The following is a 57,671-nucleotide window of genomic DNA, read 5'->3' on the forward strand; positions in this document are numbered from 1 at the left end:
CAGATTGTTTTTCGACGCATAATCCGGAGCAACGATCAGGTCTACGCCGTATTCATCGATCAAATATTCATACTGCTCTTTCATAAATCCGACAACGACGTAAATCTCTGTAATGCCGACTTCATGAAGCTGACGGATTGTGCACTCAATCAGCCGCTCTCCTTTGATTTCCAGAAGTCCTTTCGGTGTCTCTGTATTAATCGGAACCATCCGCATACCAAATCCGGCGGCAAGAATAATGGCGTTTTTCGGCGCTTTTTCTTTTGCTTCACGCAGTGCCTTTTCTGTCGGACGGATCTCTTCATCCAGGTAACCTTCTGAAATCAGCTCCTTAATTGAACGATTAACAATACCAAGCGAATGGCCGGTCTGCGCGGCAAGGATACGCTGATTGATGAAGGGTTCTTTTATCAGGTTGTTCAATATATCTTGTTTCGAGTTGTTCATATACTTCCTTCTTTCATTTTTCATGAACTTTTGTTTTCGATTATACTATAACTTTATAGCTTTTTCAATCTTTTTTTCTTTTATTTTTTGTACATAAGAAAAAGGTTCCGAATTTGCAAGAAAATATACGAAAACCACAGAAACCGAATGAAAAATAGCATGGCTGCAGAAGCAGCGTAAGCGCCAAGTATTCCTGCGGATTTTCAAATCCTTAGATTTCCCCTATAATTGCAGCTGATAGATACTTAGATTATTTCACTACAATTATGGAGGATAGGTTATGGCAGGTACTCGCAAGACCCGCGTTCCGATGGTGGAACAGATCAGACTTATCAATGAATGCCGTCAGAGCGGCATGACAGATGCTGACTGGTGTCGTGAAAACGACATTGCAGTAAGCACCTTTTACAACTGGGTCAGCCGTTGTCGGAAAACAGCAGCGGATCAGATCCCAGCGGCGAATTATGGTCATCTTGAGGTTCCACGCCCGAAACAGGACGTGGTTCCCATTGACATTGTTCCGGATCACAGTCCGGAACAGCATACCGCATCGCAGATGCTAAATTCGAACCTTGACAATTCACATACGATTGAAGTTTCTATGAAGGATATCACAGTCCGCATCAGCAATGATGCGGATCCTGTTCTGCTCACCAGGACTTTTCGCATGCTTCAGGAGTTTTCATGTTAGGTGATGTTTCCGGACTTGAGAAGATCTACATTGTCTGTGGCTACACGGATATAAGGAAATCTATTGACGGACTCTGCACCGTTATCGAAGACCAGCTTAAGATGGATCCGTCGTCCAGTGCTCTCTTCCTTTTCTGTGGAAGAAGACGGGACAGGATCAAAGCCTTGTTCCGCGAACCGGATGGCTTCGTTCTGATCTATAAGCGATTGTCTGTCCGCGGCGGTTATCAATGGTCCAGAAAGCAGTCAGAGGTCCGGAATCTTTCCTGGAGGGAGTTTGACTGGCTGATGTCCGGGATTGATATTGACCAGCCAAAAGCCCTCAAAGCAGAATAAAAAGCTCGTGGATCCTGGCAGAAATCCTGCATAGAAAAATTCGGAAATCCCTTGTAAATTCGGCATTTTTCAGGCGTTGTTTTCCTTTAGTAAAAATCCCATTTCTGGTATAATAAAGGAATCAAATCCGAGGAGAGAAACGATGGCTTCCAGTGCAAAAGATATCCAGCCTTGAGAGCTGAAAGATACCGTATCACAACTGAAAACAATGATAGCGGAGCAGACGGAACTGATCAAAGCTCTCCGTCTTATTATTGACGAAAAAACCAGTCATGAGAAAGCTCTTCAGGAACAGGTAGATTATCTGACAAAAAAACTCTTTGGTTCCTCCAGCGAGAGAAGATCTGATGACATTCCGGGACAGCAGAATCTCTTCGATGAAGCAGAAGTGGAACAGGATCCCTCCCTGTTGGAAGGCGAAACGGTAATCCGGGAGCATACCCGTAAAAAGAAGGCAGCACATGAGGAACTCTTCAAAGGCTTGAAAGTTGAAAAAGTAGTGGTTCCACTTCCGGAAGAGGATCAGATCTGTCCGGTATGTGGTATGCAGATGGTCCTGATCGGCGAGGAATATGTCCGCCGGGAACTGGAATTTATTCCTGCCACCTGTAAAGTGATCGAATACTACAGCCAGAGCTACGGATGCCCCTCCTGCAAGGAAGGACTCGGCGATACAGAAAAGCCTGTGATTGTAAAGTCTCAGGTTCCGCCGGCTCTGCTTGGAAAAGGACCTGCATCAGCATCTGCCGCTGCATGGACTATGTACCAGAAATATGCCAACGGGCTTCCACTTTACCGGCAGGAAAAGGACTGGAAGCAGTATGGGGCGCAGATCAGCCGGACCACCCTTGCCAACTGGGTCATCTACTGTTCACAGAACTATTTTCAGCCAATGTACGATTACTTTCATCGGGAGCTGCTGAAACGTAGTTTTGCGATGGCAGATGAGACGCGGGTCCAGGTATTAAAAGAGGAAGGACGCAGGGCACAGACCCAGTCATTCATGTGGCTGTTCCGAAGCGGTGAGGACGGACTTGCGGGGATCATCCTGTATGGCTATTCCCCGAACAGGGGCGGCAGCCATGCAAAGGAGTTTCTGGAAGGCTACAGCGGATATCTGGAAACGGACGGCTATCAGGGTTATAACAGTCTGCCTGGGATCAGGCGCTGCTCCTGTTGGGCACATATCCGCCGATACTTTATCGACGCTGTTCCCAAAGGGAAGCAGTATGACTACAGCCAGCCTGCAGTACAGGGAGTCCAGTACTGCAATCGGTTGTTTGCCATGGAAGACTCCATCAACAAAAAGTATCCCGGTAATTATGAAAAGCGGAAACAACTGCGTCTCGAGAAGGAAAAACCGTAAACGGTAGAATACGAGTACCTTTTTATTCACTTCAAGTTATGCCATAATCATACTCAACAAAATAACATAGTCAAAAAAGTTTAGTACTTAACTTTTTTAACTGACTATGATTCAGAGGAGGAATCTTATGGCTACGCAAACCAGCCTTGTAGCTCAGCAGGTGAGGATCAGACAATGGGCAGAACAGATCCGGAATTGTCAGAACCGTCCCAAAGGGATGGATGTTGAAACCTGGTGTACCCAAAATAATCTTACAAAAGCCAACTATTATTACCGTCTCCGGCGTGTCAGGCAGATATGTCTGGATCAGATGCAGGACACAGAAACCACTGCTTTTGTGGAACTGCCCGCACCTGCACCAGATCCAAAGAAAACAGATACTCCAAAAGAATCCGGTACATGCATTTCGGCAGGAACTCTGCCAATGATCCGTATTAAAAATACCAGGGGACTGTCAGCTGAGATATTTTCCGGTACTTCACCGGAAATGCTCTGCCATCTCATAAAGGCTTTTACCCATGCTGAATGATGCAGATGCTTCCGGATTTAAAAAGGTGTATCTGGCGATGGGATTTACGGATCTCCGTCGTGGGATCGATGGGCTGGCAACGATCGTACGCTTTCAGTTTAAGCTTGATCCTTACGACAAAAATACACTGTTTCTTTTCTGTGGAAGAAGATGTGACCGGATCAAAGCACTGCTCTGGGAAGGCGATGGTTTTCTCCTTATGTACAAGAGACTCGATAATGGTGCATTCCGGTGGCCCCGTTCGACAGATGAGGCAATGGCGATCGCAGACGACCAGTACCGTATGCTGATGCAGGGACTGGAGATCGTTGCACGCTATCCGATCTCTGAGCTGAAAGAGACACCCCGCATTATGTAGCCTGTGCAAAATGCCGAAAATAAAAAAGTACCAAAACTGTAAAAATGATGTGTATCAACCGGATGAAAAAGGTTATCCACAAACAGTCTTTTCTCATTCCATTTGTTATCGTGTGAATAGAAAAACTGTTGTGGATAATACATCTGAAAAGCTGTAAAACAACGGCTTTCCAGATGTATTATCCACCGTCATTATGACGAAAGCCCATATCTGAAGGATTGGCGGAAATACAAAAATTCTGTTATAATCGGAATCAGTATAAAGACAGGAGTTCCGGTTATGACGATCAAGTACACAAAAGAACAACTGAATAAGTTTGATAAGGATCTGCTGATAGAGCTTTTTCTTGGGATGCAGGGACAGATGGAAGAATTGTCCAGGCAAACGCAGGCCTTAAATGACAGGATGCAGCTGATGATGGAACAGATGGTCCTTTTCCAGAAGAACCGTTTTGGCAGATCCAGCGAAAAAATGGCGGATTCTGAACAGATACGTTTCATGGAAGTAGACGGGACTATCGTATTCTTTAATGAAGCAGAGGCAGTCTGCGACCTGGATGCACCGGAACCTGAGGACCTGGAATTGAAAGCACCCAAAAAGAAAAAACAGCCAGGGAAAAAAGCGGCTGACATAGCAGGGCTGACAGTAAAACGTATTGATCACTATCTGAAAGAGGAAGAACTGACGGCTGAGTTTGGTGAAAACGGATGGAAACAGCTTCCGGATGCCATTTCCCGATGTTATCAGTTCATTCCGGCCAGTGTCGTGATAGAGGAACATCATATCGGCGTTTATTCCAGTAAACTGGATGAACACATGATAAAGGCACCCCATCCCAGAAATCTGCTTCATGGAAGCCTTGTATCCCCGTCCCTTGCTGCGGCAGTCATAAATGGTAAGTATGTAAATGCGGTACCTCTCTACCGTCTTGAAAAAGAATTCGAAAGGTACGGGCTTGCCATTACCAGACAGAACATGGCGAACTGGATGATCCGTCTTGGGGAAGAATATCTGGGAACCATGTATGATTATCTGCATAAACTTCTGTATGATTATCATGTGATACAGGCAGATGAGACTCCTGTACTTGTAAATAAGGACGGGCATCCTGCCGGCAGCCAGAGTTACATGTGGGTGTACCGGTCCGGCTTTATGTACCGGGATCGTCAGATCATCCTTTATGAATACCAGAAAACGCGTAATGCATCCCATCCCCGGGAATTCCTGAGGGATTACACCGGGATCTGTGTTACGGATGGGTACCAGGTATATCATACATTGGAAAAGGAGCGTGAAGATCTGAAGATCGCAGGCTGCTGGGTTCACTGCAGGCGCAGGTTTAACGATGCACTGGAAGTGATACCAAAAGCACACCGAAAGGAATCGATCCTGCATCTGATCATGAAACAGATACAGGCCATTTACCGGGAAGAGGGAAAACTGTCTGATTTTTCTACGGAAGACAGGCTCATGCAGCGTCAGCTTGTGGTAAAACCACTGGTGGATGCTTTCTTTGCGTACCTGAAACAGAATGAACCTAAAATTCCAAAGAACGGTAAAATACGGGAAGCATTTACATATGCACTGAACCAGGAAAGCTACCTGAAAGTCTTTCTGGAAGATGGGGATGTTCCAATAGACAACAATGCCAGCGAACGTGCGATCCGTGGATTCTGTATAGGGAAGAAAAACTGGGAGATGATCGATACGGTCAATGGAGCCAATAGTTCAGCGATCATCTACAGTATCGCAGAAACTGCAAAGGCGAATAACCTGAAACCTTTCGATTATTTCGAATATCTGCTTACGGAGATTCCCAAACATGTAGATGACAAAAACACAGATTTTCTTGCAGAACTTCTGCCATGGTCAGATATGTTGCCCGAAAACATTAGAAAGCCGCAAAAAGCCAGCGGAAAATAAACAGACCGCAAAAGCGGTCTGCTATTTGTCAAGGTACTCGTATTCTACCGTTTACGCTGAAGCGAGCGCTCTTACCTACACAATGGTAGAGATGGCAAAAGCTAATGGTTTGAATGTTTACCGCTACCTGGAATATCTGCTGGAACATCGGCCCAATGCCAAAATGACGGATGAACAGTTATCCGAATTGGCACCGTGGAGTGACAGTGTGAAAGTGAGTTGCCAGAAATAATAAATGTAGTAAAATACTTGCGTCTAGCAATGGCGCAAGTATTTGTTTTATCTGACGCTAGAATATAAAGCGCTTACCCATCAAATACGCTCCTCGGCTCTCCCGACGAAGAGCTGGAACAGCTGGCTCCGTGGAACGAAGATGTAAAAACGGAAATCAAACGCCGGACGGAAAGCTCTGCAGAATAATCAAATTTATGTGAATTGTCAAGGTACTCCGACCGCTTTTCAGCGGTCGGATATTTTTCTATAGATACCGGAAATTTAAGCGCTTACACTAAAATAATCATACCATGAAACTATAAAAAAAAGCTATGAATTCTGATTTATTTGCATTTCAACTTTTTTGTTCGTAGAATCAGCCCCCAGGTAATGCTCTTGTCATTCACTATCTTTTTAATCGTTTCATCACTGGTATTACATACTTTTCCACTAGAGAATCTTTTAATATAAGTAACATGACTCCATAAACAAAAAAGAACGCACAGCATGATATCATTAATACAATTATAGGTTGAATCCCCAAAAGTTTATTTCTTACTATTATTAGAAAGGCTCCTGTTACAACATTAGTCAGTATCAATTTAAAATATTCAATTTTAGCAAACGCTTCCTTCATTTCATTCCACGCATAATATATTTGAATAATTGCTACAACGCTTTCAGCTAATACAGTAGCCAGCGCTGCTCCTACAGCACCCATTTTAGGAATGAAAATAGCATTCGCAATAAAATTTATCACTGCTCCACAAACTGTTGAATACATTGTTAACTTTTCTTTTCCTAAAGGAGTTAAAATTTGAGCGCATGCAACATTTCCAATTCCAAGTGGAATAACAGCCAATGTGATAATCTGCATGCACAATATTGCTGGTCGATACTCTGCTCCACCCAAAATTTCTATTACCTCTGGTGTCATAACTGTAAAAAAAACCACAACTGGAACTGCGGACAATATTACAAAATGAAGCGATTTTTCAATATAACTTTTAAACTTCTCATATTGATCATTATTTAAGCAATATGTCATCCTAGGCAAAAGAACCGGTCCCAATGCTGATACCGTTGTAGCAAGAACCATTTTTACTTTAGTTGCTAAGGCATAGTATGCCACTTCTTTATCACTTGACATAAATCCCAACATAACAGTATCCATACTAGTATATATAGATACTGCCACTGAAAGTGCAAAAAAAACAAATATCGCTTTTAGATGCTGCCGAAAATTATATCTTCCAAAATAAGTTTTATGTGCAAGAAATTTACGACAGTTAATCAAGTTCAAAATATTTGATCCGCCTGCTGAAAAAACAGTCAATGCACCGTAAATAATATAGTCTGCTGAATTATGCACGCACAAAAACATCAATACAATCGAAATGATCTTAAAAATAATATTACGGATTGTGATATATTGATACTGTTCAATTGATTGATATAGCCATTCCATTCCAGCCATATTTAAGATAATTGTTATTGAACTAATTAACATCAATTCAGGTTCCTCTTGAAGTTTTGGTATCAGTAACATTCCTACTATCAATGCAAAATAAGAAAGTACTACAGCTACCATATTAATCAGAAGAAGTTCTTGAACTGTTTGCGTCAGTTTATCCTTATTATCTCTGCACTTTGCACATGCTCTTACCCCATATGTTGGAATACCTAATTGTGCAAACATTGCAAAATAATTTACAACAGATGTTGCAAATGCTACTTTTCCGTTTCCAATGGCTCCCAACGTTCTTGTTATATATGGCAATGTTATAAGCGGAAATATGAACGACGAAATTTTCAAAATAATATTCATTATTAAATTATATTTCACACTACGTATCTTAATATTTTCTTCCAAATAGCTTTATACTCCTTCCTATTTTTTACCAACTTAAATCCGTGTTCTATATACCGTGTACTATCCGAACTATTTTCTATGTTTTGCCTTAATATATATATGCTACAGATTTTTTTGTTTTTATTATGATTAGACTTTAGCCAGCTTATTTGTGTTACCTAATATCCTCGTAACTACATTCATCACCAGATACACTCGCAAAATATTACCACACTTATAGAAATAGAATGCTGGGATTGCGATTTTTCTATTATCATTTTCTTATTGCTTTTTCAAACTTATTTACTGCGATGTCCCAATTAAAATTTTCCTGTACTGATTTAATACCAGCTTCCGCGAGCTGGTATCTCAACTCATCATTATCAAAAAGTTTTGACACATTAGACACAAGCGCATCCACATCTTTTACTGGTGACAGAAGCGCATTTACTCCATCTACCGCATATTCGTGTACACCTTGATAGTCCGTTGACACAAGCGCTGCGCCACAAGCCATTGCTTCTAGGCCAGTAAGGCCATATCCCTCAGCAACTGTTGCACAAAGGAATACTGCTGAACTATTGTAAATTTCGATCGTCTGCTCCGCAGTTGCTGAACGAGTGTATTCAATGAACTCCGGAAATTCTTTGGGTCTAGAATAAACTCCAAACACTTTTACTTTTAAATCAGTATATCTTTTCTTGAGTTCCAATATAGCCTCAAAAGCATACTTAAATCCTTTATGAGGCTTTTGATGATATAGAAGTGAAATACTATGTCGATACCTTTTTTCCAACGGACATATCATTTTGTATGCTGTGACGTCAACAGGATTTTTAATCAAAATTGCAGGTTGTTGAGAATACATATCAACTTTTTCTTTTAGCCAGCTGGAAATAACAATATTTCGAAATCCAGCTCCATAACTTTCATATACTATTTGATCTGAGCAATTCCAATTTTCAAAATCTTGAATAAAATATACTTTTCTGGAACAGCTTGAATTTTTTACAATGGAAACTGTCTCAATTGCAGTTGCAATAACAACATCTGCTTTTTTTACAGTTTTCTCATAATCTTTTTTTAAACTTGATACATTGTCAACTTCACTATCTAACGGAAACCATTTTGGTCCACGTTTAGTTAAATAATTGGCATATGCTTTTTTTATAAACCAAGGAACTGCAAAACGCTGCATTACTGTATCATTTAAATATAAAATGTCTATTATATGTCCCCGATTTATTAACCTATTGGCATATTCATAAACCATTTTATATCCGCCTTGTGCTCCTCTTGAAAATCTAGGTAATACAAAACAAATCCTCATCTATTTTTCCTTTCATAGTCTCTTCTATAATATAAATCTCCCCCCAAAAAAGCCGTAAGGTGCTGAACGCCATTTGCTATTCGCGTTCTATCATCTTTTTTGGGGATTTGAATAACTAATTTCTGCTACTGGATATTCTCTATAAATTTCTATAATAAAATATGCAAAAAAAGCGACCACTGGCTGTAACAAATTTCCACCTAGAAATAGATACATTACCACTACAGCAATTGAAAAAATGTCTCCTTTTTTTCTAAAAAAGCCTTTAAATATCAATCCCATGTATAGTACGGTTGTTATTACACCATATTCAAAAAGCACCTTGGGTATCGCGCTAAAGTTAGCAATTGATTGATCATAAATCATATTACAAGTACCTGCGCCACTACCAAAAAGTATGCTCAAAAAAGGTCTTTCAAAAATAGCACGTATCGGATTAACAAATCTAATTGCTGCACTAGAATCGGAAGACTTAATTTCAAAAATTCGTGAAGTTATTACTTCCGCATACTCCGTTTTCATAAACATAAAAAGTATAATACATCCACAAAATAATAAGAAATTCCGTACAAACGGTTTCATTTTTGCTAATAGTGGCATTAAAAAAATCACTAAAAGTATAATACCCGTTCCAGAAAAAGAACTTAATAATCCTAACCCCAATATAACCAATCGTAGTATACGTTTTTGATTTAGCATCTCAATTATTATGCCTAATGCCATAAATTGTGAAAAAAAAGATGGTTCCATAAAAAAGAATCCATTTGATTTATTAATTTCAGAGCCATACGTAAGTGGATAATATGTATTAAACCCTGCCAACTTCAAAGAAGACGGCAAAAAATCAGATAGCTCAAAATAAGTACCACCTTTCAATTGTACCAAAAATTGTGCAATTCCCAAAATTGCCCCTAACAGTAAAAGTTGTTCAAAAATATTTTTGGCCTTACATTTTAATAGATAGGGTATAAATAAATCTATAGTAAATGTTGAATAAATGATCAAAAATAATATAAACGATGATAATGAACTTTTCTCAGGATTTATAAGCAATGCAATGGTCGCCGCTAGCACCATTAGCAGATACCAAATCATGCGTTGCCAATTAAAGGCTGCATTCTTATTTATCCGCATTATAAATAAAAAACAAAAATACGAAAAAAAAGCAATAGAAAATTGTATACCCGAAAAACTAACTGCTACTTTTTGTAACACAATAAAGCTGAATATTGTTAGCCATACAATCCAATAGTTTTTTATTATTTTTCTTTTAATTTTCATTACCTTACTCCCTTCATTATATATAGTCTCTCGGAATCTCTAAGCTCATATTTCTCCGACTTCTGAGATTCTATTTTCATTTTTATAGTCCACCTTTCTGCTAAAAGTACCAATATGTCATGAAACACGTTGGCTGGCCTTCGCTTTCTATTTCCTATTTCTCTTTTCTCCGATATGATTTACCTATAAGACTGACCCACTACAGAACACGTGGATGTGATATGTGATTGGTGGGGCTGTATAGCGGCGACCTCGCATTTTTATTTGTTGTCAGTCATCCGTTTAATGCATCAATAATTGGCGCATTTCCGTAGCCTGTAAACCTATCTCTTCCAAAATCGACTCGATTTTGCCGGATGACCCGTCAATGTCAGTTTTATCTTTATAAATCAGCTGGAAGTTTTTTGCGTCTTTTAAAACATGGATCTTTGCCTGTATCTGTATTACCGACACCAGCAATCGTATCAAATATAAACAAACTCGCTTTTCTTTCCAAAAGGGCTGCAAGAACTGTGTAACTGACTTGTGAAATATAACTGTAACGATGTTTGTATGTAATCTGCCGACAAGTACTGGATTCCCGTTTTCAATATTCTTTAGAAAAATAACATCTGGGTTACTCTTTCCCATCCAAAATATACGAAACCTCAGAAAGGGAACAAGACTAACCACAAAGATGTAAAATGAATCTGCGATTTATACACGCGTGGAATGTTCAAACCTTCCTTTATTTCACCCGCTGACATCCGTGAATTAAGAGATCTCATAAAATACCGTTTCAAGCTCACCTGCATAATTACCAGTGAGAAGAACCGTGTCCTTAATTGTCTTACTGTATCAAACTTAAGTTGGACGATATCTTTTCTGATATATTTGGGAAATCTTCCCGTTCTATCACAGAACCGATTTTACAACACCCTGGGGAATTCTTTGATGTAACACCTTTTATTGACCACAAATGTAAAACTCCAATAGAAGAAATAAGTCTGCTGTTGCTGATGTCATCTCTCCTGAACAGGCTGTGAAGATCAGACAATCCTTAAACCACATCGATGAATTAGAAATGCACAAGACAGAAATAGAACGGAAAATCTTTCGTCTCCGTGATAAATACGAAAACATCCTAAATCTTATCCGAACCGTACCAGGATTCGATAAGAATCCAATAACTACCATCCAAGTGCTTTCTGAAATCGGAGGTGACATGTCTGTTTTCCCCCAAAACTAAAAACCTCGTCTCATGGGCTGGATGTTGCCCTCGTAACAATAAAATCGATCGCAAAATCAAATCCTCTCGTATTTCCCGTGCTGTCTCTTATTTTAAACCAGTTTTGGCAAAAACTGCAAATACTTTAATCAAATCGAAGAAAAATTCTGAATTTTCCACCCGTTATCGACGAATAAAGGCACGCCGTGGTCACCAAAAAGCTATCATTGCCATCTGTCGTAGATCCTGAGCATTTCGAAAGTACTAACCTTTTCACAGGCACTTAATCTGCTCAGACAACGAGAATATGTCATCAAAGATGATCTTTCTTCCGTTTTCTGATTAGGTGTTGTATCTATATTTACTTTTCAAAACCACTACATTTGATGGTTTATTTGTTATACCCTTTGTTCTTTGGATGTCCTCTACTTATTTGTTTCAAACTTTCTCTACCTTTTTAATCCTTGACATTTTTTCTAAAAATAAAGCATTTCGCGCCTCTTGATCAGTTAGCAATCATCAGTTCAACTAGTGCTTTATTACTGGTGGTTTATTATTAGTCCTCCAAAGAGCTATGTTGCTGCTCGCCCCGAAAGGCTGTGTCTCAAGTATTGTTACTGGTCTACTTATAAAGCGGTGCTTCTTGAATCTTCTTTTCTTGATTCTTCTGCTTGCCTTCGATATATTTCCGACTGCTTCATAGGTAATATTACCAATGTTTTCTACATAATAGCCTCTTGCCCAAAATGCTTTATCCCACTTACTTTGCAGTTCGGGATACCTGTCATAAATCATTAACGTACTTTTTCCTTTTAAGTATCCCATAAAATTCGCTACACTAAGCTTGGATGGAATTGTCACACTTAAATGCACACGATCTATGCATACTGCACTTGCTATAATATCTACGCCTTTATACTTACACAGCGTACTGATGATTTCCCGTACATCTTCTCTTATTTTTCCATATAAAACTTTCTTTTTATATTTTGGAATGAAAACGATAGGATACTGGCATTTCCAGACTCGACATTTAATAGTTAGTCTTTATTTTATAGCTAATTCCTGCTTTAACTCCTTCAAACATTTTTTGATTTTTTTCAAAATCACCATGCAAAATATAACCTATTGTTTTAAATAACCTCGTAAGCAAGAAAAAAGAAACTCTCATGTAATATGATAGCGTTCCAACTCTATAGCGATATTTTTTCATAAAAATCAACCGATTACGATTCCAATAATATACAAAAAATGGTGATTCAATGCCCGCACTGGCACTTACTTTATGATACAATTTAATATAAGGAGAATAAAAAATAGAAAATCCATGTTCTCTTAACTTAACACAATAATCTACATCTTCAAAATACATAAAGTAGTCTTCCGGAAGTTTTAATGTCTCTACAACGTTCTTTTTTAGTAACATGCAACAACCAGTCACAAATTCAATTTCTGTAATATCTTTTAATTCATTACTAACGTAATGAATTCCATACCCTTTTTTCCAATCTATTTTTCCACCGCCGTACCAAAGTTTGGTTCGATCGTAGTTATACATAATTTTGCACGTTAACACATCTGCAGCAAGTTTTTGTGCTGTAACAACCATATTTTCTAAGAAGTCTTTTTCAACAATAGTATCATTGTTTAAAAGCAACACATAATCTGCGCCATTTTGTAATGCAATATCAATTCCATGATTATTAGCTTTGGCAAATCCTTCATTTGCTAGGCTACTAACAATTATTAAATCATTCCACTTATCTTTGAGGTCATAAATATTATCATCAGGAGAGCAATTATCCACCACGATAATTTTATAATTATCATAAGAATTTTGTTTGAGACTTCTTATGCATTCTTCTGTATCGTTTAATCCATTGTAATTAACTAAAATTACATAAACACTTTTTCCAGCCATAATTACCTTTCTATCGATTATGCATTGCTATTCCGATTTTTTTAGAAAACTTCTTTGCAATCATATATCCTATTATTGCTTCTGATCTAGCGCCAATCATTAGCCTGCAAAAAACATCTCTGCCAGCTTTTTTGCGTTGCTTTTATTCATAATTCTTGTCAATACTTCAATGCATTAAAATTTCTTCACAAAGTTCTGCGATCTTTTGACGTGAAACATTATAACTATATTGCATATAATATAATTTCTTATTTTGTGTAGAAATTTGTTCCATTTCATTCTGGGATTTATTGCAGTAATCTATAATTGCATTTTTATATTCGGCTGTTGTGTTTGCACGAATAATAGCGCCTAGTTTATCTAATTCCAGAGCCTTTTCGTAACCAACCAAGGCCTCATCGCTTGCAGCAATCATCAATCCCATACTTAATGTTTCAGCAACTTTAACCTTCATGCCAGCTCCTTTTTGAATTGGGGCTATAACCATCGCTTGTACTGGCACAATGCTTTCTAGATTTGCAAAGTTTTCATAGAGCACACAGTTTGGTATTTGAGTTACAAGTTGTTTGAGGGACTCATTTGGATTGCTTCCACCAATAACAAATTCTAAATCATTGTTCATTAAAAAAAATGGTATCCAAATCTCCTGAATAAATTTCAGTAAAGCATCCACATTTGAACCATAATTCAAACTTCCTATAAATACAATTGTTTTTTTATTTGCTTTTTTGCTCAGATTGGTTTCTTTCTCAATGCATATAGGAAGAATCATTTCACGTTTATTTTCTACCGTGTATAAGTCATGTGCACGTTTGTAATCACGCTGAGTCAGATAGTCCAATGCGTCTGCATACTTTATTGCATTTGTCTCATCTCGTTTTACACAATATTTTTCAAGCGCTACATATAGTTTTTTGATTTTACTTGTTTTATTCGCAAAATATCCTGTTACATAATCGTATTCGATGTTTTCCATATTGCAAATCACTTTACATTGTGGTAAGTTGTGTTTTACATCTTTGGCAATAAATCCAAATCGAGATCGTCCAATTACAATTATATCTGGATTATATGCCAGCACATTTGCTCGATACTTTTTCCAATTAAAAAACATATATGTCGAATGTCCACATACCCGTGACAGTATATCCCATTTACGACTTTTAGTTACGCCATCAATCAGTGTGTTTTTTAAATTATTATCAGGAGAAATCACTTTTAAATCATAACCATGCGTTTCTACATAATTATTTAGCCCGTCATAATATTTACGTTCTTCTAAACTGCCGCCTCCAAATCCTAATATTTTATTGTCTGAAATCAACAATATTTTCTTTTTCATCAATCAGCACTCTCCTAAACGCTTGTTCTGTTTTATCCCATGTGAAATTTTTCTTTACAAATTCTTGAGCGTTTTTTCCAATTTGACCTCTGCTACCTTGGTCCAGTTTAAGTAAATCTAAGACATAGTTAACGAATTCTCCATCTGAACGAGCCACAAGCCAGTCTTGCTTGTTTTTAGCGTCAATATTTTCTGCACCAATCGGTGTTGTTACTACAGGCATTCCCATTGCCATTGCTTCCAGATTCTTGGTTTTTATTCCACTTCCAAACTGCAATGGGCAAATAAATACTTCACATTCACCAATAGCAACTCTTACATCTGGAACCCTACCTGTAAACACAATGTGTTTTGATTCATATTTTTTCAAACTTTCAGTTACTCCACCACCCACGATATAAAGAGTGGTATCGGGGATATATTTTTGTATTGCTGGCATGCACTTTTCAATAAAGTGAAGAATCCCATTCTCATTATGTGCCACATTTAAGGCTCCCATAAATACAATGGAATTTTTCTTTTTTTTAACGCCAAGATTTTCAGAGAAAAAGTCATAATTAACTCCCAATGGTGCAATCAATGATTTCTTTTCCCCTAACATTTTATCAAATTTTTCCCCTTCGCTTTTAGCCACGAACATCACACGATCATACGTTTTTCCAACGTTCATCTCAAATTTCTGCAACAAACTGATTTCCATATTCATAACAGCTCTTTTTACACATGAGAGGGTTAATATATTTTGGATGGCACGCGGAAATCGGAACAAATATGCGCCATATGGATTAATATCACTTAATGCAACTTTTAGCTGCCGCTCATATCGTAGCGAGAGTAGATCCTGAAGATCAGCAATCTTATATCCATTGAAGTCTTTTAGATATTCTGTTGTACGAATAAAATCAGAAATCACAAAATCAGGTTTCTCTTTTTGTATGACCTCATCAATTTTCTTTTTGATTTTAGGATCCCAGAACAATGAAACTTGTAATGGATATTCATGTTTAAGGAATGTTTTCCACACAATATTTTTTAATTTACTTACAGTAGATGGATTTGGCAAAATATATGTTTTAGAGATAAACGCAGGTTTTGCTTCAACATTTTCATCCTGCTCTAAAAAAGATATATTTATAATTTCAATATCCAATTTTTCGTGCAAAATTTTACAGTAATTGAATAATAAATTTTTAGTCCCTGATGTAGGGGGAAACGGTAATCTTTCACTTAGCAAAATTAATTTTTTCATTCATGTTTCTCCGTTTTTAATTGTTTAATTCATTTTGATATATTTCCTTCAATGCATCAAAAACCGTATATTGAGGCTCCCATCCCAAATTTTTTCTAATCAGGTCATTATTACAGCAAACAACAGGCTGGTCTGTCGGACGAAAACGTTCTGGATCAATTTCTACAGTAATTTTCTGATTGCTTAAGCCTACGATGTAATTAAGCATTTCGTTCAAACTATATGCTTTACCAGATCCAATGTTATAGATTTTTTCGCAATCATTACTTTCAACAATCATTCGATATGCACGAACAATATCTTTTACATGACTAAAATCTCGTTTTACTTGTAAATTACCGACTTTAATAACACCGGATGTTCCACTTTTTTCAATTTCAGCGACCTGTTTGCAAAAACTCGGCAAAACAAAAGATTCTCTTTGACCAACACCAGTATGATTAAACGGTCTAACGCAATATACTTTCAGACCATACTGATCTCTGTAAAGTTTTGCAAACTGTTCCTGTGTTACTTTCGAAATTCCATATGGATTGCTTGCATTTAATTCTGTACTCTCATCTATTAATGTATTTGAAATTACATATTCTTCACTTGAGCCAACAAACAAAATTTTAGGTTTCTTTTCACTTTTTCTTGCAGCTTCCATAATGTTTAAAGCACCGATAACATTTATCTGAACTGTTATTTGTGGAATATTCCATGAGGATCCAACACTACTGATTGCAGCAAGGTTTACAATAATATCCGGAGCAACATTATTGATTAGATTTTCTACCTCTGAGTTCTTCATTAAGTCAGTTTCATAGAATTCAACTTCCGTTGGAAGCATAGGACCATTTACCTTATCGGTTCCAACAACCTTATATCCATTATCAATAAACTCTTGAGAAAGGTAACTTCCAACAAAGCCACTTGCCCCAAAAATCAATACTCTTTTCATGTCATCTACTCCGTTTATATAAAATAAAATAGACAGGCAGACTTTCTACGTTATGATCACATCTGCCTGTCCTTTTTAATTACTGAATTCCAGCTTCTTTTTTCGCTAACTGTAAATCATGTTCAGCCATAATTGCACAAAGCTCTTCATAACTTGTTTTCTGAGGATTCCAGCCTAATTTAGTTTTTGCCTTTGTTGGATCCCCCCAAAGATTTACAACATCTGTCGGACGGTACCATTTTGGATTTACACATACCAGCATCTTGCCAGTTTTTTTGTCATAACCTTTTTCATTCATACCCACGCCTTTCCATTCAATCTCAATACCATCATTTGCAAATGCAAGAGTAGTAAATTCACGAACAGTATGCTGAACACCTGTTGCAATGACATAATCATCTGGCTCATCCTGCTGAAGGATCAACCACATACACTCAACATAGTCTTTCGCATAGCCCCAGTCACGCAGAGAGTCAAGATTTCCAAGTTCCAAATGATCCTGTAGACCGCATGCGATACGACCAGCGGCAAGAGTAATTTTACGTGTAACAAAATTATCACCACGGCGTTCGGACTCATGATTGAACAGAATACCGTTGCAGGCAAAAATACCATAAGCTTCTCTGTATTCTTTGATCATCCAGAAACCATACTGTTTTGCTACTGCATAAGGGCTATATGGATGAAACGGAGTCGTTTCAGACTGTGGTACTTCTTCAACTTTTCCGTAAAGTTCAGAAGTAGATGCCTGATATACACGGCAAGTTTTATCAAGTCCAGCGGTATGTACGGCTTCAAGAATGCGAAGGACACCCAAGGCATCTACATCACCTGTATATTCTGCCGCATCAAAAGAAACTTGCACATGAGACTGTGCAGCAAGATTATAGATTTCATCAGGTTTTACCTGCAATACAATACGAATAATACTAGAGGAATCAGAGAGATCACCTTCATGAATAATCAATTTATCCATGATATGATCGATACGTGCAGTTGTCGAAACGGAAGCACGGCGAATAATGCCATGTACTTCATATCCTTTTTCTAAAAGGAACTCCGCTAAATAAGATCCGTCTTGTCCTGTAACACCTGTAATTAACGCTTTTTTCATTATATATACTCCTATTCTTTCATTTTATATACATCTACATATAGCAGTGTATTTTAATTTTTGCATCTACACTGATGAAGACTTATTACTTATTCCATTGAAAATTTAATCTTATCTGAAACGCTGATTTCATTGCCAAGTTGAACTTCAATGATATCCAGCACAGTGATTGCTTCAACGGTATGTTTGCATCCGGCAACTATGGTAATAACATCGCCTGTTTGAATAATTTGCTCAGTGCCATCTACAATTGCTTTACCTGTTCCTGAAACGACTGTCCAAACCTCTTCACGATAATTATGCATGTGATAGGTCATATGTTCGCCTGCTTTCATGGAAATCTTAACTGTCATAGAACCCGGCTGTACATCAATAACGGTATAAGTTCCCCAGGATTTTTCTGCATACATTGCTTCGGTTTCAATTTTTTCGACATACGGCTTCATATAGCCACTACGCTCTTTATCGGCAACAAAAATACCATCGCCGCTGGCTGCGACAATCATATCTTTGCATCCCATACAGAGGATAGGGATATTCAACTCATTTACCACATTCGTGTTTTCGCAAGTTTCATCTAATACAGCTGTTCCCTTAGTTTTATCTTCCATAACTTCAGCCATCATGTTCCATGTACCGACATCTTTCCAAGCCCCGCTGTAACGCAGAACTTGGATACTGGATTCATTTTCAACTACAGCATAGTCAAAGCTGATCTTAGGCAACGTATCATATTTGCTAAACAGATCACTATAATTGTCAAATTCAATCATGGCGTGAGTTTTTTCTATCAAATATCCCAGTTTAAATGCAAAAATTCCTGCATTCCACAATGCATTTTGGGCTAGATATTTTTTTGCTGTTTCTACATCCGGTTTTTCTTTAAACTCTTTGACCTTGCTGACATCCTCTCCGTTTTCCGGAATGATATAACCATACTTCTCACTAGGATAGGTCGGTTCAATACCCATTAAAGTCAAATTCGCACCGTGTTGTTCTGCGAGTTCCTGCAAAACTTTGACGGCTTCATAGTAAGTATTGTCTACATAAGGATCAACTGGGCATACAACAACCGCTTCATTCTCGTCAACACCTAATTCATCGTGAAGGTAGGCCGCTGCTAATGCAATCGCCGGAAAAGTATCGCGACGGCATGGTTCCACACAAATAGAAGCTTTTTCACCCAGCTGATTTTTTATAGCACTTGCCTGAGATTTGCTCGTTGCAATAGTAACTGTTGCATCGGGATCTGTCTCGGTAATCTGACGATATACACGCTGTACCATAGACTCATACTCGTTATCATTTTTAAATAGTTTGATGAACTGTTTACTACGCACATCATTCGAAAGAGGCCAGAGACGTTTACCTGATCCGCCAGAAAGTAAAATAATATTCATTTTCTTTTCTCCTGCTTTTACTATCATTTCTCATCTTTTCGTCGATCTTTCTAATTCTTACCCATTCAACCATACCATTCCTCTACCTGCAATACATCTGCTTTTTTCAATAGAGTAAATAGTTTCATATAGTCTTTTTGGACCGGTATCTTTTTACATAGACCCCTTCTGTCCTAATACAATCAGTACGGTCTTGAACAGAATCCTGATATCCAGCAAAAACGACCATTCCGAGATATACTTGGTATCCAGCTTTACAACCTCTTCGAAGTCCGTAATCTCACTTCGACCGCTCACCTGCCACATACCTGTCAGACCTGGTTTAATTGCCAGTCTTGCTCTGTGGTGAAGTTCATATTTTTCCCACTCATCCACTGTCGGCGGACGTGTTCCGATGAGACTCATATCACCTTTTAACACATTGAAGAACTGCGGGAATTCGTCCAGAGAGGTTTTGCGGATGAAATTTCCGATTCCCTTGCCGGGACCTTTTTCGCTGCCGATGACACGTGGGTCATTCTCCATTTTGAACATGAGACCATCGCTGACACGGTTCTGTTTCATCAGTTCTTTTTTGCGTTCCTCTGCATCCATATACATGCTTCGGAACTTGTAAATCTTAAATTTTCTTCCGTTCTTTCCGACACGGTACTGAGAAAAGAAGATCGGGCCCGGAGATTTGATATAGATTGCCGGGGCAACAAACAGGAAGATGATTCCTGTCATGAGGCAGCCTACAAGGCCGCCGCAAATATCCATGATTCGTTTCAGCACCAGCTGACCGGCACTTGCCATGTTGATGCAGGTTGTGATCACGGTGTAATTGCCCATATGCTCTACGGTCTGGTTTTTGCCCTGCATCTCGTTCACGTCTGCAATTTTCACATGGATGGTAATTCCCATTTCGGTAAAGGCATCAAAGATTTTTTGCGGAATTTCTCTGCCTGCAGGCAGGACAATCAGCACTTCGTCGAACCACTCACGGCAGACGTATTCGGCTACATCTGAAAGGCTGGATACAACCGGCACTCCGTGAACGCTGCGTCCGGTTCCGTCCTGATCCACAAGGACAATGCCCTTTGGGTGAACACCGCTGTATTCAAAATCCAGCATGTTCTTTACAACAGACTGTGACTGTTTTTCGGTCGTCAGGATCAGCAGGGAGCGGCCGCTATGTTCTCCTTCGCCACGTTTTTTCAGAACTGCTTTCCATACTGCACGCATCAGATAGGAAATGATGCCATAAAGCAAGCCGGTCAGAATAATCGTCGCTCTGGAAAACTGATCCCCTTCCTGGATGAGAAACAAATAGAACACACCAAGAACGATGATGTATACCATGTTTTTAATTGTTTTTCCGCTTTCTGCCAGATAACCGCGCTTCAGAACGTTCTTGAAGGAATCATCAAAGAGCATGATCACCACCTGGATCAGCGCGAATACGATGGCTTCGTTTCGGTAAATGGCATTTTCATACGGATTCAGACTGTGATGTCTCAGAAAATAGCCCATAGCAAAAGCAAGCTGAAGACAGATCATGTCAAGAATCATGAAATCCAGATGCTTCAGCCATCCTGTGGATAGTTTTTTGTACATACCTTTCTCTCCTGTCGTATTTCTTTTTCATTTCGTAACTTTATGTCCGTTTACATGGTTTTTCTTTATGTCTGTGTTACCATTTCCGTCATTTGCTGTTATTGTTTTTGTAAGTACTCAGAACCCAATCTCGATTCTGCTTACGCAGCATCTCAATGTTGCTTCTCGCCATATAAAATTCCTGAAAAACCGCTCCTTCGTGCAAACATGATTCGCAATTTTTCTTTCATTTCGCATGGCTCTGAATCGTTATCATTTTTTGTAATTTCTGTATTGATTATTTGTTTTTATGTTACCATTCTGTCAAAAATCAGTTCTGTATTTGGCTTCCATGCATTGGCAGTTACTTATCTGTGATAAATACGAGATAATTTCTTTATCTTAAATATTTTAGTTCATCTCCATTTGTTTGTAAAGGGGGTTGCAACAATTTTGTATATATTTTTTTCATATTTTGTTTATATATTACCAGAGTCAAAAGCTCAAAAAACCTTTTGACCCAAACATCTTTCTATATTACCGCATTATTTCATAACATCCAGGATTTGAAGGGTTTTCATTTTCTTTTCCACATAGCGATGCAGATAAGCGCGCAGCAGCCGCTCCAGCTCGTCCAGAATATCCTCGTTTACTGTGAATCCATACAGCTTTTCCGTCGGTGATGCGATGATATAGCGGCATGCCAGCACAGTAGCGGGCTGCAGCGGCCACGGATCTTTGATGGTTTTTCCGCAGTTCGGACAGTAGATGGCGCTGTCTCGCAGTGAGAAAACGGTCAGGTTTTCTTTTGTGCCGCACTCCATGCAGGAGAACATCTGCGGCGCTTCTCCATTGATTGTGATCGTGCGCAGTTCAAAAATACACCGGATCAGGCGGAGATCCTGCCTGCCCCGGCGTATGGCGTTCATGGTCACGTACAGAAGATTCAGCATCTGGGTTTCATCGTTTCCTTCCTGGCTGAAATATTCTGCCAGCTCAAGGAAATAGAAACCGTAGTAGACACCGGGCTGCATCTGGGCGAGGTCGAGAAAGTATTCTTTGACGTTTGCGCCGGAAAGGGTGTAGCTGTCCCGTCCCTCGTAAACCTGAAATTCACCAAAGACGAATGGGTTGGAGACAGCCATCAGTGGGCTTTTCATGCGGCGGGCACCGCGCGCGAAGGCGGTGATTTTCCCAAGCTCACGGGTCAGGATCACGACGCGCTTGTCATACTCTCCGACCGGCGAGGCGGCTAATACCATTCCACTGACTATAATCGGCTCCCGCATGCCTTCTCTCCCCCTTCTTCCGTTGTTTTTTTACTGCTTTTACTGTTTTTTCTGAAATTCACTCGCTGCACGTATTTGAAAGCGTTTTGAAATCAAGATCCTAGAGCTCCAGCTTTTTCTTATCATACCCAAAGTTCTTCACCAGGAAATCGCTGTCTCTCCAATCTTTTTTAACTTTTACCCAGAGCTTCAGGTTGACCTTCTGCTCCAGCATCTGCTCCAGCTCATACCGCGCGTTGCTTCCGATCTTCTTGAGCATCGCGCCCTGTTTTCCGATGATGATGCCCTTGTGGGAATCGCGCTCGCAGATGATGGTCGCATCAATATCAACGATTTTTCCGTTCGGGCGGTCTTTCATCTGGTCGATCACAACGGCGATGCCGTGCGGGATCTCTTCGCTTAAGGCGTACAGTGCTTTCTCGCGGATGATCTCAGCCACGATCTGGCGCATCGGCTGATCGGTGATGGTGTCCTCATCGTAGAACTGCGGGCCGTACGGCAGATATTTGAAGATGCTCGGAATGATGTCATCGGTGTTCTGATGGCGGAGTGCCGAGCACGGAATGATCTCGGCAAACTGGAACAGCTTGCGGTACGTATCGATGAATTCCAGGATTTTGTCTTTCTCCACGGTATCGGTCTTGTTGATAATGAGGATGACCGGCGCATTGACTTTCTCCAGGATCTCTGCGATATGGCGCTCTCCTGCTCCGATGAAGTTGCTCGGCTCTACCAGCCAGAGAATCACATCGACTTCTTTTAACGTTTTCTCAGCTACATCGACCATGTACTCGCCGAGCTTATTTTTCGCCTTGTGGATACCCGGTGTGTCGAGGAACACGATCTGTCCCTCGTCACACGTATAAACGGTCTGGATGCGGTTGCGGGTGGTCTGCGGTTTCTTGGATGTAATCGCAATCTTCTGTCCGATCAGGTGGTTCATCAGCGTGGATTTTCCCACGTTCGGACGGCCGATCAGGGCTACAAAGCCGGATTTATAATTTGCATTGTTTTCCATTGCTGTCTCTTCTCCTCATTTATAAGTTCTCTACGTTCTTAAACAGTTCTTTCTCTTTCTGAATGGCTGCTTCGCTTCCGACAACGCAGATGTTGTTCTGTTTTAAGGCTGCATCTACAAGGTCTGCCAGTGCATGAATGTCATCCAGGGTTGCATCGAGGATCTGATCTCTCTCCTGCTGGAAGTCTGCTTCGGTGATGCCGTTGAACCATGCGCTCTCGGAGGTCTGGCCTTTTGCGGACGGGTTCATCGGGACGTCGAGTTCGCTGATCGTTCCGATGATGTATTTGGTCATCTGGCGCTCGTCTGCTTCGAAATTGCGCACGTAATCGCCGATACCGCGGTATACTTCAAGGGTTCTTCCGACGTTCGGGTCACGGTAGGAAGAAATGCACGCGTTTCCGCCTCTTCCGAAAGCTCCGCCGCAGCCGTAAGCGCCGCCTTTGACACGGATGTTGATCCACAGATAGTCATAGCTCAGCATGACACGCAGGATGCGCAGGGCTCCTGTGTAGTCGTAGCCTTCGCGCTCGAAGTTTCCACAGAGTGCCACGTACTGTACCTGGCCGGAGGTCTGGAAGGCTTCGTTTTTCTGTTCAAAGTCATACACAATGCTGCCCGGCTCCACTTCGTCGGTGTACAGATTCTCTTTGAATGCTGCGATTTTTTCTTCCAGCGGTGCGTAGCCTGTCTCGTCTGCTGTATAGGAGACGGTCAGATTCTCTTTGCGGAAGATGTATTTCATCAGGGTCTGCAGATTTTTAATCAGTTCTGCTTTTTTCTCATCGAAGTTCTCGTCCAGATCTTTTAAGAGCTGGTAGAAGCCGATGCCTGCGATGCGGTCCTGGAAATTGCTCATCGGGGAGTAATAGGAAGCTGCACGCATCACAGCCGTTGCATTTCCGGCGGAAGACAGGCGGTTCTGCAGGCCGGATTTCATGCTGGAGATGATCTCGTGAAGACGTTTCTCGTCATCCAGGCGGGAGGTGTTCAGGATTTCCTCGATCATTTTCATGACGAAATCCAGTTTGTCGTACAGGAATTTCGCGCGGATGCCGAACATTCTGCGGCAGTCGTCATCATTTTCCGGAATGCGGAATACCTGCAGTCCGCAGTTGATGCCGCCGGTCTGTGCATTGATCTCGTTGAACAGTTCGCCGTAGGTGTAGTGTTCGGTGTCCACATAGCCGAGAACGGATTTTAATACGCCCATGTACGGGATCAGATCGTTCGGCACATTTTTCGTATCAAACAGCAAGCTTAAGTAACCGATGCCGTTCGTGAATACGTTGTGATGAAGAACCGTCGTTCCATCGACTTCATGCTCGTCATTGTAAAGTTTGACAGACTCACGTTTGATATCGCTTCGTTTCAGGAGCGGAATCGTCTCGAGTGCTTCCTCGCTCTCCTCTTCTTCCTGATATGCTGCCAGCTCTTTGGTGTCAGCAATGATTTTCTCGATCTCTTCTTTTGACAGGCTCTCTTTGTATTTCTGCAGTTTTTCTGCGGTCTTTGCATCATTTTCTGCGGCAAGACCGGTCTTTGGAATGAGGGTCACGATGGAGGCATGGGTGTTGTCCAGCAGATACGTCTGGATCAGGTTTTCGAAATAGCCTTCTTTTGCCAGTTTTTTCAGCTCATCGTAGATCGCAAGCTGCTGCAGGTAGGCGAACGGTTTGTTCTCGTCGTACAGCCAGCTGTCGAAGACGTCAATGCCGTACATCAGGCCCTTCGGGAAGCTGGAGAAGTCCGCCTCACGGAAACGGAATTCGAAATAGTTGATGCCTGCCTCGATGGCTTTCTGATCCATGCCGTTTTTCACGATATCCTTGAGGGTGCCGCGGATGATGGACAGGAATTTTTCTTTCTCATTTTCATCGGCGTTCTTGGCTACGATGGAGAAGAATGGCTGCAGGATGCCGTCCTCGTAGGAGCCGTAAACATCTTTTCCGATGTGTGCGTCAAGGAGTGCCTGTTTGACCGGGGCTCCCGGTGCGTCAAGGAGTGCATACTCCAGAACAGAAAATGCCACGTTTAATTTTACATCCAGACCGCTGCCGATGACCATGTTGTAGGACAGGTACGCATTGTTTTCAAGCGGATCGCCGTCGAGTACCGGGTACTCGTGTACAATGTCGAGGGTCTCTGCAAATGGTTTCTGATACGGAATTTCGGATTTTACTTCTTTTGCATTAAAATGGGACAGGTATTTTTCATCCATCCATGCCAGTTTTTCTTCCATATCCATGTTTCCGTACAGGTAGATATAGCTGTTGGACGGATGGTAATAGGTCTGATGGAAATTCAGGAAGTTTTCGTAGGTCAGGTTCGGGATGCAGGACGGATCTCCGCCGGATTCTACGCCGTACGGAGTGTCCGGGAACAGGGTGTTGAAGGTTTCACGCTCCAGGACATCGTCTGCGGAGGAGAAGGCTCCTTTCATCTCGTTGTATACAACACCGTTGTAGGTCAGCGGGCCGTCTTCGCTTTCCAGATGATAGCTCCAGCCTTCCTGACGGAAGATTTCATCGTGTTTGTAAATGTTTGGGTAGAATACGGCGTCCATGTAGACATGCATCAGGTTCTGGAAGTCGGCATCGTTGGTGCTGGCTACCGGGTACATGGTTTTATCCGGGTAGGTCATAGCATTTAAGAAGGTGTTCAGGGATCCTTTGACGAGTTCTACGAAGGGATCCTTTAACGGGAATTCGCGGGAGCCGCAGAGGACGCTGTGCTCGAGGATGTGGGCTACGCCGGTGCTGTCGGCCGGCGGGGTACGGAACGCGATGTTGAAGACTTTGTTGTCATCTTCGTTTTCGAGAAGGAGCACGCGGGCACCGCTCTTGTTGTGGCGGAGGAGGTAGCCGTGTGCATGGATATCGTCAATCTGCTGTTCCTGCAGCAGGGTATAGGCTTTGCAATGTTCTGCGTTCATTTTTATATATCCTTTCTTGTTTTTCTTTATTATTTCCGGTTTTATGCAGTCAAAAACGGACCGCAGTGCCCGTTTGCTGGGATTTTCTGCGGCCCTGTCGGTTTTATTCTTCGTTGTCGTTTTCTGCTGCGGTGTTCTCTGTCTCGTTGACGTGTTCTTTTACTTCGTCGTTTGCAGCGTTGTTCTGTGCATTTTTCTGTGCCTGTGCTGCAGCGGCCTGTGCCATCATTGCCTCAAGGTTCGGGCGGACGCTCTGTGCCTGGGCTCCCATGATTCTCTGGAGCTGTTCTCTGGTCAACAGAAGGTTGAAGCCGGACGGGTTGATGACGAAGCCTTTGGCCTGTTTCATCAGGTACGGCAGAAGGTGCTGAAACGGGATGGCTGCCAGACGGAGTTTTGCCTGCGGATCCGGACGGAATTTCTGGAATTCACCGATATCGGAAAACAGCGGCTGGAAGATGTCTTCGTTCTGGTTTTTGATGTACGGGATGCGCACGTCTGGTCCCGGGTTGGCCGGATCGAATTCGCCCTGTACCTGGGAGATGTCGATGGCAAGGATGAATTTGCTTCGCATCAGGTTGACAAGCATTTCTTCTTCGAGTTCACGCAGGTGCTGCATGCGCTCGGCGTCGTCTCTTCTCTGGTTTGGTTTTCTGAGTTCCTGCAGAAAGTATACGACGGTGAGCTGTACGCCCGGGTTCAGAACCGGGAGGTGCTGTTTGTTCATTTTCTCCATGTCTGGTTTCGGGAAGATCTGCTCGAGCTCGATGCGGCGGGTCTGGTCGCCTTCGTGGAAGATGACCATATTGACGCCTTCGGCGTAGAGGCCCATATAGAAGTTCGGCATCTGCTTGCGCAGGACTTTTACGGTGAGCAGCGGGGTGTTCTTTTCTACATAGGATTTTGCAAACTCCTTGGCTGCTTCTTCTTCGGTAAACATGTATACCTGATCATCAAAGGTTTCCGGATCGCACTCTACGTATGGGAGTTTTGTGATCTGGGAAAAGGTCACATAGATGATTTCCATGCTCTGGAATTTCTTCATGGTGAAGCTGTTGTCTACTGTCATTTGTGGTTGAGTCCTTTCTTCGCTCTTAGAGGACGGTTTATCCTCAAAATATCTATGTGACATTATATCATACTTTTGATGGGTTGCCAAAGGTTTATTGCTTCAGCTCGCCATTTTTGCGTTCGGATAGATTTTTTCCATCCGGCTGTCTGGAAAACGTTCATCAATGAGCTGCTCTATGGCGTTTGCTGCTGGCTCGTTGTGGGCACGCTGGTCGTAGCGGGTGAGGGCCAGGGTGGAGACGAGGATGTTGGCGAGCATGAAGATGATCAGTATCCAGGTGATGATGGGACCCTGTTTCAGGGGGATTATTTCGATCCATTTGGAGAACAGGGGGTAGAGTTTTTTCAGCCATACGACGGCGGCGATTCCCCAGAAGAAGCAGTACAGGAGGTTGATGCGGCCGCCGAGGTTGAAGGGAATGTCGCTGTAGTCCCAGAAAACTTTTCCGAAGACGATTTCGGTGAAAACGCTACAGAGGTATTCGTAGGCACCGCCGAGGAAGGTTCCGAAGGCGAATAAAAAGCCATCGGAGCGGTTTCTGTAATTATAGAGGAACCAGGTGGCGAGGGCGATGGCGAGGCCCCAGACGATGCTGAACGGACCCCAGACAAGGCTGCTGCGGCTCATCCAGACACCGGCGGTGATGCGGCAGAAGATGGTTTCTACGATATCACCTAAGAAGGCGCCGATGATGAACAGCAGGATGATTTTGTAGAAACTGCAGCCCTCGGCGAAGACTTCGGATTTTTCTTTCTGTTTCGGTATAGGCTGTACCGACGGGTAGGCGCGCTCGACACGAGCTTCCAGGTAGCGGTACAGGCGGACGGAAAGCCGTTTGGTGAAGGCGTCGATCTGGTCGTTCATGGCGGCGATGCGCGGCATCTTTTTGGTGATGTGGCGCAGGACGGCGTAAGAACCGATGGCATCGACGACGAGGACTCCGAACAGGATCCACAGGGTGATGTGCATTACGCCGTTTGGGGCAAGATGGAGGAGGGTAAGGCCAAGGATGTTGCCGAATTTCAGGGCAAGGACACCAAGGATTCCCCAGAGAACGGAATACTGGAGGCAGATGTAGCCGTCCATGTTCCATTTTTTGTTGGAATAATCCCACCATTTGCCGTGGCCGATCCGTTCCAGGACGTGGCCTGCGATCCATTCGGCGGCGGTGGCGATGATCATACAGCCGAGAAACAGAAAGACCGGGCTGGACTGCAGTTCGTACAGGTAGCGGGTCATGAAAACAGCCGTGATTCCGTAGATGGCACACAGCGGGCCATTCAGAAAGCCTCTGTTTACCATGTGTTTTTTCCGAACAGCCGCCACTGTCGTTTCCAGAAGCCATCCAAGAAAGGCATAAAGGAAGAACAGCCCGAGGTAGTCGTAGATTGTGTAGTTCATCAAAATCTCCTTTTCTTTGTTCATATCGGGCTTGTAACCCCGTTTTTATGACATTATAGCATAGAACATGCAAAAGCAGAACCTTTTCAATGGAAAAAGGAAAAGTTCACAAAAAGAAGCCACACCCTTTTGGGGCATGGCCTCTTTCTTTTCTCAGGCGGCGGCAATACGTACCGCCTGAGCGTTTATGTTACAGGTTCGGAGTAATCTGAACGAAAGAATTACTCTTCTGAGCCGTACAGTTTTACGAGTTTGTTCAGGTAAGTGTAACGGTCTTTTGCTTCCTGCTCGTTCTTGCCGAACAGTCTTTCTGCTTTCGCCGGGTTTGCACGTTTCAGAGAGTTGTAACGTACCTCGCCGTTCAGGAATTCCTGATAATCTCCTGACGGAGCCTTGGAATCCAGTGTGAATGCGCTCTTGCCTTCTGCCGCGAGTGCCGGGTTGAAGCGGAAGCAATGCCAGTATCCGGTCTGAACAGCGAGCTGCTCCTCGGTCTGTGCTTTGCTCATACCTTTCTTGATACCATGGTTGATACATGGAGCGTAAGCGATAATGAGGGATGGTCCCGGATATGCCTCTGCCTCTGCGATTGCTTTGACTGCCTGATTGTAATCAGCGCCCATAGCGATCTGTGCTACGTATACATAGCCATAGCTCATTGCGATGCTTGCCATATCTTTCTTCTTGGTTTCTTTACCGCCTGCTGCGAACTGTGCAACTGCACCGGTCGGAGTAGCTTTGGAGGACTGTCCGCCTGTGTTGGAGTAAACCTCGGTATCGAACACCATTACGTTGATATCTTTTCCGCTGGCAAGTACGTGGTCTACGCCGCCGAATCCGATATCGTAAGCCCATCCGTCACCACCGAAGATCCACTGGGATTTCTTAGCGAGGAAGTCTTTGTTCTTAACGATGTCTCTGCAAACGTCGCAGTCAGCGTCTTTGATTGCTTCTACAAGTTTCTCGGTTGCAGTTCCGTTGGTAGCGCCGCAGTCAAAGGTATCCAGATACTCTTTGCATGCTGCTTTTACTTCTTCCGGAGCTTTCTCGGAATTCATAACATCCTCAACTTTGGCTTTCAGGCCGCCGCGGATTGCTTTCTGAGCGAGAAGCATACCATAACCGAACTCTGCGTTATCCTCGAACAGGGAGTTGGACCATGCCGGGCCCTGTCCTTTCTCGTTTACAGTGTAAGGAGTGGACGGTGAGGAGTTACCCCAGATAGAGGAGCATCCTGTTGCGTTTGCGATGTACATTCTGTCACCGAACAGCTGGGTGATCAGTTTTGCGTAAGGAGTCTCGCCGCAGCCTGCGCATGCGCCGGAGAACTCAAGCAGCGGTTTCTTGAACTGGCTGCCCTTTACGGTATTCTCTTTGAATTTTGCTACAACGTCTGTCTTCTCTGGAAGAGCTGCTGCATAATCGAAGTATTTCTGCTCTGCTTCGTGTGCTGCAAGGCTTTCCATAGCCAGTGCTTTCACACCCTTCTTGCCCGGGCATACGTTTGCACAGGAACCACATCCGGTACAGTCAAGCTGGGAAATAGCCATTGTGAAGGTGTAGTCCGGCATACCGGTCATCGGCATGGTCTGGATGTCTTCTGGAGCTGCTGCTGCTTCTTCTGCGGTCATGGCAACCGGACGGATAACAGCGTGCGGGCAGACGAAGGAACATCTGTTACACTGGATACAGTTTTCCGGATTCCATACAGGTACGTTTACGGCGATACCACGTTTCTCGTATGCGGATGTGCCGGACGGAGTTGTTCCGTCTACGTAGTCTGCAAATGCGGATACAGGCAGGTTGTTTCCTTCCTGGGAAGTTACTTTTGCCTGGATGGTATTTACGAATTTAACAGCATCAGCGCGGCCGCTCTCTGCATGAGTTGTGGTCAGACCTTCATCTTCTGCATTTTTCCAGCTTTCCGGAACTGCAACTTCTTTGATCTGTTTTGCACCCTCATCGATAGCTGCCCAGTTCTTTGCTACGACATCATCACCTTTACGGCCATAGGTAGCTTTTGCTGCTGCTTTCATGAGTTCGATGGCTTTTTCTTCCGGAATGATCTTCGCAAGCTTGAAGAATGCAGACTGAAGAATGGTGTTGATACGGGTCGGTCCCATGCCGGTCTCGATACCGATCTTAACGCCGTCGATCACATAGAATTTGATGTTATGGTTTGCGATGAATGCTTTTACCTGACCTGGCAGATGCTCTTCCAGTCCTGCTTCATCCCATGGACAGTTCAGAAGGAAGGTTCCTCCGTCTACCAGCTCCTCTACCATGTGATATTTGTTCACATAGGAAGGATTGTGGCATGCAACAAAGTTTGCTTTGTGGATCAGGTAGGTGGATTTGATCGGTTTCTTTCCGAAACGCAGGTGAGACATCGTTACACCGCCGGACTTCTTGGAGTCATAATCGAAGTAAGCCTGAGCGTACATGTCTGTGTTGTCACCGATGATCTTGATGGAGTTCTTGTTTGCACCTACGGTACCGTCTGCGCCAAGTCCCCAGAATTTGCAGTTGATGGTTCCTTCCGGAGTTGTTACCAGAGGAGCGCCAACCGGCAGAGACAGATTGGTAACATCGTCTACGATACCAATGGTAAATCTCTGTTTCTCTGTATTTTCATATACAGCAACGATCTGAGCCGGTGTGGTGTCCTTGGAACCAAGTCCGTAACGGCCTGTGAATACTGGTGTGCTCTCGAATTTGCTGCCTTTTAATGCTGCTACTACGTCCAGGTACAGAGGCTCGCCAAGAGATCCCGGCTCTTTTGTTCTGTCCAGAACGGAAATCTGTTTTACAGTCTCCGGAATTGCATTGATGAGTGCTTCTGCGGAGAACGGACGGTACAGACGTACCTTTACAACGCCGACTTTCTTGCCTGCTGCTACGAGGTAATCGATGGTCTCCTCGATGGTATCGCAGACAGAACCCATAGCGATGATTACGTGCTCAGCGTCTGCTGCTCCATAATAGTTGAACAGTTTGTAATCGGTTCCGATTTTCTCGTTTACTTTGTCCATGTACTCCTGTACGATTGCCGGAAGAGCATCATAGTACGGGTTACATGCTTCTCTTGCCTGGAAGAAGATATCCGGGTTCTGTGCGGATCCTCTCTGGCACGGATGGTTCGGGTTCAGGGCATGTTTACGGAATGCATCTACTGCATCCATATCTACCATGTCTTTCAGATCTTCGTAATCCCATGTCTCGATTTTCTGAATCTCGTGGGAGGTACGGAATCCGTCGAAGAAGTTGATGAATGGAACTTTGCCTTTCAGTGCTGCACAGTGTGCAACCGGTGTCAGGTCCATAACCTCCTGTACGCTGGATTCGCAGAGCATTGCGACTCCGGTCTGACGACAGGCGTAAACGTCTGAATGATCTCCGAAGATGGAAAGTGCGTGGCTTGCAAGGGCACGAGCGGATACGTTGAATACGCCCGGGAGCTGCTCGCCGGCAATTTTATAAAGGTTCGGGATCATCAGAAGAAGTCCCTGGGATGCGGTGTAGGTTGTAGTAAGAGCTCCGGCTGCCAGTGATCCGTGTACTGCACCTGCTGCTCCTGCCTCAGACTGCATCTCAGTTACCTGAACTTCCTGTCCGAAAATGTTCTTTCTTCCCTGGGTTGCCCACTCATCGGTATGCTCCGCCATAACGGATGAAGGGGTAATTGGGTAAATAGCTGCTACGTCGGTATACGCATAAGACGCATGTGCTGCAGCCTGGTTACCATCCATGGTTTTCATCTTTCTAGCCATTTGATTTTATCCTCCTTAAAAAATGATGACCAAAAATTACTTTGGCTTTTCTCAGGTTGGTGTTCTGCCGGGTTTCGGTTGCCTCCGCGCTTCGAAAAACCCGGATAAGGGCATGGCAATGCCACTATGTCCAGTGTTTGAATTATAACACCGATTGGGCATTCTGTCCAGATTTTCTGTGGGTGTTCAGGGAAAAATACAAGTTTTTTACAACTTCTGGTAATTCCGCGTCGAATTTCTCGATAAAAAAAAGAAGGAACGGCCCGCATATTTTTTTCTCTTCTGCGGACAGTTCCTTTGCTTCTTTTATTTCTGATTCTGCGCCTCAATCTGTTCTGCGAGGTCGGTGAGATAAACCCATCTCTCGGTTTTTTCTTCCAGAGCAGCTTCGGTCTTCTCTTTTTCCGCCATCAGTTCGGCGAGCTTTGCAGAGTTGGTGGCGTTTTTGAGCATCTGATCGTCAAGCGATGCAATCTTTTCCTCGAGTACGGCGATATCGTCATCGATGGTCTCGTACTCGCGCTGTTCTTTGAACGTAAATTTCAGGCGGGTCGGACGGTTCTGCTTCCAGTCATTGTTCTTTGACTTTGCAGGTTCGTCCGCGGACGTTTTGGACGGCGCTGCTTTTGCCGTTTCTTCCGCACTTCCGCCGAAACGGCGTTCTTTTGCTTCGAGGTAATCGGTGTAGCCGCCCTCGTACTGCAGAAGATTTCCGTTTCCGTCGAATTCGAAGATGCGGTCCACGACGTTATCCAGGAAATAGCGGTCGTGGGAAACGGTGATGACGATGCCGACGAACGTGTTCAGGAAATCCTCAAGCACGGTCAGGGTCGGGATATCAACGTTGTTGGACGGCTCGTCGAGGATCAGAACATTGGCGCCGCTCACTAAGACGGATAAGAGATACAGTCTCCGTTTTTCGCCTCCGGAGAGTTTGGAAATCGGGGTGTACTGCATATCCGGTGTGAACAGGAAGCGTTCAAGCATCTGCGATGCGCTGATGCGGCCGTCACGGGTCTGGACATACTCAGCGATATCTTTCACGTAGTCGATCACGCGCTGATTCGTATCCATGTCCGGCTCTTCCTGTGCCAGATAGCCGATGCGGATCGTGTCGCCGATTTCGATGGTTCCCGCATCCGGCAGGACTTCTCCGGTGATCATCCGCAGCATTGTGGATTTTCCGCAGCCGTTCGAGCCAATGATGCCGACACTCTGGTTCCGCAGGAAGATATATTCGAAATCTTTCATCAGCGTTTTATCGCCGAAGGCTTTGCTGACGTTATGGAATTCAATCGTTTTCTTTCCCATGCGGGTCTCGACAGCATCCATCTCCACGACAGCGTCTGCGGTCGGTGCCGTGCCATTTTTGAGTACTTCGAGACGTTCGAGTCTGGCGCGCTGTTTTGTGCTTCTTGCGCGGCAGCCGCGTTTCGCCCATTCGAGTTCCATGCGCAGGATGCTCTGGCGTTTCCGTTCAGAGGCGAGTTCCATCTCCTCGCGCTCAGCTTTCAGTTCCAGAAAACGGGAATAGTTGGAATCGTAGCTGTACATTTTTCCGTGGCTGATTTCGAGGATGCGGTTCGACACTTTATCCAGGAAATAACGGTCATGGGTGACCATAAAGACGGTTCCGCGGTAATTTTTCAGGTAATCCTCGAGCCAGGAGAGCATCGCATTGTCGAGATGGTTTGTCGGCTCGTCGAGGATCAGGACGTCAAAATCGGACGCAAGCACTTTTGCCAGGGCAACCTTGCGGCGCTGGCCGCCCGAGAGGGTGTCGAGTTTTGCGTCGTATTCGGTGATACCGAGCTGTACAAGGTTGCTCTGCACCTGCCAGTCCTCCTCATCACCGGAAAGGGCGTAGGACAGCACGGTGGCATCCTTTGGAAATTCCGGTGTCTGCGGAAGATAGGCCATTTTGAGGTTGTTCTGGCGGATAATCTGGCCAGAATCCGGGGTCTCCTCTCCTGCTGCCATGCGCAGCAGCGTGGATTTTCCGGTTCCGTTGATTCCGACGATGCCGACCTTGTCGCCCTCCTGCAGGCCGAAGGAAGCATCGTCAAAAATCAGTTTATCGCCGAACAGTTTGCTGATGTGTTCGATGTTGATGATATTCATTTGCACAGTTCTGCAACGGTCTGGTTGATGACTTTTCCGTCTGCTTTACCTTTCATATCTGCCATAACGGCCTTCATGATGGCACCTTTGTTCTTGGTTGCCAGAACGTCTGCGAATTTCTCCTGGATGTAGGCTTTGACTTCGTCTGCACTCATCTGTTTCGGTGCATACTCGCTGATGACGTCATAGCGGAACTGATACTCTGCTTTTAAGTCCTCACGGGATGCCGGGCAGGTATCGATCTGCTCTTTTACGGTCTTCAGCTCTTTTAAGATGACGCGGTCTACCAGCTCCGGTTTGATGTCATCGCGGCAGCCCTCGTCGATGGCTACTTTCTTTGCTGCGGAGATCAGGGAAGAGATGGCCTCTTTTCTCGCTTTGTCTTTGGCTTTCATTGCTGCTATCATATCACTTCTTAAAGTTTCTAATTCCATGGTGTTGTTCCTCCTGTACTAAATTTTGTCCGGTTTCAAGTATAACACTTCTCTTTTTGCTTTTCCAGTCACTTTGTAGGATAGCTCCCTTATTTTCCCCACGGCAGACGGTGTTTCTTTACCTGGATTGCCTGATGCGGGCACATTTCCTGACAGCAGAAACAGCGGATGCACTTTTTATAATCGTAGACCGGCGGATTTCTGCGGCCGTTATCAAAACGGACGGCTTTCCCTTCCACCGGGCAGCTCTCGACGCAGACGCCGCATTTTTTACATTTTTCTTCTATGATATAGGGGCGGCTCTGGAAGACCCCGAGGATCTCGAGCAGGTCGAGGGCTCCTTTTTTGCGGGCTTTGCGGCGGTCGACGTTGAAGTTTGGATTTCCGTACTTTCTTTTCAGTTCTTTCTCGGATATGGTGCCATCCGCTGTCACGATTTCGATGCGGTCGTCGTGCCACGTTCCAAGGCCGAGCGTTTCCCCGTAGAGATTTGTCGGCACATACGACGGATCGAGGTTCACCAGATGGCAGAACACGGTATCCAGTGCAATCGGATCGGTGGACATAAGAAGAACTCCCATCGAAACCGGGTCGCCGGAAGTCGGACCATTGCCTTCCATTGTTACGATGCCGTCGCAGATATAGAGGCGCGGGGCGACTTTCTGGTTCAGCTCGATCAGCATGTGCGCGAAGCTCTCAGCGTTCGGATACTGCGTGTGGCCGAGTTTTTTGTAGACGCCGCTGATGCAGCCGTACTGGTTCTTGACAGCTCCGGTGATGCGTTCCAGCGCGTGGGTTTTCATTTTGCTGACACTGATGAGGGCGTCGCAGTCGAGTGCATCTTTCGCAATCATCAGAAATTTACCATCGGCGGTTTCTACGCGCTCGCTCGTAAGGAAATCTTTCAGCGGAACGTTGTGTTTTTCCAGCACCTCTTTCAGCCCGGCTTCCTTTGCAATGCCCTCCGGGGTGCCAAGGCCGCAGGAATCGCCGCAGGAAATATTCTCATAGCCATTTTCCTGCAAAATCGTGATCAGGGCATCCATAACTTCCGGGTCGGTCACGACGGCGCGTTCGCGTTTTGCGGAGCGGACGAGGTTCGGTTTTAATAAGATATTCTCTTCTTTTCCGACCAGAGATTCCAGGCCGCCAATTGCTTCCAATCCCTTTTGCAGGCTTTCCTTTACGCGCGCCGGCTCATAGTCGGGACAGGCAACCACTGCCACTTTGCTTTTTTCCATATTCACCTCATGTTTTTCTATATTTCAAAAGAAGCTGCGATCCCCTTACCGGTTCTCACAGCTTCTTCGTATATTCACACAGAATATGTTTTTACTTATGCTACTTTGCTTTTTGCAAGCTCAGCCAGTGTTGCAAATCCTTCTGCATCGTTAACTGCCATGTCAGCCAGAACTTTACGGTTCAGCTCAACGCCTGCCAGTTTCAGACCATACATAAATTTACTATAGGACAGACCGTTCATTCTTGCTGCTGCGTTGATACGAGCGATCCACAGCTGACGGAACTGACGTTTTTTCTGTTTTCTTCCTGCGTAGGAGCTGGTCAGTGCGCGCATTACGGACTGTTTTGCTACTCTATACTGTTTGCTTCTGGCTCCTCTGTAACCTTTAGCCAGTTTTAATACTCTGTTATGTTTTTTCTTAGCGTTCATGCCGCCTTTAATTCTTGCCATTTCTTATTTTCCTCCTTGATCTGTTGGGCGTAACTCTACCTTGCAAAAATTACATGTAAGGTAAGATTTTCTTCATGTTCTTTACGTTTGTTGCATCAACAGTAGTCTGTTTTCTCAGGTTTCTTTTTCTCTTCTGAGATTTCTTGGTTAAGATATGGCTCTTGTAAGCTTTATTTCTTACTAATTTTCCTGTTCCTGTTGTTTTAAAACGCTTTGCAGCTGCTCTGCTTGTTTTTACCTTTGGCATTTTAATTTCCTCCTTGATATTGATTCAAATGTATTTTAACGTTTAGCCGTCAAAAACATGGTCATGCTTCTGCCTTCCACCTTCGGCGCTTTGTCAACCGTTGCAATATCGGACAGACTCTCTGCAAATTCATCGAGGATGTATTTGCTGCTGTTCATATGTGCCATCTCACGGCCGCGGAAACGAAGTGTTACTTTTACTTTGTCTCCCTTTGTAATGAACTTGCGGGCTGCACCTACTTTGGTATTAAGATCATTGGTGTCAATGTTTGGAGAAAGGCGAACTTCCTTGATTTCAATTGTTTTCTGTTTTTTCTTTGCTTCTTTTTCCTTGCGGGCCAGTTCATATCTGTACTTTCCGTAGTCGATAATTTTGCAAACCGGCGGTTTCGCTGTCGGAGCAATTTTCACAAGATCCAGACCTGCTTCCTGTGCTTTCAGGTACGCATCTCTGGCAGACATAATTCCAAGCTGTTCTCCGTTCTGACCGATCAGACGAATTTCTCTGTCTCTGATCTGCTCATTAATCATTAATTCGCTAATTGTAGTGCACCTCCATCATTATAAAAGACTGTGTTCCCGCTTTTGCGGTGTAACGAAATCAAACTCGGCTCACCGGACCGGATTTGACTGATAACGCAAGAAAAGTGGATAGACAGACTATCCACTTAACATTGTACATAAATCTCTACACAAAGAGAACTTAAGATCAATATTGGACCGTAGTCGCGTGTTTGCGCTAGGGTGAGAGTGGATACTCTACTTTCTTTTTCTCAGACTATTGCAGTATAGCACTCTCCCATCCTGTTGTCAATACTGATTTTCGCATTTTTTCGTATTTATCTCCCGCAGCTACAGCGGAAGGAGCTGCACTCGGTTTCCTGGCAGCTGCATGCGCTGTCTCCGGCGATATGGATGTCTCCGGCTTCGCATTTACAGTTGTCGTTAAAGGTACAGTTCTGCGCCTTGCAGTCGACACCGATTTTCGTACAGCCGCAGCCGGTGGAGTTGGACATCGTGCCCTCACCGCGCTCCTTGAAGCTCTCGCAGCACGTTTCCATGGGGCTTTTGGCTTCGCTTCCGCCTACGCGGATATCTCCTTTGGAACAGAGCTCGTTCTGGTTGTAAACACAGGTCATAGCGGAACAACTTAATGCTGGCATAATAAATTACCTCCTGAAATTTAGTTTTCTGCGGTTTCGCCCGCATAGAAACCATTATTTCCAAGAGGTAATTTTTTATGCTTTATTTATTTGATAATACCAGTGTCCAAAGTTTGGAAATCCTCGTGCAAGCAAAGCTTGCACGAGGATTTTTAAATTTTGGACACGCCAAAACATGAGTAAGTAGCCATTTTTCGAAGAAAAATGAGCGGAGTACGAATGTTTTGAAGATTGCGGGAGTACGAAGTACGGAGCAATCTGGTATCATAGGTGTCAATTTTTTTGACACCTACCTTATTTATTTTCTTTTGTTTCAACAGTAACCGGGCGGTTAACGCGGCTTGCGATTTCTTCTTTGATATCTGCGATAAACTGCTCCAGGCTTCTCTGGCCTTCATCACCTGCAAAACGGCTTCTGACAGATACAAGACCTGCCTCTTCCTCTTTTGCTCCGGCGATCAGCATGTATGGAATCTTCTGTCCCTGTGCCTCACGGATCTTATATCCGATCTTCTCGGAACGGGTATCCATCTCTGCGCGGATGCCTGCCTCGTGAAGGGCGTCCAGAACCTTCTTGCCGTAATCTGCGTATTTGTCGGAGATTGGCAGAACCTTTACCTGTACCGGTGCAAGCCAGGTTGGGAATGCGCCTGCAAAGTGCTCGATCAGGATACCGATGAAACGCTCAACAGAACCGTAAACAACACGGTGGATCATAATCGGACGATGTTTCTCGCCGTCTGCTCCTGTGTATTCCAGTTCGAATCTCTGCGGCAGCTGGAAGTCAAGCTGGATCGTACCGCACTGCCACGTTCTTCCGATGGAGTCTTCCAGATGGAAGTCGATCTTCGGGCCATAGAATGCGCCGTCGCCTTCGTTGACTACATAGTCAAGGCCAAGGTCATCGAGTGCGCCGCGGAGGCCTTCGGTTGCAACCTCCCAGTCCTCATCGCTTCCCATGCTGTCTTCCGGACGGGTGGACAGCTCTACGTGATATTTGAATCCGAACAATTTGTAAACCTGGTCAATCAGGTTTGCAACGCCTTTGATTTCATCTTTGATCTGCTCCGGTGTCATGAAAATATGGGCATCGTCCTGGTTGAAACAGCGTACACGCATCAGGCCGTGCAGCTGGCCGGATTTCTCATGACGATGTACCAGACCAACCTCTGCCAGACGCAGCGGCAGATCACGGTAGGAACGAGGCTCGGACTTGTAAACGAGAACGCCGCCTGGGCAGTTCATAGGTTTGATTGCATAATCTTCCTCGTCGATGACGGTGGTATACATGTTTTCTTTGTAGTGATCCCAATGACCGGAGGTCTCCCACAGGCGACGGTTCAGGATGATCGGAGTGGAGATTTCTACGTATCCTGCTTTTCTGTGGATTTCACGCCAGTAATCCATCAGCGCATTTTTCAGATCCATTCCTTTTGGAAGGAAGAACGGGAATCCCGGGCCGTCCTCACTCATCATAAACAGGCCGAGCTCTTTTCCGAGTTTTCTGTGGTCACGCTTCTTTGCTTCCTCGATCATGTGGAGGTACTCTTCAAGCTCTGCTTTCTTTGTGAATGCAGTTCCGTAGATTCTCTGCAGCATCTTGTTTTTCTCGCTGCCTCTCCAGTATGCGCCTGCAAGGCTGGTCAGTTTGAAGGCTTTGACCGGCTTTGTGCTCATCAGATGAGGGCCTGCGCACAGGTCCGTGAATTCGCCCTGGCGATAGAAGCTGATGACTGCGTCTTCCGGCAGATCTTCGATCAGTTCTACTTTATATGGCTCTTCTTTTTCTTTCATGAAGGCGATGGCTTCTGCTCTCGGCAGTTCGAAGCGCTCCAGTTTCAGATCCTCTTTTACAATTTTCTTCATTTCTGCTTCGATTTTTTCAAGGTCTTCGCTGGTGAGTGGAGTATCTCTGTCTACATCGTAGTAGAATCCGTCTGCGATGGACGGTCCGATTGCAAGCTTGGTCTCCGGGTACAGTCTCTTGATTGCCTGTGCCATGATATGGGATGTGGTGTGACGGAATGCTGCTTTTCCGCCTTCATCGTTGAAGGTCAGAATGGAAAGATTGCAGTCCTTGTCGATGACGGTACGAAGATCTTCTACTTCACCGTTTACTTCACCTGCACAGGCCATTCTTGCAAGGCCTTCGCTGATGTCTGCTGCGATCTCAATGATGGATTTCGGTTCGGAGTACTCTTTGGTACTTCCATCTTTCAGTGTGATGATCATTTGCTTTACCTCTTTCTTTGTATATTTTTCGCAAGCGTGTTTCAGAATTTTTATACTTTTTACAGCAACAAAAAAGTCCCTTCTGACACGCTTATGCTGTCAAAAGGGACGATGTATTTTCATTCACCGCGGTTCCACCCATTTTGTTTTTTCAAACCACTTCATTTGACGATAACGGAATCACCGGGCCGGATTGGGGCCGCTCAGAGCTGGTCTTCGATCACGTTCCTGTTAAAACCCTTGCACCACAAAACGGGGTTTCTCTCTGTCACATTCACTATGATTTACTCGTCTCTTCTACGCTTTGTTTTTTGTGTTCGGTGCTTTTTGGCTCCCGATAGTTTTAGATTATATCACCCAATGCGTGGTTGTCAAGACCTGCATGGGCGAAAAATTTATTTTTCCGGCGATTTTTGTCCTGCTGTCTGCAGAGCAATTTTTTCTTTTGCTTTTTCCGGCATTTCCAGCAGGGCAAACTCGTAAAAGATGCCGTAAATATACGTGATTCCACGGATATCGCCCAGCGCTTTCGGGCGCTCGACAACCGGTCTTTCGCTCTCCTGCTGTAATTCCAGCACTTTCTGATATGCACTCCGGACGGAGCTCCAGACAAGACTTTTGCTTTTTTCTCTGCGGTTGATCCAGAGCTCTTTTGTATAGGTGCCGCTTCTGCCGTATTTCATATGGTAGGAATACGGCAGACCGGAATACGTATGGAACTCAAAATCCTGATACGCAGTAACACAGTCCCATAGGGCTTCTTCTGTCCGCTCCTTGCGGAGCCGCTGCAGGGCCTGTTCTCTTTTTCGCTGTAAGCTTTCCTGTGTTTCTTTCGTTTCTTCCATCTTGTTTGTCTTCTCCATCCTGTTTTTAATCCACCAGAAATTTATCCAGCTCCGCCGTCACGACCGGATTACGTTTTACCTGCGGATGGTCGATTCTTCCGGGACAATCGCCGTGATGTTTTCTCCCTCCGTCAGGATCGTAAGACCGGTCTGGACCTGCATCTCTTTCGTTCCGTTTAAAATTTTTCCGTTTTTGTAGGCATATTTCATACTCGATTCCCTCTTTCTGCCGAACGTATTATGGTTTATTTTATCACTCCTAAGAGAGATTCGCGATAGAAAATCTCAGATTTTTGAAATATTTTCCTCATCTGAGAGGCCAGGATATGCACAGATGGTTTCTGCATCCTTTTATTCCTCCTGCAATGCCGCCAGATATCCCAGAATTCGTTCCTTTTTTCTGTCGGGCAAATTACGAAAGCCTTCCAGAATCATTTTCTCCTCTGTGTTTGCCGCGCACATTTCGAGATCCACTGCTTTCCGTTCGATCTCATTTTCTCCTAAAAGCTCATACGGCGTAACCTTCAGCACTTCGCAGATTTTCAGTATCTTATCCGCCGACGGATTCGTCCCCTTTCTTTTCCAGTCGCTGATGGTGCTCTGTGAAATTCCGGTTTCTTCAGAGAATTCTTTCTGGGTCACCCCGTTTCGAAGAATTAATTCAAAAATTTTTTCACTGATCATTTTGTATTTCACCTTTTCACTCAGATTTTGTTTTACTATATCACAAAATTCCCTGTCCGTCACTTCCTCCAATGCTGAAAAAACGCCTCTTCCTGCCCTGTGCGGATTCCGTATTTTCTTCTTGCGATCTAACAAAAAAAGAAATGGTAATGCCTGGGAAAAGATGCGCCATGCAAAAAAACAGCCTGAGTTCCCGTTTTTACACCGAAACTCAGACTGTTTTTATGCGTTCTGTTCCGCTTCCACTTCCCGGTTGATCTCATCCTCGCTGTCGGCCATTGCCTGCAGGGTCATAGTCAGTAATTTTTCCAGCGGCCAGCCAAGCTGATCGGCGCCCCTCTCAATGACCTCTCTCGAACATCCTGCTGCAAAGCCTTTGCTCTTATATTTCTTCTTTAAGGATTTCAGTTCCATGTCTTTTGTGCTCTTCGAAGGCCGCATCAGCGCAGCTGCCCAGATCAGTCCCGTCAGCTCATCTGCTGCAAACAGAACTTTTTCCATCTCATGCACCGGCTCCACATCCAGTGTGATGCCGCACTCAATGGTAATGCCGCAGCCATGGGAAACGACACCATGAATGATATCTTCCGACACGCCGCCTTCCCGCAGAAGCTCTGGTGCTTTCAGGCAGTGCTCTGCCGGATACAGCTCAAAATCAATGTCATGCAGCAGTCCGACAATACCCCAGTGCTCCTCTTCTGCCCCATAGCCAAGCTCTCTTGCATACCATTTCATCACGGCCTCTACGGTAAGCGCATGCTGAATATGGAAGGGATCTTTGTTGTATTTTTTTAATAAAGCAAATGCCTCATCTCTTGTAATTTCACTCATGCTTGATTTTCTCCTTCCCTTTTCTCTTTCCAGAATCATCTTGATTGGATTTGAATTATAATTTCGTCCATTATAATCCTATATTCATAGCAATTCAATAGGTTTATCAAGACTTTTTTTGTACATCATATAAAAAGGCGCCGTTCCCTCACCTTTCAGAGAGAGGGCACAGCGCTTTTCTTATTTTTCAAATTCTACACTTTACAGCAGTTCCGGTTTCAGCCGCACATCGAAGCTGATTTCGGTTTCTTTCAGCTGATATTTTTCCAGCAGCATCGGTCCGCAGCTTGCCGATCCGATCCCGGCCTGGCGGTAGTCGATGCAGAAAACAGTGCTTCCGCACGGCCGAAGCTCATAGTTGTGGGCTTTCGCGGTCAGCTCCTCCTGCGTGTAAATAGATGCCTGGAATGAGAAGGTTTTCTCGCCCACTGCCGTCAATACCGCACGATCACTGGCAAGACTTGCATAATCGCAGTCGTAGTGGCTGCCGTTCTCCTGCGGGCGGATATAGTCTTCCTGCTGTTCTGCCGGTGTGCTGTGGAAAACGCCGTGATAGCTTGCCTGGTGCTTATCCACGTAGCTCTCCACCGGGCCGAGGCCGCAGTAGGTCAGTTCTGCAAACGATTCCGGCAGGAACAGGCGCAGGCCAAAACGCGGCAGAACCGGGAATACCGGGTCTTTCTTTGCTTCTACATGGACATCGGTCGTTCCGTCGCTGTAAATTGTCCATTTGATCACACCTGCAAGGATCCGCTGCAGAGCCGGAGACGAAATCGAATAGCTTGTCTCGATCTCCACGCAGCCGTTTTCTTCTTTTGCCGTTGTCTCATACGCCCGCGTCACGGTGCGGTCATACTGCGCACGCATCCAGGTATTCTTGATATTGCGGTCATTGTCTGTCGGCGCACGCCAGATGTTCAGCTCCATCGGGCGGTCGAGCAGATTCTGGTTGGCATAGCACATTTCCTCGAACAGGCCGGTGAACTTATTATAGGTATAGCTGAACTGTTCCGTCGATACCGTCAGATAATGATCGTCCTCTTTCCATCCAAACGAAGCCGTTCCCTCCGGGCGCTTCATCATCTCTTTTGCCTTCCGGTTCTGATTATCTTTCGTTTTCACCGGAACTTCTTCAAATCCCAGTTCGAACTGCTCCGGCAGCACCTCAGTGGCCTGTTTCTGATACCAGGTAACCTTCAGCGCACATTTTCCCTGCTCCGGCACGGAAATGGCAAGCGGAATCGTCTTCTCACAGCCTGCCGCAAGCTCCAGCAGTGCTTCATCTGTAATCTTGCCGCTCTCCGTCACTTCGCCGTCCACAAGCACCTCATAGCCGAGCACAGCGTAATCTTTCAGATTCACAAAATTCATATAGTTTTTGATGGTCAGTGTACCCTTTTCGGCATCATATCCCGTCACGCGCACCGGACGATACACGTTTTTAAATTCCATCAGCCCCGTATGCGGTGTGCGGTCCGGATAAACAAGTCCGTCCATGCAGAAGTTGCCGTCGTGCGGATACTCGTTGTGGTCGCCGCCGTACGCGTACATCTTCTTTCCCTCGATCGTTTTTCCCATATCAATCGCGTGGTCGCACCACTCCCAGATAAAGCCGCCGCACATCTTCTCCTCGCTGTGGATCAGTTCAAAGTAATCTTCAAGATCTCCCGGGCCGTTGCCCATCGCATGGCAGTATTCGCACATGATATACGGCTTATCCCCGTACTCCACCAGCTCTTTTTTGATCTCCTCGAGTGATGGATACATGCGGCTGTAGAGGTCGAGGTTGCTGTAATCGTATTTCTTCGGATCATCCACATACCGTGCCGACTCATAGTGCGTCAGACGCGTCGGATCAAATTCCTTCGTCCACTTTAAGGCCGCCTCGAAGGTACAGCCGTATGCGCACTCATTTCCCATCGACCAGATGACAACGCTCGGGCGGTTTTTATCGCGCTCTACGCAACGCTGTGTGCGGTCTACGGTTGCCTCGGTAAATACCGGATTGTTCGCAATTAGTTTATTCCAGTTCTTCGCATACTCTTCCCAGCTCGTGTAATTCGCATAAATTTCCTCTGTGCCGTGGCTCTCATTGTCCGCCTCATCGATGACATAAAAACCGAGACGGTCATAAAGCTGATAACAGTACGGCGCATTCGGGTAATGGCTGGTCCGGATCGCATTGATGTTGTGCTCTTTCATTACCTTCAGATCTTTTTTGATCTGTGCAAGGCTGATTGCAAATCCCGTCACCGGATCGCTGTCGTGGCGGTTTGTTCCGTGGAATTTGATCTTCACGCCGTTCAGGTACAGCACACCGTCCTTCGCGTGGATCTCACGGATGCCGACATGATCAGTGATCACCTCACCCGCCGTCTCCAGCACCAGCGTATACAGATACGGCTCCTCGGCATTCCACAGATGTGCATCTTTTACATGCATCTGAACCGTATCGCCGCCAAACGCTGCCTCTGCCACAAGATGATTTTCTGTATCAAACAGCTTTGCCGTTCCTTCCTGCGGTTCCCCGTCATTCCAGGTAATCGCAATCGAAACTTCTCCATTCTGGTACGATGCGTCCGGCGCTGCCTTTACAAAGTAATCGCGGATGCCTTTTTCTGGTCTTGCAAGCAGATAGACATCGCGGAAAATGCCGCTCATGCGGAATTTGTCCTGATCCTCGAGATAGCTTCCATCGCACCATTTCAGCACCAGTACGGCGATGGTGTTGGTGCCATCTTTTAAGAAGTCTGTTACATCAAATTCACTCGTAGAATGAGACACCTGGCTGTAGCCGACGAAGCTGCCGTTCATCCACACGTAGAAACAGGAATCCACGCCCTCAAAATTCAGGAATGCCCTCGGTGCTTCCTCCTGTTTTTTCCACTCGAACGTTCTCACGTACGCACCGCACGGGTTCTCATACGGCACATACGGCGGATCCACCGGGAACGGGTAGCGGACGTTCGTATACTGATGGTGGTCATGGCCATAATTCTGCCAGACGGACGGCACCGGAATCGTCTCGAATACAGAAGTGTCGTATCCTTCTGCGAAAAACTCCTCTTTTACATCGTAAACACTGGTAAAATAGCGGAATTTCCAGTCGCCGGAAAGCAGAAAAAAGCGGTCCGACGCCTCCCGGTTCTCCACCAGATCCTCCATGCGGCGGGATGCCGGAATGTAGTAGGCACGGTTCGGCATGGTATTCACATGCAGGTGATCGAAATCTTCGAAATATTTTGGAACAATCATCTCTTTTTAAGTCCTCCTTATTCTGTCTTTTGTTTCCAATATCGGCACCGAAACACACGCGGTCCCGGTGCCGATCAGGTTTTCTGTTATTCTTTTACTTTTTCCATGCAGGAAGAACGCCTTCGTAATTCATGCCATAACCGTAGTCATAGTTATGTCCTTCGCTGTCAATATAGGTTTCCATATCCAACGCACGGTCCTCGCTCTGCTCCTCAACCGCATCCATATCCTTCGGCATCTGGATCGGCAGACGGCCGGTCGGGTTGTAACCGCCGAAGACAACGTCGAGCACAGCGGCTCTCGAAACACCGAACTCTGCGACGATCGCATCGGCTTCGGCTTCAAATTCATGCATCACCATCGGGTTGTTGACGGTTGCGCAGACGATCACCGGCTTGTCGCCCATCGCGCGGCGGCATTCGAGAATATTGTCGAGATCAGCCTCGTTGTAGGCAGTGTTTGTCTTTCCAAGATAGCTGCGGTTCGTGAAATTCTCGCGGAAATCACCGCCGGCAATGCTCACCTCACGCGCTTTTTTCGCCGTATACGGGCGGTACTGCAGTGTAATCGGCAGATAGCCGTTGCCGCCGTTCGCAAGATCTTCGGTGGAATACGGGTTGCATGCCGGGCTTTCGATAAATACCAGCGCCACATCGGCCTCCTCCGGTGATGCCACGCGTGTACCGTACTTGGACGGCAGTCCATCCGGCAGCGGATCTTCGGTTTTTGCCGGCAGATCGATGCGGAAGAACGCTTTGGACGGTCCGATCTTTCTCTCCGGAATATAAACCTTCAAACCTTTCTTCAGCGGCAGCACACCCTTCTGTCCTTCCGGTGCGCGTTTCGCACTGTTTTTCAGCAGGACAATGGATTTCTGCTGTGCCTCATAGCCATGGCGGCAGAACTCTTCGCATCCTACAATCTTTGCGGATTCTTCCGGATCAAGATACGGATCCTCAAACAAGCCGCAGTGGAAAATGTTGATCAGAAGACGTTTGGCGGACAGCTCCATGCGCTCACGCATCGCTTTCTCGCCGTATTTCTCACAGCCGATCTTATACGCCTCGACAATCGGACCGGACTCGCTGTTTCCGCCGAACTGGTCAACGCCGTTTGTGATCGCCAGCAGACACCGTTCTGCCTCGGTCATATCCTGCACGCCGTAGCAGCGGCTTCCAAATCCCTCAATCGTCTTCTCCGGATCCTGGGTGATGCCCCAGTCGGTGCAGACAATGCCTTTAAATTCATATTTTCCGCGCAGCAGATCCTTGATCAGGTACTCGCTGTAGGAGTTTCCGACGTTCTTGCCGTTTTTCTTGTCCACGCCGTAGGATACGGTGTAGTACGGCATAACCGCGGATGCGCAGTCGGTCGGTCCGTCCAGGTGGAAGGCTGCCTCGGTAAACGGTTTTAAATGCTCCTCAAAATTTCCGGTCGGATAAACGGCAAACTGTCCGAATGCATAGTGTGCATCGCGTCCGGCCTCTCCGGTGCCGCCGCCCGGCCAGTGTTTGACCATCGTGTTGACGCTGTCTTTTCCCCAGCCGTCTGCTTCCCCTTCCGTTGTCTGCATACCGTCACAGTACGCTTTGGTAAGCTTTTTGGACATCTCCACTTCTTCGCCTAACGTATCGACAAAGCGCATCCATCTCGGCTCGGTGCAGAGGTCGATCTGCGGTCCGAGTGCCGTTGTGATGCCGAGTGCCCGGTATTCACGGGAGGCATCCTTTGCAAACTGTCCGGCTACTTCCGGGTCAAAGCATGCTGCAAAGCCGACACCCTCCGGCCATTTGCTGATCTCGCTTCCACCGCTCTTGAACTCTGCGCCGGAATCCTTTGCTCCGTTCCGCGGATCAGAGGAGAGGTTGATCGGAATACCATACGGCAGTGTCTCTGCCCGTTTCTGCAGCTCATTGCTCCATTTTGCGGAAATCTCCGGGCTTTCCACGTTCGTCAGCAGGATATGGCGGATATGCTCGTCCTCCAGAAATTCTTTCTGCTGATCAGAAATCGCATACGGTTCTTTGCCGGATTCCAGATACGTTTTTCCGTCAAACGTTCCCTGGAACGGACCGCCCGGCATCGGCGGTACGGCCTGATGCGGTGAGTACAGCATAAGGCCAGCGATCTCCTCGATGGAAAGACGGCCCGCAAGGTCTGCGGCTCTCTCCTCATCGGAGAGGCGCCAGTTCTCATACGGCAGCAGTTCGCCGGTTTTTGCCAGGTCTTTAAAGTAATACCCGTCTTTTTCCAGTACCTTAACTCCGGACTCTTCTGCCCAGGCGATCGTTTTTCCGCCCTCCTGGCGGATCCGGTGGATTCCGTTTTTCGTTGTTTTCTCCATAAGTTTCACCCTTCTTTTCCCAATTTATTTTAATGTAAATACCGCACTGTTTTCCGTCGTGCTGCTGTTGCCGATCATCACCGTAAAGGTACCCGGCTCGCTGCCGAAGGTTCCGTCGAGCCGGTAGTAGCGCAGATCCTCTTCGGTAATATAGAACGTAACCTCCTGCTCCTCACCCGGGGCAAGCTCTACTTTCCGGAAACCTTTCAGCTCTTTCACCGGACGAACCACATCGGAATAATCATCGCGGATGTACAGCTGAACAACCTCGCAGCCTGCAGCATCACCGGTATTCTTCACGGTTACTTTTGCTGCAATTCTGCCATTCTTATCCATCTCGTTCTGGTCAAGCACGACATCCGAAACGGCAAATGTCGTGTAGGAAAGACCATAGCCGAACGGATACAGCGGTGCATTCGGAATGTCAAGATATTTGGAGCGGAACCGCTCTTTCATGCCCGGCAGATTCGGTCTTCCGGTGGAATACTCGTTGTAGCTGACCGGTGCCTGGCCCACGCAGTATGGGAAGCTCATCGGCAGCTTGCCGGACGGATTTTTCTTTCCGGTCAGGACATCCACAACAGCGCTTCCGCCCTCGGTTCCCGGGAACCATACCTCGAGAATGGCTTTTGCTTTAGCGCTGATTTCCCGCAGATCCAGCGGGCGGCCGTTGAACAGAACGACAACCACATTCGGGTTAACAGCCAGCACTTTGTGGAACAGCTCCATCTGGATTTCCGGCACATCGATCATGGCACGGCTGGTCGCCTCGCCGCTCTGCAGATAATGCTCACCCATCGGCATTACCACAAGATCGGCCTCTTTTGCTGCCTGTAGTGCGCTCTGCTCCATGGCAGCAAGCTCTTCCTCACTGTATTTTTTCGGTGTCGTCTCGGTAAATCCGATCAGCTCCACATCGTTTCCGATAACCGGGCATCCTTCTGCATACGTGGTGCGTGATGCGTCGAAGACTTTCTCGGCTGCTTCCTGAATCGTCACGCAGTCCTTGCTGTCGCCGGTGAAGGACCAGCTGCTCTTGATTTCATGATTGTTGGTATACGGGCCGACAAATGCGATCTTTTTCGCAGTGTCGAGCGGCAGTACGCCGTCGTTTTTCAGCAGGACGAAGGATTCCTCCGCTGCTTTTTTCGCCAGTGCACGGTGCTCCGGGCAGAGGTTGTATGCTTTCTCTTTCTCGGCATCCGCATCTTTATATGGATTTTCAAACAGTCCCAGTTTGTTTTTCAGCTCCAGAATCCGCAGGCAGCACTCGTCAATCAGATGCTCGTCCACTTCACCTTCTTCTACGAGACGGCAGAGGTTTGCGGCGTAAACGGATGTCATCATATCAATATCCACGCCTGCCTCCAGCGCTTTTTTCGCTGCATCGGCGGCATCTTTCGAGCTTCTGTGGGCAACGGTTTCCAGAATGGCTGCAAAGTCAGAAATCAGCACGCCGTCAAATCCCATCTCGCCGCGCAGGATATCGCGCATCAGCCATTTGTTGGTGCTCGCCGGAACGCCGTTGATCGTGTTGAATGATGTCATCACCATCGCTGCGCCCGCATCGATGCCTGCTTTGTATGCCGGAAGATAGAATTCACGGAAGGTATGCTCTGAGAGCTCTACGGTGTTGTAATCTCTTCCTGCGACTGCTCCGCCGTAGCCTGCAAAGTGTTTGATGCAGGAGGCAACTTTTCCCGGTGTTTTTAAATCATCGCCCTGGAAGCCTTTTACGATCGCCTCGGAAAAGCGGCTGTTCAGGTACGGATCTTCGCCTGTGGATTCCACAACGCGGCCCCATCTCGCATCGCGCACAAGGTCAACCATCGGAGAAAAGGTAACGTGAAGTCCGGCCGCGGATGCTTCTTTTGCTGCTGCAGACGCGCACTCGCCGGAGAGCTCCGGATCAAAAGTGGCTCCCTGCGCCAGCGGCGCCGGGAAAATGGTCTTCATGCCGTGAATGACATCCATCATGAACAGCATCGGGATGTGATGCGGCTGTTTTGCCATGTAGTCATCCTGCAGTTTTTTCATCGTATCGGCACCGGCTGCACCGAGAATGGAACCGGCCATCTCCAGGTCCTCTTTTCCGATTCCCATGTCATTTGCCGGGCCGGTCAGGACGCTGTTTTCATCCCCGAGGTAAAATGCTCCGCTTAACTGAAGCATCTGATCTACTTTCTCTTTCAGCGACATATCCGCCAGCAGTTTTTCCAGATCTGTCTGTTTCATTGAAAAACCTCCCTGTTGTTATTTTCAGAATTTTCCTGTTTCTTATATCATTTGTTTCTATTTTACGGCATAACTCTGCATAAAACAATCACTTTTTTTGACCTTTTCCTCAACGATTTTAACAAAAGAAGCGGGTTCCGCCGTTTTTTGATTTTCGGCAGAACTCGCTCCCTTTTTATAATTTAATTCCTTTTAATGCTGCGGCAAACGCATTGTTCACCGGCTCTTCGGCCTCTTTTTTCTGTTTCTTCATATAAGCTGCCACATCGCGCTTCGTCACGCCGCCGCCCTCTTTTTTGCGGCGCTCTTGGAATTTTGTCATGCGCTCTTTGTGGCCGCAGGCGCAGACAAACGTCGCATCCTCGCCCTTTCCGATCATCTCCATGCGCTTATGGCAGACCGGGCATCTCGCATTCGTCGTGCGGGAAACCGTCTCGCGGTAGCCGCACTCTCTGTCCTGGCAGACGAGCAGTTTTGCGTTCTTTCCATTCACCGCAAGCAGCCGTTTTCCGCAGTTCGGGCACTTCTTGTTCGTCAGGTTGTCGTGGCGGAACGTTCCCTCTTCCGTCTTGATCTCATCGATCAGTTCCACCGTGTAGCTGCGGATCTCCTTCATAAACACATCGCGCCGCTTCTTTCCCTTTGCAATGTCGTTTAACTGCATCTCCCAGCTTGCCGTCAGCTCCGGCTTTTTCAAATCCGCCGGAACCAGCTTCAGAAGCTGGCGTGCTTTCGAGGTCAGATAGATCTCATTGCCTTTTTTCTCCAGCAGAAAGCTGCGGAACAGCTTCTCGATGATATCCGCACGGGTCGCAACCGTTCCAAGGCCGCCCGCCTCACCGATCGTTTTTACCAGGCTGCTATCGCGGTTTTCCATGTAGCGGACCGGATTTTCCATCGCGGAGAGCAGCGTGCCTTCCGTGAAGCGTGCCGGAGGTTTTGTCTTTCCTTCGCGGAGACTGATCTTCGGCTGCCCGATCTTCATGCCTGCCTCCAGAAGCGGCAGATTCTGCTCCCGCACCTCTTCTTTCGCCTCATCCTCTTCGTCGTACCGGTTATCCTCGTACGCCTCCTGCCAGCCTTTCTCGACCATGCGCTTTCCGCGCGCAGTAAAGCATTCCTTTTCGATGGAAGCCTGGATCACCGTCTCTTCATATACACACGGCGGCAGCAGTACCGCAAGAAAACGGCGCACAACAAGATCATAAATGCGGCGCTCCTCGTTCGAGAGTGCGGATAACTGCACGTACTGCTCCGTCGGGATAATGGCATGGTGATCGGAAACCTTCGCATCATTGACAAAGGAGAGCTTTCCGTTCAGCGGACTGCGCTTCGCCTGCTGGGCCAGTGCTTTGTACGGGCCGATGCTGACCGCATCCAGCCGCTCTTTTAACGTCGGCACGATATCTTTCGTCAGATACCGTGAATCTGTCCGCGGATACGTAAGGACTTTATGGGTCTCATAGAGGCTCTGCATCAGATTCAGCGTCTGTTTTGCCGAATAGCCGAACCGTGCGCTCGCATCGCGCTGCAGCTCCGTCAGATCGTAGAGCAATGGCGCTTCTTTCTGCTTTTTCTTCTTTTCTACGTTCTGTAAGACAAGCGGATACCGTTTTGCCTTCTCTGCGATCTGCTTTGCCTTTTCCGGATCAGAGATTCTTGTACCGCCCGATTTTTCATCTTTCCAGGTGTAGACCACACCGCCCGCCGCGGCCGTCACCGTGTAATACGGTTTCGGGACAAATTCACGGATTTCCTGCTCGCGCTGTGCGATCATGGCAAGTGTCGGCGTCTGCACACGGCCGCAGGAAAGCTGTGCATTGTATTTACAGGTCAGCGCCCGCGTCGCATTGATGCCGACGAGCCAGTCCGCCTCGGCACGGGAAACGGCAGCGCGGTAGAGATTGTCGTACTCTTTCGCATCCTTCAGATTGGCAAAACCCTCACGGATCGCCTTGTCCGTCACAGAGGAAATCCAGAGACGCTTACACGGCTTCTGGTTATGTGCCTTGTCGAGAATCCACCGCGCCACCAGCTCACCCTCGCGTCCGGCATCGGTTGCAATGACAATCTCATTCACGTCCTTCCGCGCAAGCTGTGTCGCCACCGCATGGTACTGTTTTCCCGTCTGCGGAATGACCTTGATCTGCAGTTTTTCCGGCATCATCGGCAGAACTGCCATATTCCATTCCTTATACTTTTTGTCATAGTCTTCCGGATCTTTTAACGTCACCAGATGGCCGAGCGCCCAGGTAACGATATACTTGTTTCCCGCCAGCGCTCCGTTTTCTTTTTTGCTGCACCCCAGTACGCGCGCAATGTCGCGTGCCACGGATGGTTTTTCTGCAATTACCAGAGTTTTCATAAAATGTCTGCTCCTTTTATAGCTCTTTATACTGTTTTACAATTTCCTCCCGGTCTTTTCCGAGAATGAAGTAATAATCAATCTGTCCGTCCCCTGCGGTGTGAAGATACGTTCCAAACGTCCGTACATTGCACAGCAGTGCCGTCCGGGACGCGGCGGCCGCAATGCCGTAGCCGCGGTTCGAAACAAGCAGCGGCATCCGCGCCTGCTTTCCGCCAAAAGAGACGTAGCGCGCCTTCGCGGTCAGATCCAGCCACTCGGTCGAAAGAATGCCTTTTGCTTTCAGCTTTTCGGAACCGCTCCAGTCGAAGAACGTCCATGTCATGCCGCCGTCGATCATGCGCGGCTCGTCACGCTTCTCGGAAAGGATTGGTTTGTTGTCCGGCGTCAGGAACTGCACCGCGCCGTCCTTTTTTTCTACCATGACGCGCAGCTTTTCCGTCTCGACCAGCACCGCCGTCTTCGATTCTTTCGCACTCCACGGAAACGCGGTATCTGCCTTCGGCTTCCAGTACGTGTCCTGCACTTTTGCGGTCACACCCTTTACGAAACTGATGCGGATCACCTCCGGCGTGATCGGGGTGATGCGTAAGATGCCGTACATGCTGGCAATCTCAACCGCCGATTTTCCTTTCTTCGCCCATTTCACCGCACACTTGATCTTCGAATGGCCCTTGATGCGCAGCAGCTCGTTTTCCGGGATTGCACCGAAAGCGTAAGGTGAGGTATTCAGGCGCTCCGTCTTCTCGGCTTCTCCTGGTACCATACCTGCTCCGCCCGGTCTTTTTGCACTCTGCACTCCGGCCGTGCCCGTTCCATATTGCATTTCTGTCTGTGTTCCTGCACTCCGTCTGCTTCCCGGCGCTTTGCCGCCTGCCTTTCCATGATAAGCCGCACCAGCAAAAATAGATGACACCCCTTCCGGTGCACGCTGCTGCATTGTCTTTGCGGCAATTTCTTCTCCCGTTTCTGCCGCACCCCTCCGCGTTGCCGTACTGCCTTTTGCCATCACCGCTGTTCCGGTCGTGCTTGTATTTCCAGGCGCCATTCCCGGCCTCTGCTCCGGCTTGATCACAATCCGTTTCGGTCCATGGCTGTTCCGCTCGTCCATCTCCTGAATGCCGATCGCGCGGTTCTCCTCACGCGCCTCCTTCTGCGTCAGCGAAACCTTCTCATACTCTTTCGCCTTCGTCAGCGTCTCCATGGCAAATTCCTGATTGTGTCGGCCCTTCGGCGCTTCCTTTGCAAGAATTCCCGTCAGTTCTCCGGTATACAGTACGGCCAGCTCATGCAATGCACGCGTCGCCGCCACGTAAAGCAGCTTTACCTGTCCGTCATTTTCAGGATATTTTTCTTCCGTCGGATCAAGAAGCAGCACCGCATCGAACTCAAGACCTTTCGTATATGCCACCGGGAGCACCATCACGCCCTCGCCGAACTCTGCCGTCTCGAGATCCTCCTCCACAACCGGCACGTATTGTTTCAGCTTCCGCGCCGTATCCGCCGCTTCTGCCTCATCCCGGCATACAACGGCAATCGTCTCATATCCCTGCGCCTGCCATGTCTTGATTGTCTGAACACCCGCGGCGAGCAGCGCCGCTTCATCGTCAAATGCTTCTTTCCGCACCGCCGTTCCGTGCCGCAGCACCGGCTCCACCGGATAGATCGCAAAGTCCCCATGCCGCAGAATCTCGTTTGCAAAATCGGAGATCTCCACCGTATTCCGGTAACTCTTCCGCAGAACGCCGAACGCATCGTACGTGCCGGTCAGAATCAGCTTTTTCAGCTCCTCCCAGTCGTTCAGGCCGTAGGAAAAATGGATATTCTGCGACGTATCTCCCATAATGGTATACGTACAGTCACGCAGACAGTAATGAAGCACCTGGTACGCCATCATCCCGAAATCCTGCGCCTCGTCGATGACCACATGGCTCGCCTCGCGCACGGGATCGTTTTCCTTGATCCTCTTATAGAGGTATGCCAGCGCCGCCAGATCATAGACATCAAAGGAGTTTTCCGGCACTTCCACCGCTTTTCCTTTCTCCTCCTGCTGCTCCAGAAACTGTAAATAGAGATCAAAAATGGATCCCCGCCATTTTCCATCTCCAAAATATTTCTCGTATTTCCGCTTCAGCGCCTTTTTTTCGCGCGCCGGAAACGTCACTTCTTTTCCCGAAACCTCATTCTCAAATTTTGCCAGCAGGATCTCGTTCAGCATGCACATCTTTCCTTCCATGGAAAGTGTGGACTGCTCCCTGCAATAGTTATCAATATACTCGGCGTCCAGAAGCAATGTTCCCGTTTTTTCCAGCCGCACCGGCTCCCGCGGAATCTGCTCTGCCTCGTACGTACGGCAGAAATTTTCCAGATCGAAAAACCAGCCGCTTCCGCCCTTTATGCTGTTTTTCTCATCCGCGCGGTCGATGGTGTGTACCGTGTACTTTTCTTCGTCCCAGTCCTCGTACAGAAGCCGGATGAAAAGCTTCTCCATCGTCATCTGACGGATGCCGTACACATCGAGTTCCGGCAGAACGCTGGTAATGTAGTTCAGCAGAATGCGGTTACTTCCAATGATATAGAAATCCTCCGGCCGGAAGTCCTCCTCGTAATTATAGAGGATGTACGAAATCCGGTGCATCGCCACCGTCGTCTTTCCGGAACCAGCCACGCCCTGTACGATCAGATTCGTCTTCGGGGATCTGCGGATAATGAGGTTCTGCTCCTGCTGGATCGTCGCAATGATCTCACCGAGCACCGCTTTTTTGTTCTTCGCCAGATACTTTGTCAGCAGCTCATCGTTCGCTACCACATCGGAATCAAAAAAGTCTCTCAGATGGTCATTTTCAATCTCATACGTCCGCTTTCTTTTCAGATCAATCGAAAAAGTACCCTCTGAACTCACCGTATAGCTGCACGGCCCGGTGCTGTTCTCATAATAGACGGAGGAAATCGGCGCCCGCCAGTCCAGCACAACCGGTTCCGCCTTCTCATCGGAAATGCCGACGCGCCCGATGTAATAGGACTCTAAAAACGAAAGCCGCGGATCCTGAAAATCAATCCGCCCGAAATACGGCTTCTTTCTCGCTTTTTCCAGCCGCGCCATGCCGTGCTGGTACGCATTCAGCTTCGCCGTCGCGTTGTTCCAGAGCGCCAGGCCTTCCGCCTCTTTTGCGTCGTACGTCTCCATCAGATCCGCCAGATCCTCATTCGCCAGCCGGATATCCGCCTTCGCCTGTTCCAGATTCTGCTCGGCAATCCCGATCACCTTCGCAAGCTGTGCTTCCTCCTCTTCCCTCGTAAGTCCGGGAATCTCTGATTTTCTGATGCTTCTTTCCAGTTTCTCTTCTTCCACTTTGTACCTCCTTTTTTACGAAAAACTTCTTCTACATCAGCCCGTTCTTTTGATTCTCTTATTTCCATCCCAATAGACTTTATTTTACCATGCACACGTCTCCCCGGCAAGATACTTCACCCGCTTTTTCGTGCATCAAAAAAGACACCATGCATCTTACACACAGTGCCTTTCCGACTTTTTTTCTTACTGAAGGTAATCCTTAAATTTCTTTTTAAATGCTTCGATATCGTTCGTATGGGCTTCCACAACCGCATCCGGGTTTCCGGCGATCATCAGGACACTCATCAGGGATTTCGCATCAAAGACGCATCGTCCTATTTTTACGTCAACGTCGTAATCCAGGCGTTTCACCATATTTACAAATTCTTCTACACTCTCTACTTCATCAAACTTTAACGGTAACGAAATCATATTTTCTGCATCCTTTCTGCTTTTTGGTCTTTTTTTCATGATTTTGAATTCTTTCTTTTATTTCCTTCAAAATCGGTCAAAAGCTTACACGATATTCCTTTTTTGCTGTTTTTTCTGAAAGTAGTAATGAAATCGCCTTCATTTTCGACTGACACTAAAATAGCATACATCTGTCTCACTGCAAATATCCGTTTTAGACAAAATTCGACGTAGTTTTACAGCAATTTGCTCATATGTTCCGTCTGATTCGTTAAGTTGTTTCTTTTCCGGCACTTTTTTCGTCTGATCTGACGGGCCGGAAGGCCTTACTTGAGAATCACTCTCATGAAAAGTTATTCGCTGAAAATAATATTTCGGATCTTCCGGGACAGGGTGTACGTTCCGGCATCTTTTTTCTGGGTCATCATCAGAAATGTCATATTCTGCTCCGGCACGACTTCCATGTAGCATCCAAGCCAGCCGTCCCAGCCGAACTCGCCCTTGCTTCCCAGCGTTACCGCACGCGTCGGATCTACCAGAACACGCATCAGATTTCCGTAGGAAAATCCTTCCAGACCGATCCAGTTATCAAAGCCTGCCTGCTGTACCGCGCTTAATGTGTGGCCTCCCAGAAATTTTACCGTCGCCGGACGGAGAATCTGTACACCGTTGTAGATGCCGCCGTTCAGCAGCATCTGTGTAAATTTCGCATAATCGTCGATGGTAGATGCAAGGCCTGCTCCGCCTGCCTCATATGCCGGGCGGTACGCCATATCGTTCTGAATGCCAAGGTTATTGTCCAGATAACGGACAGACGGCTGTCCCTCCCTGCAGTCATACACCTTCGCCAGACGATCCTGCTTTTCTGCCGGAACCCAGAAATCGGTATCGTTCATGCCGAGCGGCTCGAAAATTTC

General features: G+C 46.1%; 42 protein-coding genes and 2 pseudogenes (2 of these 44 running past the window's edge). 7 read left to right on the forward strand and 37 right to left on the reverse strand.

The genetic code is table 11. From position 1 onward, the window contains the following. Positions 1-447, reverse strand: the 5' end (the start) of a protein-coding gene (locus tag DWW13_RS03985) for a phosphotransferase (protein ID WP_118719333.1). The gene continues 1,332 nt to the left of window position 1, outside the view; the window shows 447 of its 1,779 coding nt (coding positions 1-447); its start codon is at positions 445-447; its stop codon lies beyond the left edge, outside the window. Positions 448-727: 280 nt separating this feature from the next. On the opposite strand from DWW13_RS03985, the gene tnpA (DWW13_RS03990) reads away from it, so the two are divergent. From tnpA (DWW13_RS03990) to DWW13_RS18780, 7 genes and pseudogenes are all read left to right on the forward strand, one after another. Further along, positions 728-1,138, forward strand: coding sequence for an IS66 family insertion sequence element accessory protein TnpA (gene tnpA / locus DWW13_RS03990; RefSeq protein WP_226906301.1), 411 nt, complete (start codon positions 728-730; stop codon positions 1,136-1,138). Continuing rightward, complete coding sequence (tnpB, locus tag DWW13_RS03995; RefSeq protein WP_118719335.1) at positions 1,132-1,473, forward strand: IS66 family insertion sequence element accessory protein TnpB; 342 nt, start codon at positions 1,132-1,134, stop codon at positions 1,471-1,473. The genes tnpA (DWW13_RS03990) and tnpB (DWW13_RS03995) overlap by 7 nt, the downstream gene beginning before the upstream one ends. 208 nt (positions 1,474-1,681) lie before the next feature. Then, positions 1,682-2,839, forward strand: a complete 1,158-nt coding sequence (tnpC, locus tag DWW13_RS04000; protein WP_243026000.1) for an IS66 family transposase — start codon at positions 1,682-1,684, stop codon at positions 2,837-2,839. Between the two features lie 127 nt (positions 2,840-2,966). Then, positions 2,967-3,368 (forward strand): hypothetical protein, encoded by a 402-nt coding sequence (locus tag DWW13_RS04005; RefSeq protein ID WP_009243735.1) that lies wholly within the window; start codon positions 2,967-2,969, stop codon positions 3,366-3,368. Then, on the forward strand, positions 3,358-3,726 hold the full coding sequence (tnpB, locus tag DWW13_RS04010) for an IS66 family insertion sequence element accessory protein TnpB (RefSeq protein WP_118719337.1): 369 nt from the start codon (positions 3,358-3,360) through the stop codon (positions 3,724-3,726). Before DWW13_RS04005 ends, tnpB (DWW13_RS04010) begins: the two co-directional genes overlap by 11 nt. 279 nt (positions 3,727-4,005) lie before the next feature. Further along, positions 4,006-5,649, forward strand: a complete 1,644-nt coding sequence (gene tnpC, locus DWW13_RS04015) for an IS66 family transposase (protein ID WP_118719339.1) — start codon at positions 4,006-4,008, stop codon at positions 5,647-5,649. Between the two features lie 34 nt (positions 5,650-5,683). Then, positions 5,684-5,881 (forward strand): annotated as a pseudogene (locus DWW13_RS18780) (transposase domain-containing protein); the annotation flags it as partial. 387 nt (positions 5,882-6,268) lie between these two features. Here the strand turns inward: DWW13_RS18780 and DWW13_RS04025 are convergent. From DWW13_RS04025 to DWW13_RS04205, 36 genes and pseudogenes are all read right to left on the reverse strand, one after another. Then, complete coding sequence (locus DWW13_RS04025) at positions 6,269-7,735, reverse strand: flippase (RefSeq protein ID WP_118719343.1); 1,467 nt, start codon at positions 7,733-7,735, stop codon at positions 6,269-6,271. A 253-nt stretch (positions 7,736-7,988) separates the two neighbouring features. Further along, complete coding sequence (locus tag DWW13_RS04030) at positions 7,989-8,987, reverse strand: glycosyltransferase family 4 protein (RefSeq protein WP_158579746.1); 999 nt, start codon at positions 8,985-8,987, stop codon at positions 7,989-7,991. A gap of 147 nt (positions 8,988-9,134) precedes the next feature. Continuing rightward, a complete protein-coding gene (locus DWW13_RS04035) occupies positions 9,135-10,325 on the reverse strand; it encodes a hypothetical protein (protein WP_118719347.1) in 1,191 nt (396 codons plus the stop codon). A 1,833-nt stretch (positions 10,326-12,158) separates the two neighbouring features. Further along, positions 12,159-12,570, reverse strand: a pseudogene (tnpA, locus tag DWW13_RS04045) (IS200/IS605 family transposase). Further along, the gene (locus tag DWW13_RS04050) at positions 12,566-13,453 is read right to left on the reverse strand and encodes a glycosyltransferase family 2 protein (RefSeq protein WP_118719349.1); all 888 of its coding nucleotides are present in this window, start codon (positions 13,451-13,453) and stop codon (positions 12,566-12,568) included. Before DWW13_RS04050 ends, tnpA (DWW13_RS04045) begins: the two are co-directional and overlap by 5 nt. A gap of 166 nt (positions 13,454-13,619) precedes the next feature. Next, positions 13,620-14,795, reverse strand: a complete 1,176-nt coding sequence (locus DWW13_RS04055; RefSeq protein ID WP_118719351.1) for a glycosyltransferase — start codon at positions 14,793-14,795, stop codon at positions 13,620-13,622. Further along, positions 14,761-16,044: a glycosyltransferase family 4 protein gene (locus DWW13_RS04060; protein ID WP_118719353.1), complete on the reverse strand. Its 1,284-nt coding sequence runs from the start codon at positions 16,042-16,044 to the stop codon at positions 14,761-14,763. The genes DWW13_RS04055 and DWW13_RS04060 overlap by 35 nt, the downstream gene beginning before the upstream one ends. A 16-nt stretch (positions 16,045-16,060) precedes the next feature. Continuing rightward, a complete protein-coding gene (locus DWW13_RS04065) occupies positions 16,061-16,987 on the reverse strand; it encodes a GDP-mannose 4,6-dehydratase (protein WP_118719355.1) in 927 nt (308 codons plus the stop codon). Positions 16,988-17,066: 79 nt separating this feature from the next. Beyond that, positions 17,067-18,101 (reverse strand): GDP-mannose 4,6-dehydratase, encoded by a 1,035-nt coding sequence (gmd, locus tag DWW13_RS04070; RefSeq protein WP_173815540.1) that lies wholly within the window; start codon positions 18,099-18,101, stop codon positions 17,067-17,069. Between the two features lie 89 nt (positions 18,102-18,190). Next, the gene (locus DWW13_RS04075; protein ID WP_118719359.1) at positions 18,191-19,501 is read right to left on the reverse strand and encodes a sugar phosphate nucleotidyltransferase; all 1,311 of its coding nucleotides are present in this window, start codon (positions 19,499-19,501) and stop codon (positions 18,191-18,193) included. A 153-nt stretch (positions 19,502-19,654) separates the two neighbouring features. Next, complete coding sequence (locus DWW13_RS04080; protein WP_118719361.1) at positions 19,655-21,097, reverse strand: sugar transferase; 1,443 nt, start codon at positions 21,095-21,097, stop codon at positions 19,655-19,657. A 524-nt stretch (positions 21,098-21,621) separates the two neighbouring features. Beyond that, positions 21,622-22,365, reverse strand: coding sequence for a DNA repair protein RecO (gene recO, locus DWW13_RS04085; RefSeq protein ID WP_118719363.1), 744 nt, complete (start codon positions 22,363-22,365; stop codon positions 21,622-21,624). A 100-nt stretch (positions 22,366-22,465) separates the two neighbouring features. Continuing rightward, positions 22,466-23,383 carry a GTPase Era gene (gene era, locus DWW13_RS04090; protein ID WP_118719365.1) on the reverse strand — a complete coding sequence of 306 codons (918 nt, stop codon included), beginning with the start codon at positions 23,381-23,383 and terminating at the stop codon, positions 22,466-22,468. A gap of 19 nt (positions 23,384-23,402) precedes the next feature. Then, on the reverse strand, positions 23,403-26,318 hold the full coding sequence (locus tag DWW13_RS04095; RefSeq protein ID WP_118719367.1) for an insulinase family protein: 2,916 nt from the start codon (positions 26,316-26,318) through the stop codon (positions 23,403-23,405). A 103-nt stretch (positions 26,319-26,421) separates the two neighbouring features. Continuing rightward, a complete protein-coding gene (locus DWW13_RS04100; protein WP_158579747.1) occupies positions 26,422-27,387 on the reverse strand; it encodes an SseB family protein in 966 nt (321 codons plus the stop codon). A 102-nt stretch (positions 27,388-27,489) separates the two neighbouring features. Further along, positions 27,490-28,791 (reverse strand): putative ABC transporter permease, encoded by a 1,302-nt coding sequence (locus DWW13_RS04105; RefSeq protein WP_118719371.1) that lies wholly within the window; start codon positions 28,789-28,791, stop codon positions 27,490-27,492. A gap of 221 nt (positions 28,792-29,012) precedes the next feature. After that, positions 29,013-32,561, reverse strand: a complete 3,549-nt coding sequence (nifJ, locus tag DWW13_RS04110; protein WP_118719373.1) for a pyruvate:ferredoxin (flavodoxin) oxidoreductase — start codon at positions 32,559-32,561, stop codon at positions 29,013-29,015. Between the two features lie 306 nt (positions 32,562-32,867). After that, the gene (locus tag DWW13_RS04120; RefSeq protein ID WP_118719375.1) at positions 32,868-34,682 is read right to left on the reverse strand and encodes an ABC-F family ATP-binding cassette domain-containing protein; all 1,815 of its coding nucleotides are present in this window, start codon (positions 34,680-34,682) and stop codon (positions 32,868-32,870) included. Beyond that, entirely contained in the window at positions 34,679-35,116 is a 438-nt protein-coding gene (locus tag DWW13_RS04125; RefSeq protein ID WP_055221697.1) for a GatB/YqeY domain-containing protein, read from the reverse strand. Before DWW13_RS04125 ends, DWW13_RS04120 begins: the two co-directional genes overlap by 4 nt. An 89-nt stretch (positions 35,117-35,205) precedes the next feature. Further along, positions 35,206-36,357 carry a DUF362 domain-containing protein gene (locus DWW13_RS04130; RefSeq protein WP_118719377.1) on the reverse strand — a complete coding sequence of 384 codons (1,152 nt, stop codon included), beginning with the start codon at positions 36,355-36,357 and terminating at the stop codon, positions 35,206-35,208. Positions 36,358-36,452: 95 nt separating this feature from the next. Continuing rightward, complete coding sequence (rplT, locus tag DWW13_RS04135; protein ID WP_022461741.1) at positions 36,453-36,809, reverse strand: 50S ribosomal protein L20; 357 nt, start codon at positions 36,807-36,809, stop codon at positions 36,453-36,455. Positions 36,810-36,858: 49 nt separating this feature from the next. Next, positions 36,859-37,056, reverse strand: a complete 198-nt coding sequence (rpmI, locus tag DWW13_RS04140; RefSeq protein ID WP_022461742.1) for a 50S ribosomal protein L35 — start codon at positions 37,054-37,056, stop codon at positions 36,859-36,861. 35 nt (positions 37,057-37,091) lie between these two features. Then, a complete protein-coding gene (gene infC / locus DWW13_RS04145) occupies positions 37,092-37,586 on the reverse strand; it encodes a translation initiation factor IF-3 (RefSeq protein WP_022461743.1) in 495 nt (164 codons plus the stop codon). A gap of 308 nt (positions 37,587-37,894) precedes the next feature. Beyond that, positions 37,895-38,218: a DUF1540 domain-containing protein gene (locus tag DWW13_RS04150; protein WP_118719379.1), complete on the reverse strand. Its 324-nt coding sequence runs from the start codon at positions 38,216-38,218 to the stop codon at positions 37,895-37,897. 294 nt (positions 38,219-38,512) lie between these two features. Then, positions 38,513-40,450, reverse strand: a complete 1,938-nt coding sequence (gene thrS, locus DWW13_RS04155) for a threonine--tRNA ligase (RefSeq protein ID WP_118659297.1) — start codon at positions 40,448-40,450, stop codon at positions 38,513-38,515. Between the two features lie 395 nt (positions 40,451-40,845). After that, a complete protein-coding gene (locus DWW13_RS04160; protein WP_172680781.1) occupies positions 40,846-41,295 on the reverse strand; it encodes a hypothetical protein in 450 nt (149 codons plus the stop codon). Positions 41,296-41,370: 75 nt separating this feature from the next. Continuing rightward, positions 41,371-41,505 (reverse strand): hypothetical protein, encoded by a 135-nt coding sequence (locus tag DWW13_RS19720; RefSeq protein WP_256359690.1) that lies wholly within the window; start codon positions 41,503-41,505, stop codon positions 41,371-41,373. Positions 41,506-41,646: 141 nt separating this feature from the next. After that, positions 41,647-41,979 (reverse strand): helix-turn-helix domain-containing protein, encoded by a 333-nt coding sequence (locus DWW13_RS04165; RefSeq protein ID WP_070103703.1) that lies wholly within the window; start codon positions 41,977-41,979, stop codon positions 41,647-41,649. A 222-nt stretch (positions 41,980-42,201) separates the two neighbouring features. Then, positions 42,202-42,810 (reverse strand): hydrolase, encoded by a 609-nt coding sequence (locus DWW13_RS04170; RefSeq protein ID WP_118719381.1) that lies wholly within the window; start codon positions 42,808-42,810, stop codon positions 42,202-42,204. A 201-nt stretch (positions 42,811-43,011) separates the two neighbouring features. Beyond that, complete coding sequence (locus tag DWW13_RS04175; RefSeq protein WP_118719383.1) at positions 43,012-46,065, reverse strand: glycoside hydrolase family 2 TIM barrel-domain containing protein; 3,054 nt, start codon at positions 46,063-46,065, stop codon at positions 43,012-43,014. A gap of 94 nt (positions 46,066-46,159) precedes the next feature. After that, on the reverse strand, positions 46,160-48,409 hold the full coding sequence (locus tag DWW13_RS04180) for a glycoside hydrolase family 3 protein (RefSeq protein WP_118719385.1): 2,250 nt from the start codon (positions 48,407-48,409) through the stop codon (positions 46,160-46,162). A 24-nt stretch (positions 48,410-48,433) separates the two neighbouring features. After that, a complete protein-coding gene (gene bglX, locus DWW13_RS04185; protein ID WP_118719387.1) occupies positions 48,434-50,644 on the reverse strand; it encodes a beta-glucosidase BglX in 2,211 nt (736 codons plus the stop codon). A gap of 175 nt (positions 50,645-50,819) precedes the next feature. Continuing rightward, positions 50,820-53,009: a DNA topoisomerase III gene (locus DWW13_RS04190; RefSeq protein WP_118719389.1), complete on the reverse strand. Its 2,190-nt coding sequence runs from the start codon at positions 53,007-53,009 to the stop codon at positions 50,820-50,822. Positions 53,010-53,025: 16 nt separating this feature from the next. Continuing rightward, the gene (locus tag DWW13_RS04195; RefSeq protein WP_243026002.1) at positions 53,026-56,361 is read right to left on the reverse strand and encodes a 3'-5' exonuclease; all 3,336 of its coding nucleotides are present in this window, start codon (positions 56,359-56,361) and stop codon (positions 53,026-53,028) included. A 186-nt stretch (positions 56,362-56,547) separates the two neighbouring features. Continuing rightward, complete coding sequence (locus tag DWW13_RS04200) at positions 56,548-56,775, reverse strand: HPr family phosphocarrier protein (RefSeq protein WP_147326098.1); 228 nt, start codon at positions 56,773-56,775, stop codon at positions 56,548-56,550. 332 nt (positions 56,776-57,107) lie between these two features. After that, positions 57,108-57,671: the 3' portion of a serine hydrolase domain-containing protein gene (locus tag DWW13_RS04205; RefSeq protein ID WP_243026003.1), read on the reverse strand. It continues 645 nt past the right edge of the window; only the last 564 of its 1,209 coding nucleotides appear in the window; its start codon lies off the right edge, out of view; the stop codon is at positions 57,108-57,110.

Origin of the sequence: Blautia sp. AF14-40 (genome assembly GCF_003479665.1) — a bacterium.
In the GTDB taxonomy this organism is placed as follows: Bacteria; Bacillota; Clostridia; order Lachnospirales; family Lachnospiraceae; genus Fusicatenibacter; species Fusicatenibacter saccharivorans.

Coding starts and splice junctions, on each gene's coding strand:
- tnpA (WP_226906301.1), top strand. CDS start 728: ATGGCAGGTACTCGCAAGACCCGCGTTCCGATGGTGGAACAGATCAGA.
- tnpB (WP_118719335.1), top strand. CDS start 1,132: ATGTTAGGTGATGTTTCCGGACTTGAGAAGATCTACATTGTCTGTGGC.
- tnpC (WP_243026000.1), top strand. CDS start 1,682: ATGATAGCGGAGCAGACGGAACTGATCAAAGCTCTCCGTCTTATTATT.
- DWW13_RS04005 (WP_009243735.1), top strand. CDS start 2,967: ATGGCTACGCAAACCAGCCTTGTAGCTCAGCAGGTGAGGATCAGACAA.
- tnpB (WP_118719337.1), top strand. CDS start 3,358: ATGCTGAATGATGCAGATGCTTCCGGATTTAAAAAGGTGTATCTGGCG.
- tnpC (WP_118719339.1), top strand. CDS start 4,006: ATGACGATCAAGTACACAAAAGAACAACTGAATAAGTTTGATAAGGAT.
- DWW13_RS04030 (WP_158579746.1), bottom strand. CDS start 8,987: ATGGTTTATGAATATGCCAATAGGTTAATAAATCGGGGACATATAATA.
- DWW13_RS04035 (WP_118719347.1), bottom strand. CDS start 10,325: ATGAAAATTAAAAGAAAAATAATAAAAAACTATTGGATTGTATGGCTA.
- DWW13_RS04050 (WP_118719349.1), bottom strand. CDS start 13,453: ATGGCTGGAAAAAGTGTTTATGTAATTTTAGTTAATTACAATGGATTA.
- DWW13_RS04055 (WP_118719351.1), bottom strand. CDS start 14,795: ATGAAAAAGAAAATATTGTTGATTTCAGACAATAAAATATTAGGATTT.
- DWW13_RS04060 (WP_118719353.1), bottom strand. CDS start 16,044: ATGAAAAAATTAATTTTGCTAAGTGAAAGATTACCGTTTCCCCCTACA.
- DWW13_RS04065 (WP_118719355.1), bottom strand. CDS start 16,987: ATGAAAAGAGTATTGATTTTTGGGGCAAGTGGCTTTGTTGGAAGTTAC.
- gmd (WP_173815540.1), bottom strand. CDS start 18,101: ATGAAAAAAGCGTTAATTACAGGTGTTACAGGACAAGACGGATCTTAT.
- DWW13_RS04075 (WP_118719359.1), bottom strand. CDS start 19,501: ATGAATATTATTTTACTTTCTGGCGGATCAGGTAAACGTCTCTGGCCT.
- DWW13_RS04080 (WP_118719361.1), bottom strand. CDS start 21,097: ATGTACAAAAAACTATCCACAGGATGGCTGAAGCATCTGGATTTCATG.
- recO (WP_118719363.1), bottom strand. CDS start 22,365: ATGCGGGAGCCGATTATAGTCAGTGGAATGGTATTAGCCGCCTCGCCG.
- era (WP_118719365.1), bottom strand. CDS start 23,383: ATGGAAAACAATGCAAATTATAAATCCGGCTTTGTAGCCCTGATCGGC.
- DWW13_RS04095 (WP_118719367.1), bottom strand. CDS start 26,318: ATGAACGCAGAACATTGCAAAGCCTATACCCTGCTGCAGGAACAGCAG.
- DWW13_RS04100 (WP_158579747.1), bottom strand. CDS start 27,387: ATGACAGTAGACAACAGCTTCACCATGAAGAAATTCCAGAGCATGGAA.
- DWW13_RS04105 (WP_118719371.1), bottom strand. CDS start 28,791: ATGAACTACACAATCTACGACTACCTCGGGCTGTTCTTCCTTTATGCC.
- nifJ (WP_118719373.1), bottom strand. CDS start 32,561: ATGGCTAGAAAGATGAAAACCATGGATGGTAACCAGGCTGCAGCACAT.
- DWW13_RS04120 (WP_118719375.1), bottom strand. CDS start 34,682: ATGAATATCATCAACATCGAACACATCAGCAAACTGTTCGGCGATAAA.
- DWW13_RS04125 (WP_055221697.1), bottom strand. CDS start 35,116: ATGGAATTAGAAACTTTAAGAAGTGATATGATAGCAGCAATGAAAGCC.
- DWW13_RS04130 (WP_118719377.1), bottom strand. CDS start 36,357: ATGGAAAAAAGCAAAGTGGCAGTGGTTGCCTGTCCCGACTATGAGCCG.
- rplT (WP_022461741.1), bottom strand. CDS start 36,809: ATGGCAAGAATTAAAGGCGGCATGAACGCTAAGAAAAAACATAACAGA.
- rpmI (WP_022461742.1), bottom strand. CDS start 37,056: ATGCCAAAGGTAAAAACAAGCAGAGCAGCTGCAAAGCGTTTTAAAACA.
- infC (WP_022461743.1), bottom strand. CDS start 37,586: ATGATTAATGAGCAGATCAGAGACAGAGAAATTCGTCTGATCGGTCAG.
- DWW13_RS04150 (WP_118719379.1), bottom strand. CDS start 38,218: ATGCCAGCATTAAGTTGTTCCGCTATGACCTGTGTTTACAACCAGAAC.
- thrS (WP_118659297.1), bottom strand. CDS start 40,450: ATGATCATCACACTGAAAGATGGAAGTACCAAAGAGTACTCCGAACCG.
- DWW13_RS04160 (WP_172680781.1), bottom strand. CDS start 41,295: ATGGAAGAAACGAAAGAAACACAGGAAAGCTTACAGCGAAAAAGAGAA.
- DWW13_RS19720 (WP_256359690.1), bottom strand. CDS start 41,505: ATGAAATATGCCTACAAAAACGGAAAAATTTTAAACGGAACGAAAGAG.
- DWW13_RS04165 (WP_070103703.1), bottom strand. CDS start 41,979: ATGATCAGTGAAAAAATTTTTGAATTAATTCTTCGAAACGGGGTGACC.
- DWW13_RS04170 (WP_118719381.1), bottom strand. CDS start 42,810: ATGAGTGAAATTACAAGAGATGAGGCATTTGCTTTATTAAAAAAATAC.
- DWW13_RS04175 (WP_118719383.1), bottom strand. CDS start 46,065: ATGATTGTTCCAAAATATTTCGAAGATTTCGATCACCTGCATGTGAAT.
- DWW13_RS04180 (WP_118719385.1), bottom strand. CDS start 48,409: ATGGAGAAAACAACGAAAAACGGAATCCACCGGATCCGCCAGGAGGGC.
- bglX (WP_118719387.1), bottom strand. CDS start 50,644: ATGAAACAGACAGATCTGGAAAAACTGCTGGCGGATATGTCGCTGAAA.
- DWW13_RS04190 (WP_118719389.1), bottom strand. CDS start 53,009: ATGAAAACTCTGGTAATTGCAGAAAAACCATCCGTGGCACGCGACATT.
- DWW13_RS04200 (WP_147326098.1), bottom strand. CDS start 56,775: ATGATTTCGTTACCGTTAAAGTTTGATGAAGTAGAGAGTGTAGAAGAA.